At 53.0% G+C, this 57,671-nt stretch carries 57 protein-coding genes, 1 rRNA gene and 1 riboswitch (1 of these 59 running past the window's edge); of the genes, 3 read left to right on the top strand and 55 right to left on the bottom strand.

What is annotated here, in order from left to right:
- From folP to pth, 30 genes are all read right to left on the bottom strand, one after another.
- Positions 1 to 698, bottom strand: partial view of a dihydropteroate synthase gene (gene folP / locus KI379_RS32880; protein WP_212986145.1) — the 5' portion only. The gene continues 127 nt to the left of window position 1, outside the view; the window shows 698 of its 825 coding nt (coding positions 1-698); the start codon lies at positions 696 to 698; its stop codon lies off the left edge, out of view.
- Positions 699 to 733: 35 nt separating this feature from the next.
- Positions 734 to 1,621, bottom strand: a complete 888-nt coding sequence (locus tag KI379_RS32875; RefSeq protein ID WP_212986142.1) for an aminotransferase class IV — start codon at positions 1,619 to 1,621, stop codon at positions 734 to 736.
- Positions 1,618 to 2,199 (bottom strand): aminodeoxychorismate/anthranilate synthase component II, encoded by a 582-nt coding sequence (gene pabA / locus KI379_RS32870; RefSeq protein ID WP_076176688.1) that lies wholly within the window; start codon positions 2,197 to 2,199, stop codon positions 1,618 to 1,620. The genes KI379_RS32875 and pabA overlap by 4 nt, the downstream gene beginning before the upstream one ends.
- A gap of 4 nt (positions 2,200 to 2,203) precedes the next feature.
- Entirely contained in the window at positions 2,204 to 3,802 is a 1,599-nt protein-coding gene (locus KI379_RS32865) for an anthranilate synthase component I family protein (protein WP_212986141.1), read from the bottom strand.
- A 192-nt stretch (positions 3,803 to 3,994) separates the two neighbouring features.
- Positions 3,995 to 4,933 carry a cysteine synthase A gene (gene cysK, locus KI379_RS32860; RefSeq protein ID WP_076176686.1) on the bottom strand — a complete coding sequence of 313 codons (939 nt, stop codon included), beginning with the start codon at positions 4,931 to 4,933 and terminating at the stop codon, positions 3,995 to 3,997.
- A gap of 250 nt (positions 4,934 to 5,183) precedes the next feature.
- Positions 5,184 to 6,140: a peptidylprolyl isomerase gene (locus KI379_RS32855; protein ID WP_212986140.1), complete on the bottom strand. Its 957-nt coding sequence runs from the start codon at positions 6,138 to 6,140 to the stop codon at positions 5,184 to 5,186.
- A 17-nt stretch (positions 6,141 to 6,157) separates the two neighbouring features.
- Positions 6,158 to 7,042, bottom strand: coding sequence for an Hsp33 family molecular chaperone HslO (gene hslO / locus KI379_RS32850; protein WP_076176685.1), 885 nt, complete (start codon positions 7,040 to 7,042; stop codon positions 6,158 to 6,160).
- A gap of 108 nt (positions 7,043 to 7,150) precedes the next feature.
- A complete protein-coding gene (locus KI379_RS32845; protein WP_076176684.1) occupies positions 7,151 to 7,918 on the bottom strand; it encodes a type III pantothenate kinase in 768 nt (255 codons plus the stop codon).
- A gap of 5 nt (positions 7,919 to 7,923) precedes the next feature.
- Positions 7,924 to 8,790, bottom strand: coding sequence for a carboxylating nicotinate-nucleotide diphosphorylase (gene nadC, locus KI379_RS32840; RefSeq protein ID WP_212986139.1), 867 nt, complete (start codon positions 8,788 to 8,790; stop codon positions 7,924 to 7,926).
- Positions 8,780 to 10,396, bottom strand: coding sequence for an L-aspartate oxidase (gene nadB, locus KI379_RS32835; RefSeq protein ID WP_076176682.1), 1,617 nt, complete (start codon positions 10,394 to 10,396; stop codon positions 8,780 to 8,782). The genes nadC and nadB overlap by 11 nt, the downstream gene beginning before the upstream one ends.
- A 39-nt stretch (positions 10,397 to 10,435) precedes the next feature.
- The gene (gene nadA / locus KI379_RS32830) at positions 10,436 to 11,374 is read right to left on the bottom strand and encodes a quinolinate synthase NadA (RefSeq protein ID WP_076176681.1); all 939 of its coding nucleotides are present in this window, start codon (positions 11,372 to 11,374) and stop codon (positions 10,436 to 10,438) included.
- A gap of 441 nt (positions 11,375 to 11,815) precedes the next feature.
- Positions 11,816 to 13,936 carry an ATP-dependent zinc metalloprotease FtsH gene (gene ftsH, locus KI379_RS32825; RefSeq protein WP_076176680.1) on the bottom strand — a complete coding sequence of 707 codons (2,121 nt, stop codon included), beginning with the start codon at positions 13,934 to 13,936 and terminating at the stop codon, positions 11,816 to 11,818.
- A gap of 113 nt (positions 13,937 to 14,049) precedes the next feature.
- On the bottom strand, positions 14,050 to 14,589 hold the full coding sequence (gene hpt, locus KI379_RS32820; RefSeq protein ID WP_076176679.1) for a hypoxanthine phosphoribosyltransferase: 540 nt from the start codon (positions 14,587 to 14,589) through the stop codon (positions 14,050 to 14,052).
- 52 nt (positions 14,590 to 14,641) lie between these two features.
- The gene (tilS, locus tag KI379_RS32815; RefSeq protein WP_212986138.1) at positions 14,642 to 16,087 is read right to left on the bottom strand and encodes a tRNA lysidine(34) synthetase TilS; all 1,446 of its coding nucleotides are present in this window, start codon (positions 16,085 to 16,087) and stop codon (positions 14,642 to 14,644) included.
- A gap of 75 nt (positions 16,088 to 16,162) precedes the next feature.
- Positions 16,163 to 17,110 carry a serine/threonine protein kinase gene (locus KI379_RS32810; RefSeq protein WP_076176677.1) on the bottom strand — a complete coding sequence of 316 codons (948 nt, stop codon included), beginning with the start codon at positions 17,108 to 17,110 and terminating at the stop codon, positions 16,163 to 16,165.
- Positions 17,094 to 17,831 (bottom strand): vWA domain-containing protein, encoded by a 738-nt coding sequence (locus tag KI379_RS32805; RefSeq protein WP_076176676.1) that lies wholly within the window; start codon positions 17,829 to 17,831, stop codon positions 17,094 to 17,096. Before KI379_RS32805 ends, KI379_RS32810 begins: the two co-directional genes overlap by 17 nt.
- A gap of 166 nt (positions 17,832 to 17,997) precedes the next feature.
- Positions 17,998 to 20,409, bottom strand: a complete 2,412-nt coding sequence (spoIIE, locus tag KI379_RS32800) for a stage II sporulation protein E (RefSeq protein WP_373309647.1) — start codon at positions 20,407 to 20,409, stop codon at positions 17,998 to 18,000.
- Between the two features lie 536 nt (positions 20,410 to 20,945).
- Positions 20,946 to 21,437, bottom strand: a complete 492-nt coding sequence (locus KI379_RS32795) for a S1 domain-containing RNA-binding protein (RefSeq protein ID WP_076176674.1) — start codon at positions 21,435 to 21,437, stop codon at positions 20,946 to 20,948.
- A gap of 125 nt (positions 21,438 to 21,562) precedes the next feature.
- Entirely contained in the window at positions 21,563 to 21,928 is a 366-nt protein-coding gene (locus KI379_RS32790; protein ID WP_089549459.1) for an FtsB family cell division protein, read from the bottom strand.
- A gap of 60 nt (positions 21,929 to 21,988) precedes the next feature.
- On the bottom strand, positions 21,989 to 22,567 hold the full coding sequence (yabQ, locus tag KI379_RS32785; protein ID WP_076176672.1) for a spore cortex biosynthesis protein YabQ: 579 nt from the start codon (positions 22,565 to 22,567) through the stop codon (positions 21,989 to 21,991).
- A complete protein-coding gene (gene yabP, locus KI379_RS32780; RefSeq protein WP_076176671.1) occupies positions 22,564 to 22,845 on the bottom strand; it encodes a sporulation protein YabP in 282 nt (93 codons plus the stop codon). The genes yabQ and yabP overlap by 4 nt, the downstream gene beginning before the upstream one ends.
- 187 nt (positions 22,846 to 23,032) lie before the next feature.
- Entirely contained in the window at positions 23,033 to 23,311 is a 279-nt protein-coding gene (locus tag KI379_RS32775) for an RNA-binding S4 domain-containing protein (RefSeq protein WP_076176670.1), read from the bottom strand.
- 1 nt (position 23,312) lies between these two features.
- Positions 23,313 to 23,585, bottom strand: coding sequence for an HU family DNA-binding protein (locus tag KI379_RS32770; RefSeq protein ID WP_076176669.1), 273 nt, complete (start codon positions 23,583 to 23,585; stop codon positions 23,313 to 23,315).
- A 315-nt stretch (positions 23,586 to 23,900) separates the two neighbouring features.
- Positions 23,901 to 25,391: a nucleoside triphosphate pyrophosphohydrolase gene (mazG, locus tag KI379_RS32765; RefSeq protein ID WP_212986137.1), complete on the bottom strand. Its 1,491-nt coding sequence runs from the start codon at positions 25,389 to 25,391 to the stop codon at positions 23,901 to 23,903.
- Positions 25,392 to 25,610: 219 nt separating this feature from the next.
- The gene (locus KI379_RS32760) at positions 25,611 to 27,290 is read right to left on the bottom strand and encodes a putative polysaccharide biosynthesis protein (protein ID WP_212986136.1); all 1,680 of its coding nucleotides are present in this window, start codon (positions 27,288 to 27,290) and stop codon (positions 25,611 to 25,613) included.
- Between the two features lie 189 nt (positions 27,291 to 27,479).
- Complete coding sequence (gene spoVT / locus KI379_RS32755; RefSeq protein WP_076176700.1) at positions 27,480 to 28,022, bottom strand: stage V sporulation protein T; 543 nt, start codon at positions 28,020 to 28,022, stop codon at positions 27,480 to 27,482.
- 245 nt (positions 28,023 to 28,267) lie between these two features.
- Positions 28,268 to 29,461, bottom strand: coding sequence for a peptidylprolyl isomerase (locus KI379_RS32750; protein WP_212986135.1), 1,194 nt, complete (start codon positions 29,459 to 29,461; stop codon positions 28,268 to 28,270).
- Positions 29,448 to 32,972: a transcription-repair coupling factor gene (mfd, locus tag KI379_RS32745; protein ID WP_076176665.1), complete on the bottom strand. Its 3,525-nt coding sequence runs from the start codon at positions 32,970 to 32,972 to the stop codon at positions 29,448 to 29,450. Before mfd ends, KI379_RS32750 begins: the two co-directional genes overlap by 14 nt.
- 239 nt (positions 32,973 to 33,211) lie before the next feature.
- Positions 33,212 to 33,442 carry an anti-sigma-F factor Fin family protein gene (locus KI379_RS32740; protein ID WP_076176664.1) on the bottom strand — a complete coding sequence of 77 codons (231 nt, stop codon included), beginning with the start codon at positions 33,440 to 33,442 and terminating at the stop codon, positions 33,212 to 33,214.
- An 80-nt stretch (positions 33,443 to 33,522) separates the two neighbouring features.
- The gene (gene pth, locus KI379_RS32735; RefSeq protein ID WP_076176663.1) at positions 33,523 to 34,083 is read right to left on the bottom strand and encodes an aminoacyl-tRNA hydrolase; all 561 of its coding nucleotides are present in this window, start codon (positions 34,081 to 34,083) and stop codon (positions 33,523 to 33,525) included.
- A 149-nt stretch (positions 34,084 to 34,232) separates the two neighbouring features.
- Here pth and KI379_RS32730 point away from each other — a divergent pair, with 149 nt between their 5' ends.
- Positions 34,233 to 34,433 carry a hypothetical protein gene (locus KI379_RS32730; protein WP_076176662.1) on the top strand — a complete coding sequence of 67 codons (201 nt, stop codon included), beginning with the start codon at positions 34,233 to 34,235 and terminating at the stop codon, positions 34,431 to 34,433.
- A 76-nt stretch (positions 34,434 to 34,509) separates the two neighbouring features.
- Here the strand turns inward: KI379_RS32730 and KI379_RS32725 are convergent, their stop codons facing one another.
- The 13 genes from KI379_RS32725 to KI379_RS32665 form a co-directional block, all read right to left on the bottom strand.
- On the bottom strand, positions 34,510 to 35,463 hold the full coding sequence (locus KI379_RS32725) for a ribose-phosphate diphosphokinase (RefSeq protein WP_076176661.1): 954 nt from the start codon (positions 35,461 to 35,463) through the stop codon (positions 34,510 to 34,512).
- A gap of 104 nt (positions 35,464 to 35,567) precedes the next feature.
- The gene (glmU, locus tag KI379_RS32720) at positions 35,568 to 36,959 is read right to left on the bottom strand and encodes a bifunctional UDP-N-acetylglucosamine diphosphorylase/glucosamine-1-phosphate N-acetyltransferase GlmU (RefSeq protein ID WP_163883102.1); all 1,392 of its coding nucleotides are present in this window, start codon (positions 36,957 to 36,959) and stop codon (positions 35,568 to 35,570) included.
- Between the two features lie 123 nt (positions 36,960 to 37,082).
- Entirely contained in the window at positions 37,083 to 37,367 is a 285-nt protein-coding gene (spoVG, locus tag KI379_RS32715) for a septation regulator SpoVG (protein ID WP_076176659.1), read from the bottom strand.
- 194 nt (positions 37,368 to 37,561) lie between these two features.
- Positions 37,562 to 38,392, bottom strand: coding sequence for a pur operon repressor (purR, locus tag KI379_RS32710; RefSeq protein WP_212986134.1), 831 nt, complete (start codon positions 38,390 to 38,392; stop codon positions 37,562 to 37,564).
- 120 nt (positions 38,393 to 38,512) lie between these two features.
- Positions 38,513 to 39,367, bottom strand: a complete 855-nt coding sequence (gene ispE / locus KI379_RS32705; protein ID WP_212986133.1) for a 4-(cytidine 5'-diphospho)-2-C-methyl-D-erythritol kinase — start codon at positions 39,365 to 39,367, stop codon at positions 38,513 to 38,515.
- 315 nt (positions 39,368 to 39,682) lie between these two features.
- A complete protein-coding gene (locus tag KI379_RS32700; protein ID WP_076176656.1) occupies positions 39,683 to 39,862 on the bottom strand; it encodes a small, acid-soluble spore protein, alpha/beta type in 180 nt (59 codons plus the stop codon).
- A gap of 134 nt (positions 39,863 to 39,996) precedes the next feature.
- Entirely contained in the window at positions 39,997 to 40,272 is a 276-nt protein-coding gene (gene veg / locus KI379_RS32695) for a biofilm formation stimulator Veg (protein ID WP_076176655.1), read from the bottom strand.
- Positions 40,273 to 40,509: 237 nt separating this feature from the next.
- A complete protein-coding gene (gene yabG, locus KI379_RS32690; protein WP_076176699.1) occupies positions 40,510 to 41,409 on the bottom strand; it encodes a sporulation peptidase YabG in 900 nt (299 codons plus the stop codon).
- Positions 41,410 to 41,465: 56 nt separating this feature from the next.
- A complete protein-coding gene (gene rsmA, locus KI379_RS32685) occupies positions 41,466 to 42,356 on the bottom strand; it encodes a 16S rRNA (adenine(1518)-N(6)/adenine(1519)-N(6))-dimethyltransferase RsmA (RefSeq protein WP_076176654.1) in 891 nt (296 codons plus the stop codon).
- Positions 42,353 to 42,907: a ribonuclease M5 gene (gene rnmV, locus KI379_RS32680; RefSeq protein ID WP_076176653.1), complete on the bottom strand. Its 555-nt coding sequence runs from the start codon at positions 42,905 to 42,907 to the stop codon at positions 42,353 to 42,355. Before rnmV ends, rsmA begins: the two co-directional genes overlap by 4 nt.
- Before the next feature lie 227 nt (positions 42,908 to 43,134).
- A complete protein-coding gene (locus KI379_RS32675; RefSeq protein WP_212986132.1) occupies positions 43,135 to 44,313 on the bottom strand; it encodes a 3D domain-containing protein in 1,179 nt (392 codons plus the stop codon).
- 270 nt (positions 44,314 to 44,583) lie between these two features.
- Positions 44,584 to 44,810: riboswitch (cyclic di-AMP (ydaO/yuaA leader) on the bottom strand.
- Between the two features lie 204 nt (positions 44,811 to 45,014).
- Entirely contained in the window at positions 45,015 to 45,785 is a 771-nt protein-coding gene (locus KI379_RS32670; protein ID WP_212986131.1) for a TatD family hydrolase, read from the bottom strand.
- 58 nt (positions 45,786 to 45,843) lie between these two features.
- Complete coding sequence (locus tag KI379_RS32665; protein ID WP_089549468.1) at positions 45,844 to 47,124, bottom strand: HD domain-containing protein; 1,281 nt, start codon at positions 47,122 to 47,124, stop codon at positions 45,844 to 45,846.
- A gap of 323 nt (positions 47,125 to 47,447) precedes the next feature.
- Between KI379_RS32665 and KI379_RS32660 the strand changes: the two genes are divergently transcribed.
- Positions 47,448 to 47,702: an AbrB/MazE/SpoVT family DNA-binding domain-containing protein gene (locus tag KI379_RS32660; RefSeq protein ID WP_036712714.1), complete on the top strand. Its 255-nt coding sequence runs from the start codon at positions 47,448 to 47,450 to the stop codon at positions 47,700 to 47,702.
- Between the two features lie 307 nt (positions 47,703 to 48,009).
- Here KI379_RS32660 and rsmI read toward each other — a convergent pair whose 3' ends face one another.
- From rsmI to KI379_RS32610, 10 genes are all read right to left on the bottom strand, one after another.
- A complete protein-coding gene (gene rsmI / locus KI379_RS32655) occupies positions 48,010 to 48,894 on the bottom strand; it encodes a 16S rRNA (cytidine(1402)-2'-O)-methyltransferase (RefSeq protein WP_089549469.1) in 885 nt (294 codons plus the stop codon).
- Entirely contained in the window at positions 48,891 to 49,658 is a 768-nt protein-coding gene (locus KI379_RS32650; protein ID WP_089549470.1) for a tRNA1(Val) (adenine(37)-N6)-methyltransferase, read from the bottom strand. The genes rsmI and KI379_RS32650 overlap by 4 nt, the downstream gene beginning before the upstream one ends.
- A 111-nt stretch (positions 49,659 to 49,769) precedes the next feature.
- Positions 49,770 to 50,135 (bottom strand): DNA replication initiation control protein YabA, encoded by a 366-nt coding sequence (gene yabA / locus KI379_RS32645; RefSeq protein WP_076176647.1) that lies wholly within the window; start codon positions 50,133 to 50,135, stop codon positions 49,770 to 49,772.
- 29 nt (positions 50,136 to 50,164) lie between these two features.
- Positions 50,165 to 50,965 (bottom strand): PSP1 domain-containing protein, encoded by an 801-nt coding sequence (locus KI379_RS32640; RefSeq protein WP_076176646.1) that lies wholly within the window; start codon positions 50,963 to 50,965, stop codon positions 50,165 to 50,167.
- Between the two features lie 45 nt (positions 50,966 to 51,010).
- Positions 51,011 to 51,985, bottom strand: coding sequence for a DNA polymerase III subunit delta' (holB, locus tag KI379_RS32635; protein WP_212986130.1), 975 nt, complete (start codon positions 51,983 to 51,985; stop codon positions 51,011 to 51,013).
- Positions 51,986 to 52,124: 139 nt separating this feature from the next.
- Entirely contained in the window at positions 52,125 to 52,568 is a 444-nt protein-coding gene (locus tag KI379_RS32630) for a YaaR family protein (RefSeq protein ID WP_076176644.1), read from the bottom strand.
- A 15-nt stretch (positions 52,569 to 52,583) separates the two neighbouring features.
- A complete protein-coding gene (locus tag KI379_RS32625; protein ID WP_036712689.1) occupies positions 52,584 to 52,913 on the bottom strand; it encodes a cyclic-di-AMP receptor in 330 nt (109 codons plus the stop codon).
- A gap of 175 nt (positions 52,914 to 53,088) precedes the next feature.
- Entirely contained in the window at positions 53,089 to 53,718 is a 630-nt protein-coding gene (gene tmk / locus KI379_RS32620) for a dTMP kinase (RefSeq protein ID WP_076176643.1), read from the bottom strand.
- Complete coding sequence (locus KI379_RS32615) at positions 53,715 to 55,394, bottom strand: aminotransferase class I/II-fold pyridoxal phosphate-dependent enzyme (RefSeq protein ID WP_212986129.1); 1,680 nt, start codon at positions 55,392 to 55,394, stop codon at positions 53,715 to 53,717. The genes tmk and KI379_RS32615 overlap by 4 nt, the downstream gene beginning before the upstream one ends.
- A 308-nt stretch (positions 55,395 to 55,702) precedes the next feature.
- The gene (locus KI379_RS32610; protein ID WP_076176641.1) at positions 55,703 to 55,888 is read right to left on the bottom strand and encodes a sigma factor G inhibitor Gin; all 186 of its coding nucleotides are present in this window, start codon (positions 55,886 to 55,888) and stop codon (positions 55,703 to 55,705) included.
- Between the two features lie 210 nt (positions 55,889 to 56,098).
- On the opposite strand from KI379_RS32610, the gene KI379_RS32605 reads away from it, so the two are divergent.
- Positions 56,099 to 56,623, top strand: a complete 525-nt coding sequence (locus tag KI379_RS32605; RefSeq protein ID WP_089549473.1) for a hypothetical protein — start codon at positions 56,099 to 56,101, stop codon at positions 56,621 to 56,623.
- A 101-nt stretch (positions 56,624 to 56,724) separates the two neighbouring features.
- Here the strand turns inward: KI379_RS32605 and KI379_RS32600 are convergent, their stop codons facing one another.
- Both KI379_RS32600 and rrf read right to left on the bottom strand, forming a co-directional pair.
- Positions 56,725 to 57,141, bottom strand: coding sequence for a hypothetical protein (locus KI379_RS32600; RefSeq protein WP_076176639.1), 417 nt, complete (start codon positions 57,139 to 57,141; stop codon positions 56,725 to 56,727).
- A 420-nt stretch (positions 57,142 to 57,561) separates the two neighbouring features.
- Positions 57,562 to 57,671, bottom strand: a 5S ribosomal RNA gene (gene rrf, locus KI379_RS32595); the annotation flags it as partial.

The following is a 57,671-nucleotide window of genomic DNA, read 5'->3' as shown; positions in this document are numbered from 1 at the left end:
GCCGCGGTGCCCTCGACCAAATCATCCACCGGCAGATCCAGCACGCTGCGGATGAACTTTTTGCGGGACGTGGCCAGCAGCACAGGATATCCAATTTGATTCAAACGGTCCAGCTGGGTCATCAGCTTCAAGTTGTGCTCTCCGTTTTTGGCAAATCCGATCCCCGGGTCCAAAATAATATGTTCCGGACGAACCCCGGCCGCCAAGGCGAGGCGCACGCTCTCTTCCAGGTCGGCGACGACGTCCTCCACAAAATCGGTGTAGTCCATGTCCTGCCGGTTATGCATCAGAATGATCGGACAGCCCAGCTCGGCTGCCACCTTCAGCATGTCCGGATCGCCTTTGCCTCCCCAAATATCGTTGATGATATGGGCACCGGCCAGAATGGCCTGGCGAGCCACTTCCGCCTTGTACGTATCGATCGAGATCGGAATGTGCGGGGCCGCTTTATGGATCGCCTCAATCACGGGAATCACGCGGGCCAATTCCTCTTCCGCAGATACCGGCGTATATCCCGGCCGGGTTGATTCTCCTCCGATATCGATCAGGTCGGCGCCGTCCAGCATCATTTTGAGCGCATGGCGTACGGCCGAGTCCGGATCCACATACCGGCCGCCGTCGGAGAAGGAATCGGGCGTTACATTTAAAATGCCCATCACCTGGGTAGACTGTCCGAGCCTCAGCACGGCTTGACCCATCGCAAAGTTACGTTCGTAGATTGTCGTTTTCACTGTCAAATCCCTGCTTTCTGTCGGTACAAATCGAGCAGCCTGCGGGTGATCGGGCCGGCGGCGCCGCGACCCACCGTTCTACCCGTTCCCTGCCTGTCCAGCAGGAGCGTAACGGGCACAAGCTCCTGGATAGAGCTGGTCACGAACACCTCATCTGCGGCCAGCAGATCTTCCCACGTATACAGGCCTTCCGTGCAGCGGATGCCTGCCGCGCCGGCGAGCTCAAGCACAACCTGGCGCGTAATGCCGGGCAGCAGCCCGGTGGATGCATCAGGTGTATAGAGTTCCCCTTCTTTCACAAAAAACACATTGCTGACGACGCCTTCGCTGACATGTCCGCGCACATCGAGCATCAGGCCTTCCGCCTGGCGGGAACGCGGATCACTCACAGCCGCCAGTTCTCTTTTCGCCAAAATGTTGTTCATGTAATGGAGCGACTTCAAGCGGATCGGAGCTTCGGGAGAGTTGCGCCGCGTTTCCAGCAGCTGCAGGGCTTTCCCTTGCGTGTAGAGGTTCTCAGGCACCTCCGGCAGCGCCTTCACAAGCAGAACATGATTGGGACGGCTGTACTCCTCCCCGGGAAGCCCGAGAACATCAACGCCAGCGCTGACGGTATAACGGATGTAAGCCTCCTCAAGGCTGTTCTCCTTCATCAAGGCTTCAATCCAGCCAGGCATGGAAGCAAGGGCATCCTCCGGCGAAAAGGGAATGCCCAGTATCCGGCAGCCCTCCGCCATCCGCTTTAAATGCCTCTCCAGCAAAAAGGGCCGGCCGCGGTATGTCCGCAGCGTCTCAAACAACCCCATTCCGTATAAAAAGCCGTGATCCATTACAGGTACCACGGCGTCGGCGGCATCCACGATCCCGCCGTTCAATCCTATCTTCTTCATGCTTTAGCGCCTGCGGTCTGCTTCAGGAAATTGCGCAGTATTTGATGTCCGTAATCGGTGATGATCGACTCCGGATGGAACTGGACGCCTTCAATCGGATACTCCTTATGACGCAGTCCCATAATCTCGCCTTCCTCGGTTTCTGCGGTGATCTCCAGGCAGTCCGGCAGACTGTCCCGCTCAACAAGCAGCGAATGGTATCTTGTCGCTGTAAATGGCGAAGGAAGGCCTTCGAACACGGAGTTGCCGTGATGATGGATCGGCGATGTTTTGCCGTGCATCAGCCGTTCAGCACGGATGACATTGCCGCCGAATGCCTGCCCAATGGCCTGGTGACCCAAGCATACGCCGAAAATCGGGATTTTGCCTTTAAAATTCGCAATCGTCTCCAGGCTGATCCCCGCCTCGTTCGGCGTGCAGGGGCCCGGGGAAATCAAAATATGGTCGGGTGCAAGCTCCTCAATGCCGGACACGGTAATTTCATCGTTGCGGTATACCTTCACTTCCTGTCCGAGTTCCCCCAAATACTGCACCAGATTGTACGTAAAAGAGTCATAATTGTCGATAACCAAAATCATATGCTCATCCCCTTATCCCAGATTTGGCGGCGGATTCCTCTTCGCTTGCGAGAACCGCCAGGATCATGCCTTTAGCTTTGTTTTGGCATTCCCGGTATTCCCGGTAAGGGTCGGAATCGATGACGATTCCCGCCCCGGCCTGGATATATCCCGTACCTTCCAGGACGGCCATCGTTCTTATGATAATATTTAATTCCATATTGCCGTTGTAGTCAATCCAGCCGATTGAGCCGGTGTATGGCCCGCGCCTTACGGGTTCCAGCTCCTCGATGATCTCCATCGTCCTCACCTTAGGGGCGCCCGTGATGGTTCCTCCCGGGAAGAAGGCGGCGATCACGTCGTATACGCCTTTGCCCGGAGCGAGCCGGCCTTCCACCTGAGAAACGAGGTGCATCACATGGGAGTAATGCTCGACCGTCATCAGCTCCGGGACGTGCACTGACCCGTACGCAGCCACCTTCCCCAGATCATTGCGTTCGAGATCCACCAGCATGATATGCTCGGCTCTCTCCTTCTCGCTGCCCAGCAGCTCGGCCGCCATGGCCGCATCCTCCTGCGGGGTAAGCCCCCGGCGTCTTGTGCCGGCGATCGGGCGGGTGCTGATCCGCTCCCCCTGAAGCTTCACCAACAGTTCCGGGGAGCCGCTGACCAGCGTGAAACCCGGGGAACGCAGAAGCCCCATGTAAGGGGAAGGGTTCAGCAGGCGGAGCCATTCATAGGCCTGCTCCGGCGGCGAATGCAGGTCCAGCTCCTGACGGAGCGACAGATTCACCTGGAAGACGTCCCCTTCGCGAATGTACTGCTGGATGGCTCGCACAGCCCGCTCAAAGGATTCCTGCGGGAATCCGGTACGCAGCTGCGGCCACTCCATCCGGGGGGGCAGCTCCTCCGCCTGCTTTCGCCGTCGGTCCGCTTCGGCCTGGCTCCCTTCGTCCAGGTTCACCATGGACAGCCACAACGACTGCATGGACCGGGCACGATCGGCAGCCTCTTCGTAAAGCACACCCAGCCTTTGCCCGATCACATCCCTGTCCAGCCCTTCTGCATCAAAATGCACATGGACCGTGTAGAACACTTTCCTGCTGTCCGCATCATGCACCCACAACTCTTCCATCCGCATCCACAAATAATCCGGGAATGCCGGAAGATCGGCTGCGGTGGACGGCAGATTTTCAAGGGAACGAACGATGTCATACCCTAGAAAGCCAACGCATCCTCCAAGAAGGGGTGGCAATTCTGGATCCGGCTGCTGGGGAGCCCGGTACGGTGCCATCCACCGCTGCAGCACCTGCAGCGGACTTCCGTCCACCTTCTCCGTCGCCCCGCTCAGCAGGTGCGTCACGACGCCACCGTGATCTTTTCCGTGAAGAACCGACACCGGACGCAGCCCCAGGTAGGTGTACCGCCCCTCCTTACCGCTCTCGAGTACGAAGGAATAGGGCGAAGCCTGTTCCCAAGCTGACGTCCAAGCCGCCGGGAGCTCCCCTTCTTCCTGCCCGTCCCATCCTCCGGACGACAGCACATATGGAAACATCGTGATGCCCTCTGCGGCCCAAGTCATCCATTGATCCAAGGTGATCAAACCGCGCTCATTTCTCTTCATTTTCTGATCCCCTTTTAGTAACAAGACCCGTCTATTGGTTGTCAGTATACTTGGAGTCGGCAGGTTTGAAAAGACTTTTTCCAAAAGGATACCTGATTTGGCTGCCAATGAGCAGCAATATGAACAAAAAAAACCTGCAGCCGGATAGACCGGCAGCAGGGGCGAGAGTTTTTACAATGTATAAGACGCTAATTACGCCTCAAAGTTATACAGCGGTGTGCTCAAATAGCGTTCGCCGTTACTTGGGATGACTACCACGACACGTTTGCCTTTACCGAGCTCTTTGGCCACTTTAAGTGCGGCGAACACGGCAGCGCCGGAAGAAATACCGGACAGGACGCCTTCTTCTTTGGCGACACGGCGTGCCGTTTCAAAGGCTTCGTCGTTCTCCACGTGAATGATTTCATCGTAGATGTCACGGTTAAGGATATCCGGAATAAAGTTGGCGCCCAGACCTTGAATTTTGTGCGGTCCTGGTTTGCCTCCTGCCAGAATTGGAGAAGCCGCAGGCTCAACAGCCACGATCTTGATGTCAGGGAAGCGGTTCTTCAGCACTTCGCCGGCACCGGAAATCGTTCCGCCCGTTCCGATTCCTGCCACGAAGGCGTCGAGGGAGCCGCCAATGGATTCAATCGCTTCCACAATTTCCGGACCCGTCGTTTCGCGGTGAATCTTCACGTTGGCCGGGTTTTTGAACTGCTCAGCCATGAAGTAATCCGGATTTTCCTTTACGATTTCTTCGGCTTTCTTAACGGCACCGTTCATGCCTTCAGCTCCCGGTGTCAAAACCAATTCTGCACCGTAAGCGCGAAGCAGGTTGCGGCGCTCAAGGCTCATCGTTTCAGGCATGACGATCACGGCTTTGTAGCCTTTGGCTGCAGCTACCATAGCCAGACCGATACCGGTGTTGCCGCTTGTCGCTTCCACAATCGTACCGCCAGGCTTCAGAAGGCCGTCCTTCTCCGCTTGTTCGACGATGCTGATCGCAATCCGGTCCTTAACGCTGGAGCCCGGATTTTGATATTCCAGCTTCAAGTAAATTTCCGCGCTGTCTTCCGGTGCAAGCCGGTTCAGCCGGACAAGGGGTGTTCCTCCGATTAATTCCGTTACGTTGTTGACGACCTTAGCCATAGGTAAATCCTCCCTGTTTATAATGAATTTGATGAATAACTGCTGTATACAAAATTCTAGAAAGAGAATCTGGCTGGCTTGGATCAAACTATATCCGAGTAAATAAGTAGGTATTTATACCTTCATCTTATCAACCTTCCACCTCAATGTCAATACGAACCCGGACGTAAGGCCTGGTTGTAAACAAAGAAAACATCCTGAAAACGTAGGTTAGCCAGGGCTCATCATCTTGCCTGCCGCTTCTGTCGTTTCAGGATGCTTTGGATGGCGATATTTTGATCAAAATTTTGGCGTCATATTTGTTTCTCAACTGTTCTTCCAGCTGCGAAAGGGGAACCGCCTCGCTTAAGGCCAGCTGTTTGCGGGCCTCCCGAATGATCTCCTCGCTGCTCTTGGTACTGCCGTTCTCCACGCTGATCAGCTGGACGACCGCATATCCGTCATTTAGCCGTACCGGACCCGCTGCGTCCCCTGGCTTCAGGGTTGAGGCTGTCTGCAGTACTTCCGGAGCAATAAAAGGATCATCCTCCTCCACCGTCCCCAGATCGCCGCCTTGATCGCGTGTAAATTCATCCAGGGAGTACGCTGCCGCCAGCGTGCCGAAATCCTCTCCCTGCTGCAGGCGGTCAAGCACCCGATTCGCCTCATCTTCGGTATCCGTCTGAATCCAGGCAAGATGATAAGCCTTCTTGGCTGCAAACTCCTCTTGATGCTGATCGATATAACGCTGTACCTCCGCATCCGTGATGCGAATTCCTGCGGTTGCGATCTTTTGCAGTGTGAGACGGTACTCGGTTTCCGCCCGGATCTTCTCGGGAGTCAGGTTCAGCTGGTCGGCCATCTCCCGATAATAGTCGTCCGGGGAAGCGTAACCCTGCATTTCCCGGTTAATCTCCTCCGTCACTTCCTCCGGGGTCACCTTAATTTTCAGGGACTGGGCTTCCGCATATACCGCCTTGTGATTCAGCATCTGCGTCAATGCTTCCTCCCCGTGCGTCCGTTTCAGCTCCTCGACCCAATCGCTTTCCGTAATGGTGCTGCCGTTAAAAGACGCCACCGCATCCGCCCCTGCTTGCTTGTCTTCAGCCGGTGACGGCTCATCTGCCGGTTTAAGTCCACGGATGACAATCAGACTCCCCATAAACAACACGCCCGCTGCCAAAATAATGACCGCGGCCCACAGCCCCTTCTCCTGTCTGGTTATCATATCATCGAACCCGCCCCTTACTTCATGGCTTGTTCAAGAATTTGCTGCAGTTGTTCCCTGTCAAAATCATACGCTTCATTGCAGAAATGGCACACCACTTCCGCCTGTCCATCTTCCTCAATCAAACGCTCCAGTTCCGCTTGGCCCAGGCTGACCAGCGTTTGCTCTACCCGCTCACGGGAACACTGACAGCGAAACTTGATGTCCATTTCTTCGAGAACCTCTACGTCCGGAAGCAGCTGCTTCAGCATATCTTCCAACTCCAACCCTTGGTCCAGCAGGGTGGTTACCGGCGGAATCGCGCTTACCGCCTGCTCGATCGCCGTGATTTCCTCATCGGAAAGGCCCGGAAGCAGCTGAATGATAAAGCCGCCGGCCACGAGCACGGAATTGTCGGGAGCGACGAGTACGCCGAGGCCAACCGCAGTAGGGGTTTGCTCCGATACGGCAAAATAATACGTAAAGTCCTCTCCGAGCTCTCCCGAAATAATCGGTACGCTTCCGCGGTAAGGCTCTTTGAGGCCCAGGTCTTTCGTTACGTGCAGGTATCCCTCACGGCCAACCGCGCCGGCTACGTCGAGTTTTCCCTGGCTGTTGCTCGGCAAATGGACATGCGGATTAGTGACGTATCCCGTCACTTCGCCAAAGGAGTTGGCTTCTACGACGATCTGTCCAATCGGTCCGTCGCCCTTGACTTGAATGCTGAGCTTTTCCTTGCCCTTCAACATGGCGCCCATCATACCAGCGGCTGTCAGCGTGCGTCCCAGCGCCGCTGTGGCGGTAGGCCACGTATCATGCCTTCTGCGAAGCTCCTCCACGAGAGCCGTCGTTCTCACCGCGAAAGCCCGGACACGTCCGTTCATGGCCGTGCCCCGGATGAGGCGGTCCTGTTTGTTTTCCATTATGTGTACTGCCTCCTTTATTGGATGAGCCGGGAAGGCTCTGCCATTATCTATCTATTTTACCGCAAAACAGGCCTTTTTGGTGATCCGGTTGATCTTTCTGGCAATTCAGCGGTTGCGATCATAAATAATCCGGAGACCGTCGAGCGTCAGCAGCGGATTCACTTCCTGGATGACCTTCGTTTCGCTGGCGATCAGATCCGCCAGTCCGCCCGTTGCGACCACTTTCAGGGAGGGCACCTGCATCTCGCCGCGAATCCGCTCTACAATGCCGTCAACCTGCCCGGCGTATCCAAAAATAATGCCTGCCTGCATCGCATGGACTGTATTTCGCCCGATGACCTTTTTGGGCTTCTCCAGCTCAATCCGAGGCAGCTTCGATGCACGCTGATACAGCGCTTCGGTCGCAATGCCGATGCCCGGCACGATCAGGCCGCCGAGATAGGCGCCTTTGGGATCGATGCAGTCAAATGTGGTAGCCGTGCCAAAGTCGATCACGACGAGCGGGCCCTGGTACTTCTCCACGGCGGCAACGGCGTTGGCGATCCGGTCAGCCCCGACCTCGCGCGGATTTTCGTAACGCAGATTGAGCCCGGTTTTAATCCCCGGTCCCACGATGAGCGGCGAATGGTGGATATATTTTTGGCACATCTCCTCAATGACATGGACCATAGGCGGTACCACCGAAGAAATAATCACGCCCTCAATATCGCTAACCGGGATCCCGGACATCTGAAACATGTTCCGGAACATAATGCCGTACTCGTCCGGCGTGGAATGATTGACCGTGCTGAGACGGAAATGATGCAATAGCTCCCGGTTTCTGTATATCCCCAAGACGATGTTCGTATTCCCGATGTCGATCACCAGAATCACGGGGGCTATCCCTCCTTCACCGCATTGAGATCAAGGCTGATGTCCAGGCTGTCGAAGGAATACGTCAGTCTGCCGACCGAAATGACGTCGACGCCGCAGGCCGCGATCTCCTTCACCGTCTTCAAAGACACGTTGCCGGAGGCCTCCACGGTCACATGCGGGGACTTGGCCTTAATACGCCGGACAGCCTCTTTCATCAGATCCTGGCTCATGTTATCCAGCATGATGATGTCCGCACCGGCTTCCAGCGCTTCCTCGACCTGCTCAAGCGATTCCGTCTCCACTTCGATGGTCATCGTATGCGGGATAAACGCCCGGGCACGCTCCACGGCCTGGCGGATTCCGCCAGCGCCTTTAATATGGTTGTCCTTGATCATCACAGCATCGTACAGCCCGAAGCGGTGGTTGGCTCCCCCGCCGACGCGCACCGCGTATTTCTCCAGCATGCGGTGTCCCGGCGTCGTCTTCCGGGTATCGACCAAGCGGGTAGGCAGGCCCTCAAGCGCATCCACGAACGAACGTGTCCGGGTCGCAATGCCTGACAGGCGCTGCAGCAAATTCAAGGCCAGCCGCTCCCCCGTCAAAATCCGGTGCGTGCTGCCTTCCACGACAGCGAGTACCGTTCCCTTCTTTACAAAATTGCCTTCCGATACTTGAGGCGTGAATGTGAGCGCCGGGTCCACGACTTGAAACACAAGCTCCGATACGGGCAGTCCGGCTACCACGCCATCTTCCTTGGCATGAATGATTCCCTTGGATTCATGACCGGCCGGGATGGTCGACAGCGTCGTCACATCTCCCGACCCGACGTCCTCTCTCAGCCACAGCCGGATGGATTCCACAAGACTTTCATCATATCCGTTAAACGTCATCGCTGATTTCCTCCACTATTTCTTGATCCCGCCGCTGCAGCAGATGCTTGCGCCAGCCTTCGTCATCCCGCAGGGGGAAGTCTTCGCGGTAATGCGCCCCACGGCTCTCTTCCCGGGACAATGCCGCGCTGGTCACCAGCAAACTGCTGGTCAGCATGTTGGCAAATTCAAATTCCTCACGCTTGCTCAGTCCGGACTGAAAAATCGGCAGCTGGCGCTTCAGTTCATCCAGCCCCTTCAGCAGCAGCGTCTTGTTCCGGCGCAGACCAACGTACCGCACCATCACCTTCTGAAGTTTGAGCCGACGCTCTACAATGGCCTGCCTTGGCGATTCCAGACGCCCCTCATCGACCCGGATATCTTTAGGCTCCCAGTCCAGTGGGGACAGTTCCCGCAGGCGGTTCACAATACGCCGTCCAAACACGATCGCTTCAGAAAGCGAGTTGCTGGCCAGTCGGTTGGCGCCGTGAACACCGGTCGAGGACACTTCGCCGCAGGCAAACAGCCGCTTGATGCTGCTCTCGCCGTTCAGGTCCGTTTTGACGCCGCCCATCATATAATGCGCAGCCGGAGCCACTGGAATCCAGTCCGTCGACATATCCAATCCGTAAGTCATGCACGTTTCGTAAATGGTCGGAAACCGATGCTTAAGCATATCCTCCGGCTCATGGGTAATATCCAAATAGACGAAGGTGGATTTCGTTTCGTCCATTTCGCTGAGGATCGCCCGGGCGACAATGTCGCGCGGCGCCAATTCGAGCAACTCATGGTATTTTTCCATAAAACGTTCGCCTTTAATATTCCTCAGAACGGCGCCTTCGCCCCGAACCGCTTCGGAGATTAAAAACCTCGGAGCACCCGGATAACAAAGAGCGGTCGGGTGAAACTGAATAAACTCCATATCGCGGACCTCAGCCCCTGCCCGATAGGCAATCGCCACACCATCGGCCGTGGCCACTTCCGGATTAGTGGTATACCGGTAGAGCTGTCCCGCGCCGCCGGAACAAAGCACGGTCGCGTTAGCCTGCACAAAGATCCGCTGTCCATCCGGGCGCTGAACCAGTGCTCCCTTGCACTCGCCGTCTTCTGTAATAACGTCTATTACAAAGTGATGCTCCCATACCTCAATATGATCATGCTCCGCAACCTTCTCCGCCAGCGCTCTGACAATTTCGTAGCCGGTCGCGTCCCCGTTGGCATGCAAAATTCGCCGGTGGCTGTGTGCGCCTTCCTGGGTCAGGGCAAGCTCCCCGTTCTCCAGGTCAAACGTTGTGCCGAGCCGGATCAGCTCCTTGACGCCCTCCGGGCCTTCATTGACCAAGAGGTCCACCGAGGAGGATGAACACAGCCCTGCCCCCGCCATCAGCGTATCCTGCCGGTGATACTGCGGGGAATCATCTTCCGAAATGACCGCGGCAATCCCCCCTTGAGCGTACCGGGTGTTGCTTTCGAGCAGTGCTTTTTTCGTGATCATGATGACGTGCCGGTCCTGGCTTGCCTGAATCGCCGTATACAACCCGGCTATGCCCGAGCCGATGACGATGACATCCGTCTTGGTCCGGGGCAAAGTCTGCAGATCAAAGTCAACCAGATATTGTGGAATCATGTGCCTGTTCACCTGTCTTAAGAGAAAGAGTAGCGCATGCTACTGTACTTGTAACATGCGCTCTAAAGAAGTTCTGGCTTTATCTGCAACAACCGGCGGCACGTAGATTTGCGGCTTCATGGTTTCCAGACACTTCACCAGTTTTTTCAGATTGTTCACCTTCATGTTCGGGCATACCAAAAACTTGGTGGCGAAATGAAACTCCTTATCCGGGCTGTCGAGACGAAGCTGGTATCCGGTACCGTCTTCGGTTCCGACGATAAACTGTTTGCTGCTTGATTTTTTGCAGTATTCCAAAATCGCCGTGGTGCTGCCGACGAAATCGCCCATGGCTACGACCTCCGGACGGCATTCCGGGTGTACGACAAATTCGGCGTCGGGATATTTGGCTTTCATCTCCACAACGTCTTTTACCGTCAGCATATCATGCGTATTGCAGTACCCTTCCCAAATGATGAGCTTCTTGTCGGTATGCTGCTGCACATAGTGACCCAAATTTTTGTCCGGTACCCAGATGATCTCATCGGAATCGACCGATTGAATCACCTTTACCGCATTGGAAGAGGTACAGCAAATATCCGTTTCCGCCTTGATCTCTGCCGAAGAGTTGATATACGTAACGACTTTGGCGTTAGGATGCTGCGCTTTCAGTTTGCGGAGTCCGTCCACGTTGACCATATCGGCCATTGGACAGCCTGCACGCTCATCCGGAATCAGCACCGTTTTGTTCGGAGCCAGAATCTTAGCGCTTTCACCCATAAAATGAACGCCGCAGAAGACGATGACTTCCGCATCGGTTTGAGCCGCTTTCTGGGCAAGCAGGAAGGAATCGCCACGGAAATCCGCTACTTCCTGAATTTCATCCCTTTGATAATAATGCGCCAAAATAATGGCGTTTCTTTCCTTCTTCAGCTTAAGCAGCTTCTCCGTCAGTTCCCGCTTTTGTTCCTGCTTATGCTCCAGTGCCAGAGCTTCCACCAGTAACCCACTCCCTCTGAAATCCCATGATTTTACCCGGTTGATGGCTTCATAACCTCATAACATCATGAATAGTTTGTGAAAATTCTCCCAAAGTTGCCCGTTGCAACCTCGAGACCATCTTGTTTATCAACTAATTTACACAAGGTTCACGATACTGTCAATTGACTAAAATGATCTTTATATGCTATCTAGCCGAAAGAAAACAAAGCTTCCCGCTCGATTCCGTCCGATTAGGCCGCCTCGCTTCTATTTGGAGCTTGCAGCCGCCCCAATCGCTACTATGCCTCAAAAAAAATTAACTGGTACAACAGAGTTAAGGCGGAACGTTGTCGGCTTCAATGCTTGGACACCCCAAATGGCCCCCGCTCATATTTCCTGGCAAACGACACAAAAAACCCGGAGACGGCTAACCGTCTCCGGGCTGTTGTTGTAATGGGATTAGGATCTGGATTCCGGCGGTGTTCCGCCGTTGCCCGAACCTGGATTCTCATTCGTTCCATCATTGTTATTTGGAATGTCGCCCGGCGTATCCGTGTTGATATCGCTTGGCGGGTCATTCGGCAAGTTGGATGGAACATCGTTCGGAATTTCTTCCGTTGGCAGGCTGGTATTATCCTTGCCCTGAATGCGTACACGCACGTCACCGACGTTGTCGATGACAGGGGCGCCATGCTCGGAAGAACCTTCATCATTTCCGCTTCCGCCCTCTTTCGGGCCGTCTTCAGAAAGATAACCTTGCTCGATCAGTTCCTTGATCTGTTCAAGCTCGAGCGTCTCCTTCTCAAGCAGCGTGTTCGCGATGAGGTGAACCTCTTTCGAGTACTTGGTCAGCAGGTCTCTCGCCCGCTCGTAGCACTCGTTTGTCATGCGCTGCATTTCCTGGTCGATCTCATAAGCGATCGAATCACTGTAGTTCTGCTCGTGACCGAGGTCACGGCCCAGGAATACCTGACCTTGCGAGGACCCGAACTGAAGCGGTCCAAGCTTCTCACTCATACCGTATTCCATAATCATGCTGCGGACGATGCCCGTAGCCTGCTGGAAGTCGCTGTATGCGCCTGTTCCGATTTCACCGATAAACAGTTCCTCGGAAACCCGGCCGCCCAAGAGACCCGTCACCTTATCAAGCAGCTCCTGCTTGGTCACAAGCATCCGGTCTTCCTTCGGCATCATGATGACGTATCCGCCGGCGCGTCCGCGCGGAATGATCGTTACCTTGTGTACCATATCGGCATGCTCCAAGAAGTAGCCCACAATCGTGTGGCCGGCTTCGTGGTAAGCGACAATCCGCTTCTCCCGGTCGCTGATCACGCGGCTGCGCTTCTCGGTACCGACGATGACACGGTCAATCGCTTCATCAACTTCTCGCATGGAGATGTCTTTACGGTTACGGCGCGCAGCAAGCAGCGCCGCTTCGTTCATCAGGTTCTCCAGCTCGGCGCCGGTAAAGCCTGTCGTACGTTTAGCCACAACATCCAGCTTGACGTCTTTGGTCAGAGGCTTATTGCGTGCATGAACCTTCAGTACTGCCTCGCGGCCTTTCACGTCTGGACGATCGACCGTAATTTGACGATCAAAACGGCCTGGACGCAGGAGCGCAGGGTCGAGGATGTCGGCACGGTTCGTTGCAGCCACGATGATGATGCCTTCGTTGCCGCCGAAACCGTCCATCTCAACGAGGAGCTGGTTCAGCGTCTGTTCGCGTTCGTCATGCCCGCCGCCAAGTCCGGCACCGCGCTGACGACCTACGGCGTCAATCTCGTCAATGAAGATAATACATGGTGCGTTTTTCTTGGCGTTCTCGAACAAGTCACGCACACGGGATGCACCGACCCCGACGAACATTTCCACAAAGTCCGAACCGGAAATACTGAAGAACGGAACTCCGGCTTCACCCGCTACAGCGCGGGCGAGGAGGGTTTTACCTGTACCTGGAGGGCCTACGAGGAGAACCCCTTTAGGAATACGGGCACCTACTGCGGCAAATTTCCGCGGATCCTTCAGGAACTCAACGACTTCGACAAGCTCCTGCTTCTCTTCGTCAGCTCCCGCAACATCCTCAAAGGTAACCCTTTTCTTCTCTTCATTATATAGGCGGGCGCGGCTCTTGCCGAAGTTCATAACCTTGCCCCCGCCTCCCTGCGCTTGATTGAACAGGAAGAAGAAGAGAATAAACATAATAACCAAAGGAATCAGGGAAGAGAGCAGCGTCAGCCAGACGCTTTCGCCTTCCATCTTCTTCTGGGTGAATTTCATGCCGGTTTTGTCACTGGCAGCTACCAGCTCTTCGATTGCAGCATCTGTAGCCGGAGTGTAGGTCGAGAAATTCTCTGATTTAACGTCGGCCGGTTTATTCTTATATTTACCGGTTACCAGATAGGCGTAACCGTCGAATTGAACCGTAATTTCCGATACGTTACCAGCAGCGATTTGCTGGCGCAATTGATCGTATCTAGGGCTGTCAGCAGATTCACCGCTGTTGCTGACAAACTGGACTATGCCCACCACAACTAAAAAAAGAATCAAATAAAAACCAGAATTCCGGATGAACCGATTCATCCCCTACCTCCTCTCAAAACACTTTAATTATTTTACCATAGCCTGTCTGACCATCTCAAATAGAGGTGGTAAAGGCATGAGCGTGCTTAAGCTCATGGGCTTGAGTATCGCAATTAGTGGGTATAGATTTCCGGTTTCAAGATCCCGATGTAGGGCAGGTTCCGGTAATGCTCAGCGTAATCCAGACCGTATCCGACAACAAACGCGTCAGGGAGTACGAATCCGGTATAATCCGCCTCGAGCTTCACAGTTCGGCGGGCAGGTTTGTCAAAGAGCGTAACCACGCACGTCGATTTGGCGTTGCGGCTCTTGAGCAGCTCAATCAGATGGCTCAGCGTGAGACCGCTGTCGATAATATCTTCGACAATCAGCACGTCACGTCCTTCAACCGGGACATCCAAATCCTTGATGATTTTGACAACGCCCGAAGACTTGGTCTGCGCCCCGTAACTGGATACGGCCATGAAATCGAGTTCCATAGGTACTGTCATATTTTTAACCAAATCCGCCATAAAAATAAACGCGCCTTTGAGTACACAAATCACAAGAGGGTTGCGACCCTCATATACCGAGCTCAGCTCGGCACCGAGTTCCTTAATTTTCTTCTGGATTTCTTCTTCGCTGATCAGAACTTCTTGAATATCGTTTTGCAACTGAGCGAACCTCCTACGTTATACTATGAAAGCCTAACAATGACCATTACAGTTACTCCGCATTCCCCGCATCCTCCAAGGAAAAGTGAAGCACCGTCGATGTATGCGCACCTACAGCGGCATGAATCGAACGCCTTACACCCGGGATCCATACGATGCTGCCTGAACCGTCAACAAGAACCGGTATGCGGGAGCGCATGGATGGAGGTATCTTCGCGTCAATGAAAATATCTTTTACCTTTTTGCTTCCGTTTAATCCCATGATTCTCATTGTGTCCCCAGGCTGTCTTGAACGGATGGTGAGCGGAAACTGCAGCTCATCGGCGTCAAAAACCGCTTGATGACCGTCTAACGCCATCTTGGACAATTGATTTACTTCAGGCGTATGCTCCGCCATTCTCAGGACTTTCCTTATTTCTTGCAACCACAACTCCGGGACGATTGCATCCAACCGATATGTATAGCCAATCATCTTCTCCGGCATCCCGTGCATAAACGTTATCCAATCGTATTCGCGTATGCAGACCAGGCCGCAGCCCAGATCCAGGTGCCATGTTGTGCTGTCTTTCTGATGAATCCCGTGCCGAATGGTTTCGATCTTGTGATAATCGGTGTTTTCGGAACCCGGCGACAGATAATTTAATATTAGTTTAATCAACCTCCGTTGTAAAGCGACATGTAAGGCCAAAAAGGAAGGCGCCCGAAAAGCGTGCCTTCCATGATTACACTGTACCAGTTCGCGGTATGCGTTCACCGCTGCCTGTTCCACGAAGTCGTCTTCCGGGCCGATAATGTCAGCCATCTGATTGATCGATTGAACAATCCGACTATTATATTGCCCTAAATAAGGCAGGACATCCAGACGGATTGCATTCCGTCTGTACTCGGTCTGGAAGTTGGTCTGGTCGACAGCGTAAGGATAACCATTCTGCTCACACATATCCACGAGGTCTGTTTTGTATATACGTAAGAAAGGACGGATAAGTTCCACATTTTTTTCCCGTCTTTTGAACCGGATTCCCCGGAGCCCCCCCGGCCCGCTTCCGCGCAGCAAATGCATCAGCACCGTCTCCGCCTGATCGTCCGCGTGATGGGCCAGAGCGATAGTGTTGGCACCGCAGGCCTGCGCCGTTTCAAACAAAAATTCATAGCGCTTGAACCGGGCCGCCTCCTCCACCCCCTTGCCGCTCTCCTTCATATAAGAAGGTACGTCGACTCTGGCCATCTCAAACCGGATGCCTAATTCCGCGGCCAGCCGCCGGACCAGTTCGGCTTCCTCATCCGCTTCCGGCCGCAGCCCATGGTGAGCGTGGGCACAAATGAGGTTAAGGGGGACCGCCGTTTCGGAGATGTCCTTCAGAATATGCAAAAGAGCCACAGAGTCCGGACCTCCGGATACTGCGACTACGAGGGTTTCATGGGGAGACCATAAGCGGTGCTCTTCCGCTGTGCGGAGCACTTGCTCTTTAATTGTGCTGAACTTCTGCCTGCTCTCCATCCATGTTCTCCTTTTTTCGCATTCATGCCTATGTATCAATATCTTCTATTATACAGCTCACCGATCTGGTGTTGCTCATTTAAAAAATACAAAGTACACCGCAGCTCCCAGCATAATGACTGAGAAGGCAAACGTATTGATCAGCCACCTCGGCGTCTTGCCCGGGGCTCTGCCGGAAATGGCCGGTGCATAAATTTGCTGTTTCCACGCGGCCAGTGCCTCCCTGGACCCCGAAAATTCTCCTTGGATTGCTTTGCGCAGCCATTGGGCATACGGCTTCAGCCTCGGGCTTCGGCCGATCAGGGTGAGCAGCTCCGAGCGGTTCCGCGTCTGCGGAAGCAGCTGGGCGCAGGCCGCCTTCAGTCCCTCTTCATTCAGAAGCTGGATCATCAGCACGGCAAAAGCGAACAAGTCGTAAGCTTCATCGCTGCTGCGGCTGCCGGCATTCCAGTAACCCCGGTCATACCATTCCGTGAACTGCTTGACGCTGCGTCCGATTTTACTGACGCCGCCGTAATCGATCAATTCCACCTGCCCATAATCCGATACCATGACATTGTCGGGCTTAAGGTCTCCGAATATGAACCCGAGCCGATGCAGGCCGGTCAGCTTTTCGAGCAGCCGCAGCCCTGTAATTCCAACCCATTCCTCGCCCCGCCGGCGGATAAAATGATGGATCGGATTCCCCTCAATATAACGCATCACGTAGAATGGCACTTCTTTACCCATCCCCGTAAAATCATCCACTTCCAGCAGAAACGGAGTTTTGAAGCTCCCCTTCAGCCCGTCCTGGCGCCTGCTCTGTGACTGCAATGAGGTCAGCACATTGATCTCCGACTGCAGATCCAGCGTGTCATAACCCATTTTCAGCGCGTACAAATTCCGGTATCCGGCCTTGTGAACGAGGTACACGATGCCATTACCGCCCTGTCCAAGCACTCGCCGGATCACAAAGCGGTTATTATGCCATTTTCCCGTAATTACCGTTCCGGCCGGATATGCCGGTCTAGACGACGTAGTCACCGAGCATCCCTTCTCCTTCTCCGTCATTTCCCCGCCAGGTTTGTCCGTCTAGTGTACCATAACGGAAGAAATCAATCACCTTCAGAATCGCCGGTCCGGTTGGCGTGGCCCCTTTCATTTGGATTCGTTGGAACAAGTTGCGCACTCCGCCAAGATCCTGGATCCAGTCGGAGTCCATGACGGCGTCCTCTCCGCTGTTCCGTCCGGGAAAATGGAATACAGCCAGTTCACTTAGGCCTTCCCTGGCCTGCAGGCTGAGCATCAAATCCCGAATGGCGTCCTCGACCGCAGCCAGCTTCGGCTTCATACTGGCACTGGCATCAATCAACAGGGCGACTTGAAGCGGTGTCGTTTCGGTCAGCTCATCCACGACTTGAACTACCTGAGACCGCTGCTGGGGCGGAAGCTCCTCCAGGGATCCGTCCCCCAAAATCGTCTTTAACTCCTTATTAACCGCCTGCTGTATTGTCTGAACCACTGTTTTGCGCGTCATCATCTGCATCGTTTGAGCCAGCTGCCTGGTTCCCACGATGCGGCTCACCCCCCCGCCGGCCTTGGCAATTTCAGCAATTTCCAAGCTGCCAAGCTCCCCAATCGTTCCGTAATCGATCACACCCGCGACATTTACCGTAATTCCCTCCTGCAGCGCATGAGCCGCGGCCATGACCGGGCTTGCCCCGACATTGGAACATCCGTCCGTAATTAATAAAATTTGTTTCATGATGGCATCATTCCTCCCAAAAGTGTCTATCACCCTTTAGGTTCTAGTATTTCCACTTTTGAGAGATTCAAACGGCTGCCCGGCCTCTCCATCCCATTTCCCGGGCAATGGGACGGATAACAACTAGTTTTACCTATTCACCTCCGATCATGATCCCGCAATGCGGTCAGCTGACCGTGCGCGGCCGCTCCATGCGGTCGACGCCCGGCACATGCAGGGTAGCCCACTCCGGCTGGTAATGCTCCACCTTTCCGACAACGACGGTCATGTCGTCATGAATTTGATTTTGCTGGTAACGAATCACTTTCTCAAGCAGACAGTCGGCAATATGCTGCGGGTCGTTACTTTCGATCTCCTGCAGCATCCGCTTCATCCACAATTCCTTGTTCACGGCGTACCCCGGCGCATCATAAATGCCGTCCGTCATCATGATAACAATGTCCCCTGCTTGCAGCTTCAAGGTGACCAGGTCCACCTCAATATCCTGAATAATGCCGATCGGCAGGTTGCTGGCCGAGACGGGGATCACTTCATTGCCCCGTTTGATAAAGCTTGGGGCGGAGCCAATTTTCATAAACGTCGTTTCCGCTGTATATTGATCAATCAACGCCATATCCACTGTCGCATAAATCTCCTCCGGGGATCTCAGCATGAGAATGGAATTCACCGATTTGATCGCCAGTTTCTCATCCATGCCCGACTGCAGCAGCTGCTCCAAAATGTTCAGCGCGGTGCTGCTCTCCAGCCTTGCCCGCTCTCCGTTGCCCATTCCGTCGCTCAGCGCCACGGCGAAAGTGCCGTTGCCCAGCTCGACCGTACTGAAGCTGTCGCCTGACAGCAGATCTCCTCCTTTGGCGGCCCCGGCCACCCCCGTCGTAATTTCAAACGTTTTGGCCGACCCGAACATGACGGTCGCAAGCCCGTCTTTGGTGCTGCTGAACGTTTCATTCAGCACGGCCACATGCTCGTCCAATATATCGGACAGCAGCGGCGCAATAATTTTACGGCATTCATCGTACCCCCTTGTATACGCATGCACGATTTCGATTTCCACATGTCCGGGATCCAGACTGATGATTTCGATCCCTTGGATCGACAGTCCCAGCTTCTCCAACGCGTCCCGAATTTGCTCCTCCTGCCGGTACATCGCTTGTCCTTCCCGCTGAATTTCCTTAGCCAGGTCCTCCATCACCTGGGATACGCCCGATAATTGCTCGGCGACCAATTGACGGCTGTCGTATATTTGCCGTTTCCACTGCATATCATGTTGGTAGAGATGATACTGCTGCTTCATGACATCCACAACGTCGCCGGTTTTGGCGCACATTCTCTTCCATTCCTCCGGAACGTCCTCAGCCGACATCTCCGGATTCTCCTCCACCGAAGTCATCACGTCGGTCATATATTTATAAGTTTGATAGAACTTCGCGTCCCAGCAATGGTTTTTCTTGAAGCAGTTCGCGCACGCCCCTTCCGTCACGGCATTCATAAAATGGTCCATTTCTTCGTTCCGCTTGCTCACCTCCTCCGTGCCGGACACCTGGCCGAAGCTCTGGGACAGCTGACGGAACACCTGCGAGAACTGGGTCACCCGCTCGGCTGTCAGATCCCTTACCCGCTTGGCGTACTCATGCTGCGATTTGCTGTGATCCGTCGTCCCCGGCACATACTTGGAGATCACCGCAATCATCGCTTTCGGGGTCAGCAGAAACAGTCCGATGGCGATACAGGTTTCCCAGGTGGACTGCATGACGTCGCCCGGACCGCTGAAATAGATAGACAGGATGGAAGAGCCCAGCAGCATGCCGATGGATACGGCCCCCTTCCGCCCTTCCCGCAGCATGCCGGCGAGCATCCCGGAAAAAGCGAGCAGGCTCATCTGATAAATGGCCGATATATCCGCCAAGCTCAGAATCAACCCGGTTACGACGCCGACCGAAGCCCCGAGCGGCGCCCCGCCGACCAGCGCAAACACCAGGATCAGGTACCTGGAGAGGACATGCTCCACGGACAAATTATATATACTCCAACCTACCGCACCCGTCATGACGGAAGCAAGCAGGATAATCAGGCATAGAATTTCTTCATTTTTCAGCTGATAGTTCTTTTTCCTGTACGTAAACACCGGAATCGCCTGGATGAACACGAGCGTCAGCACAAAGCTGAGTACGGCGTCGACAGTGGTCATCATCAGGGAATACCATGTAAACGGCGGACCGATCAGCACCATGAAAATTTTGACGCAGAAGGCGGATACGAACACCATCAGCGGGGCGTAAGATAACTCGGCATGGTCAAAGGCGTTCAGCCCTTTATACATCAGGTGGAAGATGATGAGCTCGGCGGCGATGATCAGCGGTGCCGGAAACGGAGCAAACAGGGAGCCCAGGATTACAGCCATCCCCACCGGCAGGATGTAATCCCGCCGCATGAAGGCGATGACTGCAAAAAAGGCGACCGCGAACGGCGACAGCTCGTCCAGTATCATGGCTTTTCCGAGTAAGAAGCCCATAAAGGTCAGCAGCAGCATCCACTTCTTTGCTGCGAGGAACTGCATCGGCCGCTGCACGGCCGACATGTTCCGGATCCGTTCCGACCAGCTCATTCCGTCCACGACCGCTTCCCCCTTTGCCGATTTCATGACAGGCACGTCCATCACATTCCATTTTTCCATGAGCTTGGCACCACCATTTCATAGGATTTGTTGGTACCCATTATAGAACCGGTGAAACATGAAAGTTTGTCAGAACAGCGGACAAGCGCCCAAGAAATTTCCGACAAAAAAGCCTGCGTTCCCGAATGATCGGAAATCCGGGTCGACTGGTTGTCCCCCAACACTTCCAGCCCGTTTCCAGCGGGTTCGATCCGGGGTAATCTCCCGAATAAAATCACCGCTTCGGCTAGCGATTGCGACAGAGATAGCTGGAATGGCGTTGGATGCTGTCGGTAATTTCTTGCAGAACGACAAAATTACCGAATGCCGCCCTTGATGGGAAGAAGACTGCAGAACAGCGCCTGGCCCGCAGCAAAAACAAAAAAACCGCAGAAGGCTTGGCGCCCTCTACGGTTATCTGCTTCATACGGTTATCGTATGCTCTAATCTGTTAGTAAAAATTACATGCGTTTCGCGCCACGGCCTCCGCGCTTGGATTCCGTGTTCTTCTTGATCGACGATATGCGCTCCTCGCTGTCTTTTAGGAAACGAGACATTTTATCCTCGAATGAAGTCTTGTTGGCCGCAGGCTTAAACGGACGCCCACCACGTTCACGATTGTAACCTCCACCACCGCCACCGCCAAAACGGTCTCCGCCGCCTCCACCGGTACGTTCCGGTCTTGGTCCTCTTGGAGGCCGAGCTTCGGATGCCGGCTTATCAACAGCTTGTTTGATGGAAAGCCCGATCTTGCCGTCCTTATCGACATTGATCACCTTCACTGTCACAACATCATTGATCTTCAGGTGATCGTTGACATCCTTGACGTAATTATCGGCGATTTCCGAGATGTGAACGAGACCCGTGACACCTCCTGACAGATCCACAAATGCTCCAAAATGCGTTATGCCTGTCACCTTGCCTTCTAACTTGGTGCCCACTTCGATTGCCATAGAATAAAATGATCCTCCCTTAAAAATATACAACAAGATTTAATAAAACCTTGGCTGTGGTGATTTGATTATACATAAAGCGTAAACCCAGGTCAACTGAGTAATAACCCACTTCAGCGCCTATATTAAGGGCTGGTGGATTCCGCATGAATCGGAGTTTCCCCCGGCAAATACAGACCATATTTCTTCCTTGCCAACTGTCCGATATACTCCGGATCGTTCAGCCGTTTCACGTCCCGCTCGAGCTGTGCCTTCGTCTGTGTGGTCTGTGCCTCCAGCTTCAGCTTCTTCGACAGCTCGGAACTCTTGTCCGCAATTTGCGAATTCTGGTCAATAAAGGTATAACCTGCCCACCCCATAAACAGAATCATGAAAGTCAGCCATAAAAAAATCCGCCTCCGTGCGCCAGCATGATGACCGGCAGGCTGCTTGTCATTCTTTTGTGTAGTCTGCGGACGGGTTTGGGCTGGTGATGCAGCGTATTTTCCCATGAATGCCTCCTCTTTACAAATACGGAAATCGTTGCGTAACGGGCCGTTCCTAAGCCTTGTCTACTCCTTGGAGAACCATCGCTTCCACAGCTCTGCAGCTGCGGTGAGAAACTTCCTGAACCACTCGGGCATCTTCAGACGGGAGGTGATGGGGCGGAGCATCCATTGAAGCAGCTTCCAGAAAGGCGTGAGACAGCGCAGGATCACGTGGAGGAGAAACATCAGGAGGCTGCCGAGCATGACGGCAATCCACTTCAACAGTTTCAAGATCGCACGGATCGGAGCCCAGACGAGCGCCCGAAACAAACGCTTGACCACATCAATCACGTAACGTACTGTCCTTATTAACATTACCACAAAACGCTGGGTTGTAACACTCAAGATTAAAAAATATACCCATACCCCAATAAAGAGTCCCACAAATACATAAAACCGAAGCTGGCCGTAATTGCTGATATACAGCATCCGAAACACAAACAGGGCCGCAGCGCTCCAGTACAGCACGTCCAATACATGAAGGGTCCATTTCGGAAAGTGGAGCTGGCCCGACAGCACCCGGTAACTGTCATAGGCCACCCCCAACGCCGCTCCCGAGAACAGCATCCACAGCAGGGTAATCCATTGAATCTGTGGACTCATTTAAACAGCTTGCCGAGCATTCCTTTGTTTTTGCCGTGCGAACCGGGATCCAAATAAACCAGGGAATTCACGTGGCCCTCGATCGAGAGCAGGCCTTCTTCCAGGTTTAAATTTTTAATATGTAAATTCTGGCCTTTGATGGTCAGGTGCCCTAGCTCGGTTTGGAGCAGAAACTCCTCGCTGTCAAAACTCTCCACATTGTTTACCCCCGTCAGGTGCAGCTGCTTGCGATTCAGCATATGCAATTCATGCTGCTTGTTTTTCGCTTGCTCGATCATGGCATGTACCCCTCCTTCTTAACAATAGCTTATGGAGCGGTTTCGGGGTTTAGAACCAGCCCTGCCGGGTGAAACGGAGGAACTTTACGCATGAGCTGAACATCGTGCCAAGTTAAAAAGGCATCCCCCGATCGTGATCGGAAGATGCCTCTAATGTGCTGCTGTATATGCCTTCTGGAATGCCCGCTTACCAGTTCAGACCGTTATCTTTGGCGATCGGTTCTTCCTTGACCAAGGTGTACAGGCTGTTCGCCTCGTCCTTGCGGGTCGTTTCGGCAAGCCGCTCCACCTTCACGGTGACCAGCTTCTGGCCGAACTGGACGGTGATCTCATCGCCCACCTTGACCGTGCTGCTGGGCTTGGCTTCCCTGCCGTTAATGAGGACCCTTCCCTGATCGGAGACGTCCTTCGCAACGGTACGCCGCTTAATTAACCTTGATACCTTAAGGAATTTGTCGACGCGCATCTTATTTTACGGCTTCTTTAAGCTTGTTGCCCGCTTTGAAAGCAGGAACGTTGGATTCCGGAATTTCGATGGTTTTGCCGGTTTGCGGGTTGCGGCCTGTACGACCGGAACGCTTGCGGGTTTCAAAAGTGCCGAAGCCGATCAGCTGAACTTTTTCACCGCTTGCCAGAGCTTCCTCAATTTCACCCAGGAAACCGTTCAGAACGGACTCCACGTCTTTTTTAGTCAAACCGCTTTTCGTGGAAATGTTGTTGATCAGATCTGTCTTGTTCATAAATTATAATCCTCCCAATATACAAAGAAATAAGTATTGGCGCGGTAGAGGAGCTTAGCCCCAAATCATACCGCTTTTGGCGCGTTCTGTATGGTATTCTTGCTGTGCCGCCCGAATTCCTGCCTCAATCCGCCAATTTTTTATAATTTCCGAGGAAATCCCTGTAAAAAGAGCTGCTGGGTGTCATCTAACGGAAATTTTGCGCGAAATCGGAACCATGAAATACGAAAGTCATTCATTCCTGTTCGCTAAAAGGGCTTCACTTCGCAGGCATTGAAGGCGCCCTCCGTCCCTCCGGGGACCGGAGATTTCATATCATACCTCATTTTTGGCCCGTTGCCAAATTTCCTCCATCTCATCCAGGCTGGCTTCCTGCAGTGTTTTGCCTTCTGCGTGCAGCACATCCTCGATATAACGGAATCGGCTGACGAACTTGCGGTTCGTTCTCGACAGCGCTTCTTCCGGATCGGCATCCAGGAACCGGGCCGCGTTCGCCGCCGCAAACAGAAGGTCACCCAGCTCGCCTACCTGCTCGTCGACGCTCTGTCCCTCGGCCACGGCCTGCCGCAGCTCTCCGAGCTCCTCCTCGATCTTGTCGAATACGCCCTCGATGGAATCCCAGTCGAACCCGACCTTGGATGCCTTCTTCTGAAGCTTATAAGCCTTCATGAGCGCCGGCAGGTCTCTTGGAATCCCGTCCAGGGCGGACGCCTTCTCGGGCTCGATGCCTTTACGGCGTTTCTCCTCGGCCTTCATGGCATCCCAGTTCTGCAAGGCGGCTTCCGCATCCTTGGCCTTGTTCTCGCCGAACACATGCGGATGGCGGAAAATCAGCTTGTCATTCAACCCTTGAATGACGTCGAACACGCTGAAAGTGCCTTCCTCTTCCTCCATTTGCGAATGCAGCATGATCTGCAGCAGCAAATCGCCAAGCTCCTCCTGCATATGCTCAGGGTCATCGTCATCGATGGTCTCCAGCACCTCGTAGGTTTCCTCGATGAGATTTTTCCGGATCGACGCATGCGTCTGTTCCCGGTCCCACGGGCAGCCCTCCGGACTGCGGAGGATGCCGACGATCTCATGAAGCCGGGCGAAGGTCCGCTGGCGCAAACTCTCGTCGTCACTTCTAGGAACGTATACGAGCGAGAGGTTACCGTAACCAAGGGCACGGTCAAGCTCATACAGCGGAACCTGAAGCACCTGCTCCTCCCCTTCGACACCAAGCGCATGTCCGACAACGACCTGGTAATCGTCAGGATAGAGCTCCATGAGGCACAGCTTCACCTCAGAAGCGGTAAACTCGTCGTATACCTGCCCGATTACGGTGTGCAGCTGGGGCTGCAGCATGCTGCTGCGAATGCCGGTGGAATCGAGAAGCTGAAAGCCTTCGATCGGATCAAAACCGAGTCGGATAAAGGCTTCGTCGAGAAAGGATTCCCCGCCCAAAATTTCAAGGGAGATCCCCTTCTGCGGGCAGTGCTCCCTCAGGAGCTGAACGGTGGACTCCGCCACCATCGGATGCCCGGGCACCGCATAGACGATCACGCTCTGTTCATCGCCGGCCGAAGCCAGCTCCAGCAGCCGGTCTGCGATGGAGGCGTACACCTCCGGAAACGAATCATGCGCTTCGTAGATGTGGTCAAACGAACTGACTTCGAGCTTCAGCTCCTCCAGCATCGACATGACCGGATGCTCTTTCGTTCTGACGTAGATTTGTGATGCCTGCTGCAATGTCTTCACAATACCCATCGTCAGCCGATCCGGGTTGCCCGAACCGAGACCGACAACCTTCAGTACTGCGCTCATATGTCATTCCTCCGCTCTATTTCCCATTCTTCCGGGAATGGGGCATAAATATACTATATCACGGTTTCTTTTTTAAAAGAAAACCAGAAGCGCAAGAGAGTCCCCGCATGGCCCGGCCCTTTACTGAAGCTAGTTCAGCGGATCCATTAATCCACCGACTTCTATCATTCTCCCTCTATGACGGCCAAAAATAGAAGATTCCCCTGTCCCCTGCGGTTATTACCGCAGCAGCCGAACCCGCTTCAGTAAGGCGGTCAGCGGACGCCCGATCTTCGGCAGCATCGCAAGCTCCTCTTCGGTAAGGAGCTTGGCCAGCACGGCGCCGGCGAGGAACACGGCGCCCCCGGCCGCGGCACCGGCAACACTTGCCGCGGCGGCCACGAGGCGGGCGGGCAGCCCGAGCGCGGACAGCACCGCGTCCGCCGCGAGCGCCGCAGCGCCCGCCACCACGGCCATGCCGGCCAGCATCAGCGCCGGCTTGGCCAAGGCGGCACCGGCGCGAATGCGCAGGCCGGTGCTGCGGGCCAGCAGCGCGATGTTGAGCGCTGCCGCCAGGAAGTGCGCGGCCACGCCGGCGATGGCCGCGCCGGTAATGCCCAGCTGCGGAACCAGCAGCAGGTTCAGCAGCGTCTTCGCCGCTGCCGCGGCCAGCAGGTGCACGGCCGGCGCACGCACGATGCCGACGCCCTGCAGGAGCGCGGCTGAAATGATGCTGAGCGCGCTGCCGACGGCGGTGAAGGCGATCCAGCGCATGACGTCGCTGCCCGCGGTGTCCTGGTACAGCGCAATATTCAGGGGATCGGCCAGAATGGCAATCCCCACCGATGCGGCGAGGCCCAGCAGCCAGAACCAGCGCAGGGACAGCCGGGTACGCTCGCTCACCAGCTCGCGGTCGCCTCTCGCCTTGGCCTCCGCCAAAGCGGGGATGAACAGCACTGACAACGATGTAGCCAGCATCGTCACCAGCTGGACGATAGGGATGCCGCGGTTGTAGATGCCGAACTGGATCATCGCCCCCGCCTCGCCGGTGCCCCCGGCTTTGAGCAGCCGCGGTACGGTAAAGCTGTCCACCATGCCGATCAAAGGCACGGCCAGTGAACCCAGGCAGACGGGAATCGCGTACAGCAGGATCCGCTTCAGCAGGCTCCAGCTGCTCTCCCGCCCGGCTTGACGCGGCTGACCCGTCCGAACGGTAGACTCCTTGTGCGCCGACACGGCAGCGCCTTCTGCGCCGGCAGAGCCACACCGATTCCGCCGGAACCTGCGCCAATAGCCGAGCATGACGATGAAGCCGGCAGCTCCGCCAGCGGCCGACCCCAGCAGCGCCCCTGCTGCGATGGTCTCCGGCTTCGCCCCGATCCCCGTCAGGTAAATCAGCAGCCCGATCATGACGGCGACCCGCGCACACTGCTCCATGATCTGCGAAACGGCGGTGGGCATCATGTTTTGATATCCCTGAAAAAAGCCGCGCATCCCGGTCATCACCGGCACAAACAACAGCGCTAAGGACGCCGTCCGCACCGCCGGCACGACGCTGGAATTGTCGATCCAGGTCCCGATAAGCGGAGCGCAGGTGTACACGGCGGCCCCCAGGACGATGCCCAGCAGCGCCAGCAGCACCGAGGACAGCCTCATCACCCGGAGTCCTTCCCCCGTCCCCCCGACGGCTTCGTCCTCTGCGACGAATTTCGAGATCGCGGCGGGCAGGCCCGCGAGTGCGATCGTCATCATTAATGAATAGAGCGGATATACCGTGTTATAGATGCCGAACACCGCATCCCCACCCATGTTTTGCAGCGGAATTTTCTGCAGCGTGCCGATCAGTTTCGACAGCACCATAGCCATGCTTAAAATCAAAGCCCCCTGCAGCATCTTCGATGCCGCACCTGTCTGTTTCATCCTCTTCCCTACTTTTTGCCCGGATTCAACCTCGGTCAATTGGCGTTGCTTCCGTTTTTTTGATACGAATACACCTATTATACCTGAGGAGCGCGGACACAAAAAACTCCCGCCTTCATTCCCGGATCATCCGTGAATATGAAGGGGGAGCTTCGGGTGCTCGAGGAAGAGCCGTACCGGGCTGCCGGATTACTGCTCCATTTGCTTGCCAAGAAAAGCAGCGGCTGTCTCGGACATTTTGACTTCCAGCTGCGACATCTTGGTCGCTTCGTCCTTGCTCAGCAGGATCACTGAACCAATTGGATCTCCGCCGGAAATGATCGGCGCGGCCACAAAGGAGGACAGATTCTCCTGATGGTCCTTGCTGATTTCGTAGCTGCCTTGGTTTGTTTCCAGCAGCGTCTTGCGGCTGTCCATGCAGTTCTCGATCAGGGATCCGATCGGTTTCTCCAAGTATTCCTTCTTGGAGCCGCCTGCAACGGCGATAAAAGTATCGCGGTCGGAAATGATGGTCGTATGTCCAGTGCCTTCATACAGCGACTCCGCATATTCCTTGGCGAAATCGCCCAGCTCGCCGATCGGGGAGTATTTCTTCAGAATAACTTCACCATCACGGTCTACAAAAATTTCAAGCGGATCTCCTTCACGGATACGCAGTGTACGTCTGATTTCTTTAGGGATGACCACTCTGCCCAGGTCATCGATACGGCGGACTATTCCAGTAGCTTTCATTAACATGTTGCCCCGCTTTCTAGAGAAGATTTTTCAACTACTGTTCTTATGGGAAGAGGTGAGTCCCAGGAATATAAGTTGTGATATCTGCCCATAGTATTCATCCATTCCCAATTCCTTATACATGATGTTGGAACTATTAGTTGCGGTTGTTCTGCACATTTTATCCAGCTCATTGCCGCAAAAAAAGACGCGGGTCTGGCCCGCGCCTTCCTTCCCGCACACGATTCAATGCGGAATATGGATTATTTGCCCGATCCCTCGCCGGGCTCGGTTACCTTTTCTTCAAAAGTAGTCGTACCTTTATCGGTGGTTTTGGCATCTCCGCTGCTGCTGCCTGTCGTGCCTGTACCGGTGCCGTCTCCGCTTCCGGATGTACCGGAAGTAGAGCCCCCGGAAGGAGTGCCTTTCGTGCCGCTGCCGGACGTTCCCGTTCCGGTTGTTCCCGTGCCGCTCTTGGACGTATCCGCCGTTTTCGGCAGATCAATCTTCTTGATGATCTTCGTCAGATCATTCTGCATAAACTGATCGATCTTCGATGCGCCCAGATTGCTCCGGATCATTTCTTTCTGATCGTTCGTCAGCTTGTCATAAGGCGTGTCCTTGCGGGAATCGACCTTGATAATGCTGTATCCGAGATTGGACTCGACGGGAGCACTGATTTTGTTCAGCGGAAGGGTCAGCACCTGCTCCTTGAACTCCTGCACGCTCCACTGTCCAACGGTAAAGTCTTTGTAGACGCCGCCATTGTCCTTGGAGGAGGAATCATCCGAGTACTTTTTGGCCAGCTCGGCAAAATCTCCCCCTTTGTCCAGCTGCGATTTGACGTCTTTGGCAATCTTCAGCGCATCTTCCTTGGTGCGCTCCTTGTTATTCGAATCGGTTAGCCCGATCAAAATATGATGCACCGTGGCCACCATGAAATCCTGCTTGTTGGCCTCATACTGCTTCTTGATGTCGTCTTCGGTCACTTTGGCGTTCATGTCCTCCATAACCGTCATAACCTGCACCAAATATTGCTTGAGCTCGTCCTCTTTGAGCTTCTGGTCGCCCAGAAGCTGCTTGAACTGGTCATCGCCCACCTGTTTCTTCATTTGGTCAATTTGCTGGCCGGCCTTTTTCTCGCCTTCCTTCTTGGCATCGTCCGTAGCCTTGCCGCTCAAATATTTAAAAGCAATTTTTTGCTTCACCAAATAATCCTGGAAATCGGCCATGTCCATAAATTGGGCATATTCCGGAGACATAAACGTCATGATTTTTTTCTGTGTCTCAAATTCATTCTCCGTAATCTCTCCGCCTTCATAGGTTGCCACCGGTTTACTGGCATCCTTCTCTTTATCGGAGCCGCCTTTCTCGCAGGCTGCCAGCACGGAAAGGGTCAGTACGCACACCAAAGTCAGCAGAATTCCTCTCCATGCTTTTTTCTTATTGAACAACATCCTGAAGTTCCTCCTTCGATTTGAACAGCTCACGGATCGCTTCCAAGAATTGTTCCAGCAGATCGAGCAGCTGCTTGTCATCAAGCCCCTTGCCTTTGATTCGGATCGTCATTTGAGCATCCTGCTCAAATTGTACACGTCTCTCGAAGCGATTGCCAACCTGTGCAAGCTTCGCGGTGCTGACGGCCTTTTCCTGCCCCTCGTAAAATTTGAGGATCAGATCATCCCCACGGCGGTTGATGGAGTCGATGCCGTACATCTTGCCGTATACCTTCAGCCGGGCGACGGTCAGCAGGTTCGTTACCGCCTCAGGCAGTTCCCCAAAGCGGTCCAGCAGCTCATCCTCCAGCTCTTTCCCGTCGTCGAACGAAGAAACTGCCGCCACTTTCTTATAAATTTCAATTTTTTGAATGCTGTCATAAATGTACTCGGACGGCAAATACGCATCGATGCCGATATCGAGCGCGGTATTCCATGTCTTCTCCGGTTCGACCTTTTCTCCGAGAACGGACACCTTCCGCTTCTGGATTTCCTCGGCAAGCATTTGCGAATACAGGTCGAAACCGACGGAGGCAATAAACCCGTGCTGCTCCGCACCAAGCAGGTTCCCCGCTCCGCGGATCGCCAGGTCGCGCATCGCGATTTTGAAGCCGGAGCCGAGCTCCGTAAACTCCTTGATCGACTGCAGGCGTTTCTCCGCCACCTCGGTCAGCACCTTATCCCGCTGGTACGTAAAATACGCGTACGCAATCCGGTTGGAGCGTCCGACACGGCCGCGCAGCTGATAGAGCTGGGACAGGCCCATTTTGTCAGCATCATGCACAATAAGCGTATTCACGTTCGGAATATCGACACCTGTCTCGATAATGCTCGTGCTGACAAGGACGTCGTATTCCCCGTCCAGAAAGTCGAGAATCGTCTTCTCCAGCTCCGTCTCCGACATTTGCCCGTGGCCCACTCCAACCTTGGCCTCCGGCACCAGCGCCGAAATTTGGGCGGCCATTTCATGAATGCCTTGAACGCGGTTGTACAGATAATACACCTGACCGCCGCGGGCCAGCTCCCGTTCGATGGCCTCCCGCACCAGCGTCTGGCTGTATTCCACGACATACGTCTGCACAGGGAAGCGGTTTTCCGGTGGCGTCTCGATGACAGACAGATCCCGGACTCCCAGCATGGACATATGCAGCGTCCGCGGAATCGGCGTCGCCGTCAGGGTCAGCACGTCGACATTCGTCTTCAGACGCTTCAGCTTCTCCTTATGCGTCACACCGAACCGCTGCTCCTCGTCCACAATCAGGAGGCCCAGATCCTTGAACACCAGATCCTGGGACAACAAGCGGTGCGTCCCGATCACGACGTCGACCGTCCCCTGGCGGATCCCCTTGATCGTTTCGTTCTGCTCTTTCCGGGAACGGAACCGGCTCAGCACCTGGATGTTCATCGGATATCCCGAGAACCGCTCCCGGAACGTCTCATAATGCTGCTGCGCCAGAATTGTCGTCGGCACAAGAACGGCCACCTGCTTGCCCTCCATGGCAGCCTTGAACGCGGCGCGGATCGCCACTTCGGTCTTACCGTAGCCTACGTCTCCGCACAGCAGCCGGTCCATCGGACGGTTCCGCTCCATATCCTTCTTGATCTCTTCGATCGCCCGCAGCTGATCGCGTGTCTCATCGTAAGGGAACATTTCTTCGAATTCCTGCTGCTCGGTCGTGTCCTTCTCAAAGCCGTATCCCGGCGTCGACTGCCGCTCGGCGTACAGCTTGATCAAATCGTCGGCGATGTCCTGTACCGAAGAGCGGACTTTATTTTTAACGCGTGTCCACTCGTTGCCGCCCAGCTTATAGATCTTCGGCTCCTTTTCCTCCGAACCGACGTATTTCTGAATGAGATCGATCTGTTCGATCGGCACGGACAGCTTGTCGCCGCCGGCATACAGGATATGCATATAATCCTTGTGGATGCCGTTGATTTCCAGCGTGCCGATACCCATATATTTACCGATGCCGTGGTTTTGATGGACGACATAATCGCCGACCTTCAGCTCGGTATAGCTCTTGATGCGCTCGGCGTTATCAATGTTTTTGCCCAGCTTGCGGATCTTCCGCTGCTTCTGGGAGAACATTTCGCCCTCGGTAATTACCGCCAGATGAATGGACGGCATCTCAAAGCCCGTCTGCAAATTACCCTGCAGCATGATCGGCTCCTCGATGTTATAATCCTGCAGCACCCGCCGCATCCGGTCGAGCCGTTCGTCGCTGCTGGCAAGCATCATCACCTGAACCCCGGATTTATGCCAACGGTCCATTTCCGCTTTCAGCACGTTCATCTGCCCATGGAAATCCTGCATCCCCCGGCTGATAAAGTTCAGGATGTTCTGAGGCTGGGTATGCGGAACCTGACGCAGGAAAATCGACATGAATATTGTCTGGAACGGACGCTGGTACAGGATCTCGTCGCCGTCAACGGACAAATGCAGCTGCGGCAGCGTCTTTCCGTTCTGCAGCAGATGCAAGTTCCACTCGGATTCGTCACGCTCCAGCTGTTTGGCTGTTTCAAGAAGGCGCGCCGGCTCGTCGAGAATGAGGACGGTGTCCTTGTGTAAATAGTCGTACAGCGTCTTGCGCTCCGGATAGAGCAGAGAGATATATTTATAGATTTCCGGAAAATAGACATGCTCGCGCAGCAGCTCCATCTCCCGTTTCATTTCTTCCGTTAGACGCAGCTTCGCCTGCCGGTCGGTCATCTTGCCAAGCTGCTCTTCCAGCAGTTGAGCGGTGGCTGCAGCTGCCTGCTCCAGCCTCTGGTGATCGGCGATGATCTCCTTGCATGGCGTAATAGTGACTTCCTTAACTTTATCGATTGACCGCTGATCGGACGGATCAAACGTGCGAATCGAATCGATTTCGTCGTCAAACAGCTCGACGCGGTAGGCCAATAGGGAGGTCATCGGGTAAAAGTCGATAATTCCTCCGCGTACGCTCATTTCGCCCTTGCCTTCGACCCGTTCTACCCGTTCGTATCCCATTTCGATCATTTGGGCCAGGAAAGCTTGGGCGTCCAGTGTGCCGCCATCCTGAATCACAATTTGGGCTTTGGCCATCACTTCCGGGGCAGGCAGAAACCGGCGAACACCCGAAAACGGTGCCACCACAATGCCCGAAAACCCCTGCGCGCACTTCATCAGCACATCAATACGCTGCGCAAGGGTTTCTGGACTGGATACCGCGGATTCGGCTGCCACCAGCTCATTGGCCGGATACAACAGCACACGGTCTGGTGAAAGCGCTTCCTGTAAATCCTCCGCGATTTTCTGGGCGGAAAACATGTTGTGAGTGACGACGAGCATCGGGCGTTTGATTTCTTCAAACAGTGCCGACAGCATAACCTGACGCGCAGACCCCGATAACCCGGAAACGAGCTGTTCCTTCATACCGGCCGATAACCCGGCGGTAATCGACTTCAAATCCGGATCTTTAGAGAAAGCTTCTATAAGTGCATGTAACAAAGGGGGCACCTCTCTTATGCTTACTTGTTATCTTTTGGATGGTAGATTGAATTTTACCATAAAATACCTGACTGCGGTGATTTTTCGCTGTGCTTCATTAAAATATATCTACCGGCAGCGGACCTCGCCTGGTCTTAGGAGACTGAACAAAAGGAATACCCAAAAGAAGCCTCAGCAGCACTGCCAAGGCCCTTCCATTCACGGTATCTGTCCGCATTCTTCGCGGTTCGCGCACAACATTATTGAAGCGGGTTTGCCAACAGGCTCAGCTCCGGATTGTTCTCCAGCGCTTCTCTGCAGTAATCGCAGATCACTTTGACCGTTACGTCGCCGCTTAAATCATACGCTATTATATCTCTACGTTCTGCCGGGGTCAAGGAATGGAACCCCAGCTGGGCGTCGGTAACCAGGGACGAATCTATTTTTCCGAGCGGCGTGCGGCAGTGCCGGCAAATATAATTTATTGCCATCTATATGCCTCCTGAAAGTCGTTTATACTTCAGTATGCCCGAAAAAACGTTCGTTTAGCCCCCGGTTCCTGCCCCCGAGATCAACCGTTAAACTTGGCCATCGTTTGTTCGAAGGTATGGTTCAGACTGAACTCTGCGGCGTCGCAGGCTTGCTCAATCATCGTCTTCAGCAGCTCGTTCTCCTTTTTCGGAAAATTCGAGAGCACATAGTCGACAATCGCGTATCCCGGCTCGGGCCGGGAAATCCCCATCCGGATCCGGTCGAACACTTGCGTCCCCGTATGCTGGATGATCGATTTGATGCCGTTGTGGCCTCCGGCGCTGCCCTGATACCGCAGGCGGATTTTGCCGGTTGCCGTATCCATGTCGTCATAAACGACGATCATGTCCTCGAGCTTTGCCTTGTAATAATCCATATAGGCCCGCACCGCTTCTCCGGACAGGTTCATGTACGTCATAGGCTTGATAAGAACGACCTTGTCGGTTCCGATAAAGCCCTCGCCGATCAGCGCCTTGCATTTGCTTGGCCCAAACTTAATACCATGCCGCTCCGCCAGCGCATCCAGCATCATAAAACCGACGTTGTGGCGCGTTTTTTCATAATTGGATCCCGGATTCCCGAGTCCTACAATCCATTTCATTGCGTTATTCGATCCTCCAAACCGGCTGCTGCCGCTACGCCTGCTGTGCAAGTTAGCATTAGCACCAAATTTTGTTACAATAGAGTATAGGATGCTGCATCGCTTCTTGCCATGGCATCCATGATCACCATAAGAAGGTGGTACGGTTCATGACTGAATTCGGCCAATTGCTTACGCTGCACCGGCACTTTCAGCAGCACCAGATCCACGGCATTCCCGTTCAGGTTCTCCGGCAGGGCGTACACGTGGACATTGGAACGATTACCTCATTCACCAAGCACTTCGTTGAAATTCAAGGTACGCTCTACAACCGGAATTTGTATACGTTTGTGTCGACTCCCGGATATTAAAGAGCATGCGCGAGAAGGGTTATATTTCCTGGAGCCAGGAAACATAACCCTCTCTTTGCATATACCTTCCCTTGCCTTATTCGATTTCAAACAGCTTGCTGATGGACAATTCCTCATGCACACGGATGATGGCTTCACCCATCAACGGAGCTACCGACAGAACTTTGATCTTCTTGCTCGGCTCCGGATGCATAATCGGAATCGTATCCGTCACGATGACTTCACTGAGCGGAGAATTCTCCAGGCGTTCCATCGCCGGGCCGGAGAAGACGGGATGCGTACAGCAAGCATACACTTCCTTGACGCCGCCTTCCATCAGGGCATTGGCCCCAAGCACGATCGTGCCAGCCGTGTCGATAATGTCATCGATCAAAATGGCCGTTTTGCCTTCGATATGACCGATGATGTTCATGACTTCACTTACGTTCGGTTCCGGACGGCGTTTATCAATGATGGCCAGCGGGGCATTCAGGAAATCAGCCAGTTTTCTGGCACGAACCACACCACCGTGGTCAGGAGACACAACAACCGGATTCTCGATTTGCTTGGAACGGAAATACTGGGCCAGAATCGGCACCCCAAGCAGATGATCAACCGGAATGTCGAAGAAGCCTTGAATCTGCATGGCATGCAGGTCCATCGTGATGACACGGTGGGCACCCGCCTTCTCAATCAGATTCGCAACCAGCTTAGCGGTAATCGGGTCACGGGAACGGGCCTTACGGTCTTGACGCGCATACCCATAATAAGGGATTACGACGTTAATGCTCTTCGCAGAAGCACGCTTCAGCGCATCGACCATGATCAGCAGTTCCATGAGATTGTCATTTACCGGACCGCATGTCGACTGCACGACATAAACGTGGCAGCCGCGAACGCTCTCCGATAATTTTACCTGAATCTCACCATCACTGAAGCTGGTCGTATGCGAATCCCCCATGGGGATGCCGATATAATCCGCAATTTGCTGTGCGAGCTTCGGATTGGAATTGCATGTAAATATTTTTAACTTCGAATCACAATAAGTCATAGAATTAAAACCCTCCGTGCTGGTTCATTGAAATTCTGGCCTGCCTCCATACCGCTTGAAACCATGTATCTCACACTCCCCGGTAAGACGGGGACGCTTTACGTTTAAACCTGCTGCTTGCTTTCCTTCTTGGCTTTGGCCTTGGAGCGAATTTTCTCGGCATACCCCGGTTTATTCTCCTGGCGTTTTCTGGCGATGGCCAGGTCATTTTCAGGAACCGATTGGGTAATCGTCGAGCCCGCTACTACGTAGGCTCCTTTGCCCACTTTCACCGGAGCCACCAGATTCACATTGCTGCCGATAAAAGCATCATCTTCAATTTCAGTCATAAACTTATTATACCCATCGTAGTTGACCGTTATCGCACCGCAGCCGACATTGACGTTCTTGCCTACCGTCGCGTCTCCGACATAGCTTAGATGCGAGACCTTGGAGCCGTTATCGATCGTTGCATTTTTCACTTCCACAAAATCGCCGATCTTGACGTCTTCCCCAAGTTTGGATTTCGGACGCAGATAAGCATACGGGCCTACCGATGTTCTAGAACCCACTTCTGCCTGGTCCAGCACCGAATGCTTGATCGTCACGCCGTCGCCGATGACGGAATCGCTGATATCGCTCTGCGGGCCGATCACGCAATCTTCACCGATAACCGTTTTTCCCTTCAGTACCGTGCCGGGATAGATCACGGAGTCGGCTCCAATGGTTACGTCGGCACCGATATACGTTGAAGCGGGATCAATGATCGTGACGCCGTTCAGCATATGACGGATATTAATGCGTTCCCGCATTAATCCTTCAGCCTCTGAAAGTGCACGGCGGTCATTAACGCCGATCGACTCAGCGTAGTCGTCGGTCACATAGCCGAGAACGGTTTCTCCCTCGCCTACAAGAATCCCGATCACGTCCGTTAAATAATATTCCTGCTGGACGTTGTTGTTCGTTACCTTCTCCAAAGCGGCAAACAATTTCGCATTATCAAAAACATAAGTGCCTGTATTGATTTCACGAACCGCATCCTCTTCCGGCGTGCAGTCCTTCTGTTCAACGATACGTAGTACGCTTCCGTCCTCGCTGCGGATCACGCGCCCGTAACCCTGCGGCTGGTCCGTATAGGCAACTAGTACGGTGGCGGCAGCGTTGTTGCTTTCATGCAGCTGCGTCAGTCCCTGCAGTGTCTCGGCCGTGACCAGCGGAGTATCGCCGCAGATGACAATGGTTGAGCCTTCTTCCGAGCCCAGTAAAGCTTTGGCCTGCTTCACCGCATGGCCTGTACCAAGCTGCTGCTCCTGCAGCACGTATTCAGCGGCCTCACCCAGATAAGATTGGACAGCCTCTGCCCCGTGGCCAACGATGACAATGCTCCGTTCGCAGTTCACCTGTTTGACGGTATCCACCACGTGCCCAACCATCGGTTTGCCACAGACGGGATGAAGCACTTTGTATAGTTTGGATTTCATTCGTTTTCCCTGCCCTGCGGCAAGAACAATCGCCATTCTTTTCAAGGATCTTGACCTCCTACTCTAGAACTCGCTCAATACTGAATATATCGTATTATAAGCAAAAAGAAAAGAGAGCCATAGTCCTGGCTCTCCTTTCCTTGAACCCCAATTGTAAACTTAAGCGCCTTCCTCGATCACTTCTTCTTCGCTGGCAGCGCGTTCATATTCCGCCAGGACGGCCGTTTGAATCTTCTCCCGGGTGCCGGAAGAGATTGGGTGGGCAATGTCGCGGAATTCTCCATCCGGAGTGCGTTTGCTCGGCATAGCAACGAACATTCCATTGTTTCCATCGATGACCCGAATGTCATGAACAACAAATTCGTTATCAATGGTAATGGATGCGATTGCTTTCATTCTCCCCTCGGAGTTAACGCGGCGGAGTCTGACATCCGTAATTTGCATGTGTGTGTTCACCACCTTTTTCCATCAGAGACTTGGTGTATAATTCCACACAGCATGCGCGAAATCCTCTTTTTTAAGTTAACAAAATGTCCTAAAATCAGGAATTTTTTTATAAGAATGTGAGTGTCGACAGACTTCGGAACTATTCGCCGATAAAATATTTTTATCGACAAAATCCGCAGGCCTCTTCAACGTTAAGACGGGTCAAAATAATTCCCCGGGCTCACAAATATTTCTTTCGTCTTTGGATCGACCGCCGTCAGTGTCGCCAGGGACACATAATCGTGCAGGAGCCGCTCCTCTGATTCCACCGCTCCCGACTCGACCAATACGCCTACGCCTGCGACTTCGGCATCAAATTCGGCCAGCAGATCTACCATGCCCTGGATGGTGCCGCCTGCCTTCATGAAATCGTCCACGATCAGGACGCGCGACTTTTCCTTCAGCGCCCGCCGCGAAAGGGACATCGTGTGGATGCTCTTATGCGATCCCGACACGTAATTGATGCTCACGGCAGATCCTTCCGTAACCTGGTGGTCCCGGCGCACGAGAACAACCGGCAGGTTCAGCTGGGCCCCGGTGGCATAAGCCAGCGGAATCCCTTTGGTCTCCACGGTCATGACCACGTCGAAGTCCTTGCCGGAGAATGCAGTGGCAAAAATCTTTCCCGCCTCGTTCATAAGAGATGGCTGTCCCAGTAAATCGGACATGTACAAATACCCGCCGGGCAGAATCCGGTCCTTCTGCTGAAGCTGGGAACAAAGATCGTTCGCAAACACCAGCGCCTGCTCCTTCGGCATTTTCGGAATATATTTCACGCCTCCGGCGGCCCCGGCCAGCGTCAGCAGGTCCCCGATGCCTTCCTCCTCAAACACTTCCTTGATAATAACCAAATCTTCGCTGATCGAAGACTTGGCGGCTCCGTATCTATCGGCAAATGTGGTGAGCGGGATCAATGTATGCGGTCTGGACAAAAGATACTGCGTCATCTCCACCAAACGCGCGCTTCGCTTTAATTTTTTCACGAAATACTCCTCGCTATCGCTGTATTCATCGGAATCTAAAGCAAAATCACCCAGAAAATCCGAATATTATAGTAAGAATATATCATTTTTGTACGGATTTGTACAACATGGTTGGCGAAGTTAGGTCAATAGGCGCACCGCATACACTTCTTTGCAAAAGCCCCGCAGCCCGTTATAGATTCGTGCCACCTTCGATTCCTTGTACACCAGGCCGAATACGGTCGGCCCGCTGCCCGACATCAAAGCACCGTCTGCGCCAAGACGCAGCATCCCTTCCTTCAGCTGCTGCACTTCGGGATGCAGCCTCAGCGTCACATCCTCCAGCACGTTCCCCAAGCGGCTGCATACGCCATGAAAGTCTCCCGCTTCGATCGCACGGATCATGCCTTGGGCCGATGGATGCTCCTTGACCTGCGCCGCTCTAAACTTGCCGTAGACCTCCGCGGTCGATACGTTAATCGGCGGTTTGGCCAAAATCACCCAGCACTGCAGCGGATTCGCCACAGGCGTCAGCTTTTCACCCCGCCCTGTCGCCAGTGCGGTACCTCCAGTCACGCAGAACGGAACGTCCGATCCGAGTTCCGCACCCAGCTTCTGCAGCTCCTCTACCGGAATGTTCAAATCCCACAGCCGGTTCAGACCACGCAGAGTGGCGGCGGCGTCGCTGCTTCCTCCGGCCAGACCTGCTGCTACGGGGATCTTCTTATCCAGATGGATATGCACACCGCTCTTGACGTCGTACCGGTCCTTAATCAGCCTTGCGGCCTGAAACGCCAAATTCTTCTCATCCAACGGTATGTATCCCGCCTGGCTTGAAATAATAATCGTATCCCGGGGCAAAGCCGACATCTCCAGCCGGTCCGCCAGGTCGACCATCGTCATAACCATTTCCACCTCATGGTACCCGTCTGGCCGTTTATGTAATACATCCAGCATCAAATTGATTTTGGCCGGTGCTTTTTCGTAAATTTTCAAGGCGTTCACCCACCCTCAAGATTCCCTCTATCTGGATTGACACAAGCCGCTTCGAATCCTTGGGCTCAATCCGAAACCTGGATTGCACCTCAAGCATTTTTTCTCTTGGGCTCAATCCAGACATCTGGAATGAACCTCAAGCATTTTTTTCTCTTGGGTTCAATCCAGAAATCTGCAACTTCAAATCATTATATCAAACTGAACCAGTCAAGTCATTTTCCGTTTACAGACAAAGGGCGGAGCGGACACAGCCTTTAATTCAAAAAACGGAGAACCTCCCGCTTGGGAGGCCTCCGCCGGCATTGCTGGTGTGAATCAGGATTTACGTGCGGCGGCCTGTTCGGCAAGCTGGATCGCTCTTTTTACCATGTTGCCCGCATCCTTGGCCTTAATACCTCCCCAGCCTTCCTGCTGGACAGTTTCGTAAAATCCCAAATCCTTAGCCAACTCATTCTTCAGCTCATCCGACATGACACTGCGGCGTCTGCGGCTCATGAACATCCTCCTTTGGTTCCATCGGAATTAGGCTGCTGCCATAAGTATTATCCCGCTCCCGGCCGCTCCTCATTCCATATCCCCCTGCCAACTAAAAACAGCCCTCCATCAGGAAGGCTGTTTTGTCATTAAAGTTACGCTTTCTCCAACTCGATCCGGGTGCCGGTATTATCATCGCAAATAATAACCTCCACGGATTCCGTAAGAATATCGGCATAGCTGTATGAAACACGTTTAAAGGTTTGATGCTCTTGATCCAATTTCACAATAAAAACAGATGGGTACGTTTCTTCCAAAACACCAGTACGCTCGACGGTCTTGCGACGACCACCGTTAGCCCGAAGCGAAATCTTCTGACCCACGTGAGCTTCGAGATTGCGTTTGATTTCCAACAGCGTATTTTTAGCCATTGTCGACGACCACCTCTTTCCTTGTCCATTATAACTCGAAAAGAGAGTTTTGTCAAATCAAAACAATAATTATATCAGCATCAATTTTATGTTGTCAACGAATTTTTTTGCGGAACCCCAGCTCATTTCTGCTTACACCCGGATAACAACAAAAAACCGCAATCCGCCGGCAGATTACGGTTCCTGCATTTCGTTATACTGTCAGGTCAAGAGCTTTGCATGGCATTTCCGGTCATGTTAAATGGCCGACGGCGTCACTTTAAGCTTGGTTAAGTCGTTCAGCCGGGGCAGGCCGATCCGGTAGCTCCCGCGGGTTTCAATGCCCCCGACGCCCTGCGTGCCGCTGATCGTATTGTGAAGCACATCCGTCATATTGATCGTATCTCTAACCGATGTAAACGACGCCTTGGCGGCAACATATACCGGATCCAGGGCATGAATCAAAATGCGCCCCGGGGAGCTGGCAAAGTTGGCTCCGGCCTGCAGCAGCGCCTCAAAGTGCGACTGGCATGCGCCGGCGATAATCGTCATCTGATCGTAATGGCGCTCAAACTGGCGCGCGACCTGAATCGCCCTGACGAAGTTTTGCGAGTTTTTATAGCTGTTCAAGCTGTACAAATCATGATTCTGGCGATGCTTCAGTACGCCGTCATGACCCGTGATCACCACGATATCCGGCCGGACCCGAGGCAGCAGCCGGTACAGGGCGTCCGCCATCCCGGCCTCATTCACATAATGGCCCTCGGCCGGAACCCGGAGCTGCTCATACAGGCTCAGGCTCTTTTTCAAATAATTCGGATCTCCATCCAGATGAAGCACCTTCCCGGGGACTTCGAAATAAGCCGGCTCAGCTGTTCCCCATTCCCCGCTTCCGCTCAAGGTGGCCTGATTCCGCTGGGTCTGCTCCTGACGGTGACGTTTCAGTAAACTGAGCGACTCGTTTGCTCTAATATTTGCTTTCTCGGTTTTTTCGCTTACCGGCGCATAAGGAACCCTTACCAGATCATCGAGCGGAGAATCCGCCAGAAGTCTGAACTCCGTTCCCTTAATCACCGCTTCGTCCCTGCGCAAATCCTCGACGCGGAACGCGATATCGCCGCCGTAGGATCTGCGCACGACCAGGTCTCCAATATTCATGAACATCACCCCTACCCCATGGTATGGGCGAATCCCCCTATTGGTTCATCTTTTGTTTAATTTAAGCCGATGCCTTCCTTCCGCAGCAGGTTGCTTAGCACGGCATATTCCTCAATGCTGAGCGTCTCGCCGCGGCGGGACGGGTCGATTCCAGCTGCCTGCAGCAGCTGATCCAGACGCTCCCGTCCCTCATTGGGGAAGAAGCGGCTCTTCAGATTGTTTGATATCGTCTTCCGCCGCTGAGCGAACGATGCTTGTACCACCTCGAAGAAATGCCGCTCATCGTCAACCACAACCGGCGGCTGTTCCCGCACTGCCAGACGGATCACGGCCGATTCAACGTTCGGCTGTGGAATGAATACCGTCTTCGGCACGATACACACCAGCTCCGGCACGCTGTAATACTGCACGGCAATGCTCAGGCTGCCGTAATCCTTCGTGCCCGGCCGGGCGGCCATCCGGTCTGCCACCTCCTTCTGGATCATCACGACGATGTTCTCCAGCGGGAGCCGCTCCTCCAGCAGCTTCATCAAGATCGGCGTCGTCACATAGTACGGAAGGTTGGCCACGACGCTGACTTTGGATACGCCGGCAAAATTGCTCTTAAACAACGCAGCGAGGTCCGTCTTCAGTACATCCCCATGATGTACCTTTACGCCGGGGTATGGGGCGAGAACCTCCTCGAGGATCGGAATCAGCCTCTGGTCGATCTCAACCGCCGTGACGGCCCCTGCCTGCTGGGCCAGCTTTTCGGTCAGGGCGCCGATACCAGGACCGATCTCCAGGGCACCCTTGGTGGAATCAAGTCCGGCCGCGTCCACGATTTTATTTAAAATATTTTGGTCGATCAAAAAATTTTGCCCCAGGCTCTTCTTGAATGAAAAGCCGTGGCGCTGGATGATTTCTTTGGTTCGCCTTGGTGTGGCGATGTCGTCCATGCCGTTCACGTTGTCCGGCCTCCTTCATCTTCGATACGGGCAAGCGCATCCGCAAATTCTTCGCGGGATATTTGAAATATGGCGAGTCGCTTATAAAATTGCTTGCCGTTGCAGTAGCCGATACCGAGGAGGTTGCCCATCGCCATCCGCCGGGCGGCGGCATCCGGATGCACCAGCAGCCCCGCCTCCATCAGGTCCTCCATGTCGATTTGGCTTTCCGCCCCCTCATAAGAGGTGTGAACCCGCTCCAAGGCTCTGCGGATCGCCGCAGGCGAGGCGTTCTCCACACCGATATCCCCCTTGCGGGTTGCATCGGCCTCCGGGATAAACGCATGCTTGCAGCCAGGCACCTTGGCCGAAATGATTTTGCGGATTCTTTCGCCGGCGTGATCCGGGTCCGTCAGCACAATGACCCCCCGCCGCTCCTGAGCCAGCGCGATCCGCTGGAGTATACGCGCATTGATGGCGGAGCCGCCCGTCTCGATCGTATCGGCATCCACCGCCCGCTTTACGGCCACGGTATCATCCCGGCCTTCCACCACAATGACTTCTTTAATCATGATTTCCTGTCTTCCTTTCGAGTACATTATACCCGTCAATGCCGCCGGACAGCCAAGTCCCTGCAAGTGGGCATAAACCGTGATGCCTGTTCAGGTACTTTGCGTGGTCCCGGTATAGACAAACTGCTGTAAATTAACAACAAAAAGAAGAGGAAAGCTCCTCTTCTTTAGCATGACATTTTCATGATCATAATACTATAACATTAGAATGGCAAAGTAAAACGAAATTAGTTCAGCTCCGGTTTGACCGGACCGATCACGTATACCTTAAGGCCGGATTTACGGCCAAAGTTGCGTGCCTGCTGGACGGAATCGTAGTATATATCGATTTTATTTCCTTTAATGGCTCCGCCTGTGTCTTCCGCACGACGGAAGCCAACGCCTTCAATGTAAACCCACCATCCCAAAGGAATGACGCTTGGATCAACCGCAATCGTGCGGCCTTCCGTGACGCGTGTTCCTGTGGCGGTGCGTGTGCCGACTCCGGACTCGCCAGACGAATAAGCGGTCATGGAGACTTTGATCAGCTTCTTGTAGGAAAAGTCAACGCCGGCCTTGCTGACCCGGTTGTTACTGCTGCTGCTGCTGCTGCTGACCTTCTTCACCTTGGCAGGGGTAGAAGAAGCTTTGGCAACGGCTGTTTTGACTTCGGTCACTACGGGAACAGGCTTTTTCTTCGTGCCGACGGCAATGACCTTATCCTTGGTCACCGTCTGCACTTTTTTGCCCACCATTTTCATGGACACCAGCTTGCCGTCTTTGTACTTCTTTTCGATGTACTGCACCATGACGCCAGGAGATCCCTGCTGAATCACCCGCGACTCGCCTTTGTAAATGCTGGGGTCGGAGGTTTTGACCACCCGGAAGGGGAGGGATTCATGACGCTGTATCACTTGTTTGTTCATCCGGACGATCCGGATGTCCGTGTTGGTGGAGACCGCCGTTTCGACAGCCGGAGTGACAATGTCTGTTTCCTTGACTTTGACGCCGGTTTCTTTCAGCACGTCGCCGACCGTTTTGGCCGTTGTATACAAATGCTTCGTTGCACCATCAGCCGTCACCTTCACAGGACTCGCGCGGTCGATCACGACCTTGTCGCCGTCGGATATAGCCCCGCTCAGCGGCATCGATATTTGGTCCTCGGGTTTCAGACTGATTTCCTGCTCATCCAGCATTTCTTGAAGTAAAGATGTATTGGTCTGTACAGATTTCATTTGACCGTCTACTACCAAATAAACTTGTTTTCGCGATTGACTGTACACGAGCAGCAAGATCATCAGGGTAACCGCGATTGAAACGATAGCTGCAGTGGAGATCTGGCGCAAATTCTCATGCTTCCATCGCAATGCGTAAGACATGCTGGAGATTTTTGAATCATGGGTCTTCTCTGGTTGGAAAACGCCCACTTTCTCGATCCTCCTTCATAGCCTCGCCGTCTAGAGTTATGCATGATTGTATTTGACGCGACTATACTCAATTTTTTACAAGAACCCACAGAAAGCATGCGTTCTTGCACCATGAACCAATCTCTCCATCATGATTTGTCACCTCCTGTTATACAACAGTATGATGACTGCCTCTCCTTTATTCAAAACAAAAGAAGCCGATAGAAAAGAGCTTACGAGGACTCTTTCGTGGCTTCCGGATGTCTGAATATCGGAATTGTCATGCACGAGGGTACCTCTCTTTATCCGCTTACGGGGTTAGCTGTCGGGTTCGGGCGAAAGAGAGCCGCCCTATTCGCGTCCTTACGCTCATGGCGTAAAGCCGTTCAATTCACCCCAGAGACCCAAGAAAGAAATCAAATACGATTGCGAGCACCGGACCGCTTCCGGTCTGTCATGCCCCGCTCCAGTATTGGTTCCCCCGTTCTCCCATGCGGGAGACTCAGCGAGACTGGTTCATGAAGCTGCGAAGGTAAGACCTTAACGACAGCTCAATGATTCACTGAAAAGATGATATCCTGTTTTGATGCATGTTGTAAAGCGGTAATCAACCACGTTTATTTGAAAAAGTGGTTAAAAAAATGTAATATTCGGCGTTTTGTTTGTTAAAATTCTTTAATCATTCGCTCATGCTCATTTTTTCGGCTGTTTTTCTCCCGATTTCATACAATTCCAAATCGTTCCAGCCCATTTTGGGTGGTAATCTGGGCAATTTCCTCCAGGTCAACCCCCTTAATCTGGGCTGCCGCTTCAGCGACCAGACGGACGTTTGCCGACTCGTTTCTCTTCCCTCGGAAAGGGTGTGGCGTGAGATAAGGAGAGTCCGTTTCGATGAGCAGCCTGTCCATCGGAACCTGAGCCAGAACCTCTTTGGGGACTCTGGCATTCTTGAACGTAATAGGTCCGCCAAACGAAAGATGGAAGCCCATATTCAGGCATAGCTTCGCGGTTTCCCAGCTCCCCGAGAACGAATGCATGACACCGCCGACCTCGCCGGCCTTCTCTTCCCGTAATATTTTCACAATATCCTCATGGGCGTCCCGGTTATGTATAACAATCGGCATGTTGAGCTCTCGGGCCAGTCCAATTTGCTGGCGGAGGACCCGGTGCTGCACGTCCTTTGGCGAGGTGTCCCAGTAGTAATCCAGACCAATTTCACCGATGGCCACCACCTTGGGGTGACTGCATAAGGATGCAATCCAATCCAGATCGCCTTCCTGCATAAAAACGGCGTCCTGCGGATGCCAGCCTATGGCCGCATATATAAAATCATACGTTTCCACCAGCTTCATCGTCGATGGAATCGTCTCCCGGTTAAAACCAACATTGATCATCCGGGTTACACCGGCTTGTACGGCATTGTCAATGACCCGCTCCCGGTCCTCGTCGAATTGTTGCGCATCCAGATGGGTATGCGTGTCGAACAGTTCCATGAATTTGAACTCCTTTCTTGTCGGTACCACAGGTTCCTATTCGTAATGTATTTTGTCATTAAAGCTTGAAAATGCGGGAAATCGAAGGAGAAAGATCGGTTATCGCCTTTTCCAGTTTATCTTCCGGATAATACAAGTGATATTTCCCGCGGTGAATGCCGCTGATGGACCGGACAATATCCGACACCTCGGATATTTCCCGCAGCTGCTCCTGGCGGTCGAGCAGCAGGATCTGTTTCTGGCTCGACTCGTCACCCGGACGAAATACATCGTAAGGAAGATCGGTCGGAAAATCAATCTCCAGATCATATTCCGGGTTCATTCCGGCTTGTCCAAACTCCCGGCGGATTTCATCGATCATTTCCAAATCGACGGAGTCCATTTCTACATATTTATACAGTTTGCGGTGCATAAATCGGGTGCACAGCTCGCTGAGTATGCGGTCGTCCTCATAGGACCACTGGAGGAAGGCCGTTTGAATCAGCGCCTCGTCCAGCTTCAGATAAGCTTGCACGTCCAGTTTGTCTTCAAAGAGCTGCGGCAGCGGCTCGACCATAAAGCCAAAAGGATAACCATCCTGGTACAGCTCCTTGGCCCGCCGGAAAATTTGGCGCAAAATAATTTCTGAACTGCGGGTTACCGGATGGAAGTAGACCTGCCAGTACATCTGGTACCTGGACATTAAATAATCCTCCACGGCATGCATCCCGGACTCTTTGACCACCACTCTGCCCTGGTAAGGACGGAGCATCCGTAAAATACGGTCAATATCAATCGTGCCGTAGTTCACCCCGGTGTAATAAGCATCCCGAAGCAGGTAATCCATCCGGTCGGCATCCAAGGGGCTCGAAACGAGGTTCACTACAATCGGTTTATCATAGGTCTTCGCGATGACGGCGGATACCTTGTCCGGGAAGTCCGGGGCAATCTCGCTCAGAATATCATTCACTTCCGTATCTCCGGTGACAATCCGGCGAGTCCAGTCTTCATGATTCATATGAAAGGCTTCTTCAATCGAATGGGAAAAGGGGCCGTGTCCCAGGTCGTGCAGCAGCGCCGCACACAGCGTCAGCAGCCTCTCTTCTTTTGGCCAATCCGGATATCCACTGCGCTCAAATTGCGAAATAATCCGCCGTGTAATCTCATATACCCCTAAAGAATGGGAGAAACGGCTGTGCTCCGCTCCATGAAACGTCAAATACGAGGTTCCAAGCTGCCGGATCCGCCGCAAGCGCTGAAATTCGGTCGTATTAATAAGCCTCCAAATCGTGGAGTCCTGGACGTGAATATAATTGTGAACCGGATCTTTAAAGACTTTTTCCTCACTTAGTGGGTTCATGTTCAGGTCAACTCCATTCATTTTGTGAAATTCGGGTTGTTAAGTGTTTTAATTTTGAAATATTTTTGACAATTGATGTCGATACATGTCGAAATAAGCAGAATTAAGGTTTTCCAAATCGACATTATACTACCAAGGCGATATAATTGGAAAAGAATCCTGATATGAGTGATTTCCTAGCTGTTATGCTATTTGTAAGGTTATTGAACCAAATTTACTGGTTGACTGTTTTGGGAATCGTTGGTATTATTGATATCATTAAAGAGAGAACGTTGTCGAATTATGACATTTTAAAACTATGGCGAGAGGAGCAATGATCAGTTATGATGAAATCAACTGGTATTGTAAGAAAGGTAGACGAACTGGGTCGGGTAGTTATCCCCATTGAACTGCGCCGTACCTTGGGCATTGGAGAGAAAGACGCACTTGAGATTTACGTGGACGGAGAACGTATTATGCTCAAGAAATACGAACCGGCCTGCATCTTCTGCGGCAATGCTGAGAATGTTACTTACTTCAAAGGAAAAATTGTTTGTCACGATTGCATATCAGAAATCCCAACACCTGTGACAAATTAAGATTTTTAGTATATAATAAGAGTAATTCAAATTGTTAATTCTAACCTTTTTCATATCTCCTTGGTGTCTCCTCGGCTTAGAACCCGGCCGTGGGAGGCATTTTTTTTGATTGTCGGCGGGATGACCGCTACAAGGAGAAGAGAAGCAGCCGCACGATGCATCCTAACTCCGGCTGCTTCCATTTTGCCACAAATTCCCTAACCTCGGAAAAACTTTCATCCCTATAAAAGGCGACTGTCTTTTCAAAAATGTGGTTTACCCACCAAATTACTCTCTTCTACCTATTGCTCCTTCACCACTGCATTTATTACAATAGCGCGTTATACACATCTCTTTTGGAAACACCACGGTCGGCGGCCGCCTTCTTCATGGCGTCTTTCCTTGGCAACCCTTCCCCTTCGTAATGCTCCACATGCTCTTCCACCGTCAGCTCCTGCCACCAAGCATTCCGCTGCTTCTGCTCCTCCTTCGGATCCGCGCCTTCCAGTACGAGGCAGTATTCGCCAAGCGGAGCATGCTCCTCCAGATACTCGAGGCATTCTTCAATGGTTCCCCTGACAAACTCCTCATATCGCTTGGTCAGTTCACGGGCGAGCACAATTCTCCGATTGCCGAGAATTTCAAGGATGGCCTTGAGTGTCTTCATTACCCGATGAGGCGATTCGTAAAACAGCAGCGTTCCGGATGCCGCCTGCAGCGGCTCCAGCACCGCTTGAATCTCTTTGCGTTCCCGGGGAAGAAAACCGATAAACGTAAAGCGCTCGGTCGGAAGTCCCGACACGATCAGGGAGGATAACGCAGCATTGGCACCCGGGACCGGAATAACGGGAATTCCTTGTTCCAACGCCAGCTGGACGAGGTCGGCCCCGGGGTCGGAAATCGCCGGCAGACCGGCATCGCTGACAAGAGCCAAATTTTTTCCTTCTATTATATAGCGTATTAATTCGGGTCCGCTTGCCGCCTTATTATGCTCATGATAGCTGAACAACATAGACGGGGAAATGTCGAAATGGGTGAGCAGCTTGCGCGTCTGCCTTGTATCCTCTGCGGCGATGATGTCACAGGCCTTTAGCGTGTTTACCGCCCGAAACGTCATGTCCTCCAAATTGCCGATGGGCGTGGCCACCAGGTATAACGAACCCGGCGCGCCCTCTTCTTTTTCCTGAAAACTGCTTTGTATGCTCAGACTCATTCTTTTCCCTCTTTAGCTCCATAATAAATATCCAGAATTTCGGGGCAGTAGCTGTTATTCTCATTATATACAATGAGTGGCGGCAGCAACCGCACCTCCGGCTTGCCTTCCCTCATTGCCTCGACCAGCACCATATTCGCCTCCAAGTGGGCCCTCGGATGAACAAAGCGAATCCGTTTCGGCTCCAGCCGATGCTGCCGCATCAGTGATATAATGTCTGCAAGCCGCTGCGGCTTATGAACCATGCTGACTTTCCCTCCGGGCTTGACCAATCTGAAGCAGGTCTGAATAACCTCTTCCAGGGTGCAGCTGATTTCATGGCGGGCGATCGCCTGGTGAGGATTCAGCTTGATATCGCTGCCGTTCAGCGCCATATAGGGCGGATTGACTGTAATGGCGTCATATACGCCGTGACCGGTCTCCTTGTGCAGCTCCCGCAAATCGCCTTCGCGGATGAGAACCCGGTCATTCAAGCCGTTCAGCTCCACGCTCCGCCGGGCCATGTCCGCCAGACGGGGCTGAATTTCAATACCTTCGATGGCCGCCGCAGTACGGGTGGTGAGCAGCATCGGAATGACACCGTTGCCCGTACACAGGTCGAGCACTCTCCCCTTGGCCGGAATTCCCGCGAAGCGTGCCAGAAGTACCGCATCCATGGAAAAGCTGAACACTTCGTCGCTTTGGATAATATGCAAATCATGCGTCAGCAGATCGTCGAGACGTTCCGTCGGCCGCAGGCTTACCTGTGATTTATCAATTTTCATTCTTCATTTTCCTTCTCTGCAGCATAGGGTAACCTTCCTTGGTACTTTACATAAAACCATTGTAAACCATAAAAACATTGAAAAAAAACCGTAGGGAGTTATCCTACGGCTTCATTTATTCAGAAAAGACAGGCAGAAAAGGCAATCGCCTTCTGTGCGCAAATGTCCATAATAGACGTTGCATATATGGAAACCTTCGTGATACAGCCTCGCGAGGTTGTCGTATCCTTCCCCCACCACGTCCTCGATCTCATGCTCCTGCTCTGCTGTGGCATGGGCCGGTTGTGGCAGCGGGGATCCTTCCTCCGGTATGGCTCCTTTTAATATTTTGCGCAGCTGCTCATTCTCCAGGCTCAGGCGGTTGTTTTCCTCCAGCAGCTCTTTGATGAGAAGCTTCATTTCACCCAGATCACTGTGAACCTGCTCCATTTGTGTTTCCATCTCTTGAATGTGTGCAAAAATATTTTTCTTTTCCAAGTTTCCACCCCGAAAGTAACCTCTACGGTTTACTTGATGACAACATCATCCAATGGCAGTTCCTTGACCTTGCTGATTTCAAACAGCTGGACATGGACGCTTCGGCTGCCGGCATTGATACCGACCACTTTGCCTTCTCCCAACGATGTGATGACGATTTTGCCTACTGATGGCAGCTCTTCCTTCACACTTTCATAATTATCATGCTCATATTTCAGACAGCACATGAGTCTTCCGCACAAGCCGGAAATTTTGGTCGGATTCAGCGACAAGCTCTGGTCTTTAGCCATCTTGATGGATACAGGCTCGAAATCGCCGAGCCAGGACGAACAGCAAAGGATGCGACCGCATGGGCCGATACCGCCCAGCATCTTGGCTTCGTCACGTACACCAATTTGTCTAAGCTCGATCCGAGTCCGGAAAATACCGGCCAGATCCTTGACGAGCTCGCGAAAATCCACTCTTCCCTCAGCCGTAAAATAAAATATTATTTTATTTCGGTCAAACGTAAATTCCACATCCACCAGCTTCATCTTGAGGCCGTGATCGCGGATTTTATTTAAACAGGTGGCAAAAGCATCCTTGGCGGCCTGCTTGTTCTCTTCCACAACCCGTGCGTCAGAATCACCGGCGATCCGGATGACCTTCTTCAGCGGGAGGACCACATCGGATTCCTGCACCTCTTTTTTTCCAACGACAACCTTGCCGTATTCGATACCGCGCGCCGTTTCGACGATAACGCTGTTATCCTTCTCAATCGGGAAATCGAGCGGATCGAAATAATAAATTTTGCCCGCCTTTTTAAAACGGACACCCACTACACTGTACAAAAACTAACCCCCTTATATGCCAGAGACCATTGGCTAGCCTTGAAGCTATCCTTCCAAACCGATTAAAAACTGTTCAAGACAGAGTTGGCTATTCACATTGTAGCGCAATTTTTTCCTGCATTCTGCGGCTAAATCCATATAGGAGACCCATTGTGCCGTGCTGCGGGTTAAAGCATGTGTAGACAAAAAGTCCAACTGATCTATGAAAACGATACTTTCGTGCTTACCGTACTGGACGTGAAGCATATCTTTGAACCACAAATGAAACAAATTAAGCAGTGTATCCAAGTGATCGGATAACCCGGCTTTGAACACCTTCTGCCCTGCGGTCACCAGAGCGGAGCTGCCGCGGCCTAGAGCTTCCTTCCCTAATTGTAACACTACGTTTCTAATTTCTGCAAACCAATTCTGCTCCATCAGCTCGCGGCATCCGTCCAGTCCCGACGATAGGTGAACGGCGCATCTGGCAAGCGGTGAAGGGTATCCTTCATCCACCAGCGTTTGCAGCATCAACCCGGGGCTGAGCGGGGTAAAAGGCACCAGCTGCGCGCGCGACTGAATCGTTGGGAGCAGAGCCTGTCCATTCTCCGTAATCAAAATCGCCACGGCCGGAATGGGCGGCTCCTCCAGAAACTTCAGCAGGCTGTTGGCCGCCTGCACGGTCATCGTATCAGCCTGGTCGATAATATATACCTTCGGATTCTTTGATTCCGAGCGATAGGAAAAGACCCGCTGTAAGTCGCGGATCTGGTCGATTTTGATAGACGATCCATCCGGAGCAAGGAGATGAAGATCGGGGTGATTGCCGTGTTCCACTTTGCGGCATTCGAGGCATTGTCCGCAGGCGTCGTCCTCAAGCGTAGTACAGAAGAGTGCTTGGGCAAACGTCCGGGCCGTCTTCATCTGCCCGCTCCCCGCTGGACCGCTGAATATATAAGCATGGCTGACGGCGTTTCGGCGAAGGGCGTTTTGCAGCATTTGCTTTGCCGCATCCTGACCCGCAATATCTGCAAAAGACATATTTCCTCTCTTCCCAATATCGATGGACCGGAAGACGGATCGCCTGGCCGGCGCATCGATGTTACAATACGGCATTCTATCTATACCTATAGTTTATCATGTACGATGGGCTTTACCTATTCCTATTTCTTCTAATCTGTCAGAACATCAAATTGATCAGCATACCGCGGATTTCCCCAATCCGCTGCAGCAGCTCGATTTTCCCCTGTTCGCTCTCCAGCATATCATCGGCCAGTCCCAAAAGGGCCGAGTCGATTTCATCAATCAGATTGTAGCGCTTGCCCCGGCCTCTGCGGTCCCAGCCACGAGCTTCCTTCATCCGGACTCCACGGCGGACCGTATCCTCCAGAAACCGTTTGACCAGCATACGGTAGGCCTTCAACTCGCGGATCGTCATCGATCTAGCAAGGCGGTCTCCCTGCATCTGAATCTCTTTAAACCGGCGGTCAAGCTCCTCCTGCGATACCTTCTCGCCGTGCTGCTGCATGATATCGGAAAACGATTTGGGCTGAATCTGCTTCGCATTGCCCTCGTTAATCTGCAAATCGCTCTTTAGGGGTCTGAACCCCGGATTAATCTTCAATGGATATCTCCTGCCTTAAAAATGTTCGAAACGGTCAACCGGCAGAACGAACACGGTAGCACCGCCGACTTGAACCTCTACGGGGAGCGGCAAATATGAATCGGTCGTACCGCTCATCGGGGTTACGGGAGTGACGAGCTGTTCCCGAACCTTACAGCTGCTGCGGATGACGTTCATCACGGCTTCAACCTGGCTGTCATCCACCCCGATCATAAATGTGGTGTTACCTGCCCGCAAGAACCCGCCGGTACTCGCCAGTTTCGTCGCCCGGAAGTTCGCCTTGACCAGACCTGCCGACAAACGGTTGCTGTCCTTATCCTGTACAATCGCAACGATCAGTTTCATCTTGCATTCCCTCCTCGCTTATTTAGACCTGCCCATCCATATAGATTGAACCAAAGTAAGATGTAATAATCTAATAAACTAACATTGATGTCCACATTTGCATCATTAATTTAGTTCATTCTATATAGCTGCAGGCTGCTACTGTACTTATTTGACAAAGATCCTCAAAAATCCTTTAAAATCGCTCCTGAAGCACACGGATGATATCCTGTTCCACGGCAGACTGCTCTTTGGAAGCATCAATGACGACGATGCGCTCCGGATAACGGGATGCGATGATATGATAACCTTCCCGTACCTTCTGATGAAAAGATAAACCTTCAAGATCCAGGCGGTTGACCTCGCGTCCCTGATTTGCCGCAATCCGCTGCAGTCCGGTTTCCGGCTCGATATCCAAATAAAAGGTGAGATCCGGCATCCGGTCATGAATGGCGAATTGATTAATGGCCCACACTTCATCCATGCCAAGTCCGCGGGCATATCCTTGATAAACCAGGCTGCTGTCGACGAATCGGTCGCAGATCACCGTGAGGCCTTTCTCCAGGGCAGGCTCCACCTTTTCAGCAAGGTGCTGTCTTCTTGAAGCAGCATACAGAAGCGCTTCGGTTCGGGCATCCATGGCCGTATGGGACGGATTCAATATAATTTCCCGAATCTTCTCGGCAATTTCAATACCTCCCGGCTCTCGGGTCATCATATAGGGGATGGCGAGCCGGTTAAAATATTCACCAATTTTTCCGATCACGGTTGTCTTCCCGGACCCTTCGCCTCCTTCCAGCGTAATAAATGCTCCTGGACCAGTCATAAATGGCTTCCCTGCTTTCTGTTTTTCTTATATACAATAATCGTTCGTAGATTCGGATCTGCCGCCCCCTGGCACTTCGCTCCCGCATTGGACAGGACGCGAAGCCTTGCTGCCGTATCCTCGGTGATCCGCTCTCCCGGATACAGTAACGGGATTCCCGGAGGATACGGAATAATCATTTCTGCGGCGGTTCTGTCCGCGCACTCCCGAAGAGAGACCGTTTCGGTATCTTCAGCAGGTATGGGCTGCAGGCCGAATGGAATAGGCTCTGAGACGGTGGCCTGGGCTAAAATGTTCCACGTGGAAAATTCGGCAGGGCTGCCTTGCGTCTTGGGCAGGCTGGACGCTCCCGTTAGACTTGAATCTTTTTCCGCCTCCGTCTGAACGGAATGGCGGCTTTCAGCTGCCGGTGAGGCATCTGCTGAGTTCTGGGCGTCCGCCTTCTCTACAGTTATATGCCGGAGGGCATCCAGAAGGTGACGGGTGTCTTCCTCGGTGGACCCCAAGCTATATACCAAGACCACGTATCGGTCATCGCTCATCTCCGGTACGCAGCCATACGCCTCAAGCCGCTCCTGCAGCTCATATCCGCTCAGGACGCCGGTGTCGTCATACATGACGACCTTGAAGGGGTCCTGCGTGGTGTATGCGGCTGCCCGAGGGCGGATGGCCGCCTGCGCTGTGCTGCCCACCGATGCTGCGCCGGCGGCGTCTTGGGGCTGCTGCCCCTGCGGGCGCAGCAGCTTGAAGCGCGGCAGCTCCGCCAGGCCGCGCACCAGAGCGTCCACGGCGGCGAGCCCCGCCGTGAAGGCGCTGGCGCCCTGCACATGCAGCAGGCGCCGGGCCAGGTCCAGCGAGCCCATAATCGGGTACGATGGGCTCGAGCTCTGCACCATGGCGAGCCGCTGGCGGAGCAGGCCGCGGTCGATCCGCGGCCCTTGGACGTGCAGCATGGCTCCCATGGTGAGCGCGGCCAGCATTTTGTGCGTCGACTGTACGACGCCGTCTGCTCCGCTGGCCAAGGCACTTCCGGGCAGCCGCGGATGCTGCCCGTAATGGGCGCCGTGCGCCTCGTCCACCAGCAGCGGTACCCCGTGCTGGTGGCACGCCTTCGCAAGCGGCGCCAAGTCGCTGCCCATGCCGTAATAGTTCGGCATGGTGACCAGCACGCCATTGGCCTGCGGATAGGCGGCCAGGGCGGCGGTGACGGTCGCTGCGGACGGGGCTACTGCCAGTCCGCTGACCGGATCGGGCTCCGGCTGGATAAAGACCGCCTTCGCCCCCGCCAGCATCAGTCCATGGATCACCGATTTATGGACATTCCGCTGGACGATCAGCAGATCGCCCGGCTTGCTGCAGACCGTCAGAATCAGCGCTATATTTCCGGATGTGCTCCCGCCGACCAGGAAGAAGCTCTCCTCGGCTCCAAAACAATCCGCCGCCAGCGCTTGCGCCTCCCGGATCACGCCCTCCGGGTGATGCAGATCGTCTGTCCCTGTGATTTCAGTCAAATCCGCCTGCAGCACATCCTGCAGAAAACCGGCTCCCCCGGATTCGGTATAGGCCTGTCCTTTTTTATGTCCGGGTACATGAAATGAAGAATAGGCTTTATCTTTCATCTCCTGCATCATCTCGTATACAGGTGCACGTTCCTTGTTCACATGTTGCTTTTTCATCCCCAGCCATAATCCCTTCCGGTTTCAATCTCTACCCTATTTTATCGCATATTGAATCATCCGGCTAACGGTCACCGTATAATGTCACTAGAAATAGTGGGTCATTTACTTAGATAAATGCACAATTTACGCAACCGCTTGAAAAGAAACGTCTACCAACGTACATTCGTGGTAGCCAGACCAGATGTATCAGCAGTTTCTATTGCGAACCAGGGGCGGCTGAGTCACCGCGGCTTTTACGTGCTTATAACCTTTTTCTATGCAAAAAAGGGACAGCTTCCCGCTGTCCCCCTGTACAAAATACCTGCTTACGCGTTGGTCTGTAAATTGATTTGTCTCATCTGATGGATAAAATAATGGTATTTGGCGTCTTCGGCATTTGTATGCACCATTTCACATTCGCACTCTTCGCAAATAAATTGTGATATAATGGTGATTCCTTCTTCTTTGACTTGCCCGCAAATAATACAGACGTGTTCGGTTTGATTTTCCATCAACCATCCCACCTTATTTCATTAATTACTATCAAGTATGACTCATTTTCTATTATTTTAAACCTTTTCATAGCGGTTTCATATCCCCCTTTGATTCCTTACATACATATTCCCCGCAATCCCCGCGAGTGTCTGTACAGGAATTTTAAAAAAAGTCTTTCAATCAGCCGATATATGAATTAAAGACCTCTAGGAGGTGGAGCGTTCTCCATGCCGGATGAGAATCACGTTAATGCAACCTTTTACCACTATAAATTAATCAAAAAAATACCGGTTTCCCGGCTGCTCGTGCGCCTATATCTGCTTCTTCCCTACATAGCTGTGATTTCATTCATGATCCTCATTTCCTGGACCAGCTGCTTCTATTTTGTTCTCGCCGCACCGGTTATGCTGTGGATTCATTATGTTATCTCCCGATCGGTTCTGCTGTTATCAGGAACACCGTTTCGAAAACGATGGAAATTTTCGCTGCGGCTGCCATGGCTCGGGTATATCACCGATCAACATATCAGCTACCGTCTGTTCCGGAGAGTCTATATCTATATCACTGGATTTGGCCTGCTCCTGCTGGCTGTGATCTTGTTTTGGTCACCGGTTCCCTTCACACTGTCCTTGCTGTTCTGGCATCTCTGGTTCCTGCTTCCGCAATATTATGCTTTTCTTCGTTTATTGAAGCAGCGTAAAGACGGTATGATTAAACTGAACGCACAGGACATCTCCTATTATCAGCAGTAGCCACTCGTCATCATTATGATGAACTTGAAGGCCCCTCTGTGTAAGAGGGGCCTTTGGCTTGCATGCATAATTAAAAAACCCGCATCCTTGGATGCAGGTCACTATAAATCGGTATCCACACTTTCAACTGTCGCCTTACCCTTAGTTAAAACGGTCACCGTAAAATAATCTTTATGAATGGTTAAGTTAATTACCCGGCTCTGCTTCTCAAAAACGTGCGAGTTCCCTTCGGCCTCCTCCGTTTTTTCCTTCCAGCCCCACTCTTTAATCTTATTCAAGTAAGCTTCCGGAATCTGTTCATCTTCTTTGAGGCCTTTCATCGAGTAGCGTACATAGTCTAATTTAGAATTACCGGATGTCCGATCAGTACGGTTCGCTTCCTTCGGCACCGGAAAGGTTTTATCGTTCGCAGCTCCTTCAAAGGATGTCCACGAGGGCTCACTTTTCATGCAGCCGGTAAGCAGCAAACAGACGACTCCAAACACAAGAAGAGCATGCAGCCACGGTCTATTGAGCATGTATGTCCTCCTTATATCGCAAAAGTAATAATTATTCAGTTTTCTTAGGCACCCCCAAACATGTACATACATATTATACTGACTACTTCTGCCCTGTCGGTAACAAAAATGTTACTTCGTTTGGAGAGTATACAAACCTTATGCATGATAGCGAATAGGCAGCTGCGGTGTCTCGATCTTTTTTAATGACAAAAGATTCATAAACCCATATCATGTCCATCCCGATCCTATGTTCTCAAGACTTCCCTAACGGCCAATTTTATCATGCTGTCTAGTCTACAGGATGTATTCCATGAATAAAAAATTCAATCCTTCTTGTTAATGAATACGATAGGATCTGTATTTCATAACCCATTTTCTCTCATACACACAATTAAAAACAAAAAAACCACCGTTGATATTCATCAACAGTGGTCCTTCGCTTGGCAACGTCCTACTCTCCCAGGACCCTTCGGTCCAAGTACCATCGGCGCTGGAGGGCTTAACGGTCGTGTTCGGGATGGGTACGCGTGGAACCCCTCCGCTATCGC

The organism is Paenibacillus cineris (assembly GCF_018333335.1).
In the GTDB taxonomy this organism is placed as follows: domain Bacteria; phylum Bacillota; class Bacilli; order Paenibacillales; family Paenibacillaceae; genus Paenibacillus_AQ; species Paenibacillus_AQ favisporus.
This window is presented reverse-complemented; position numbering and strand designations above follow the sequence as displayed.

Bases quoted from the DNA above. Each gene is read 5' to 3' on its own strand.
- KI379_RS32875 (WP_212986142.1), bottom strand. From the start codon at position 1,621: ATGAAGAAGATAGGATTGAACGGCGGGATCGTGGATGCCGCCGACGCC.
- pabA (WP_076176688.1), bottom strand. From the start codon at position 2,199: ATGATTTTGGTTATCGACAATTATGACTCTTTTACGTACAATCTGGTG.
- KI379_RS32865 (WP_212986141.1), bottom strand. From the start codon at position 3,802: ATGAAGAGAAATGAGCGCGGTTTGATCACCTTGGATCAATGGATGACT.
- cysK (WP_076176686.1), bottom strand. From the start codon at position 4,933: ATGGCTAAGGTCGTCAACAACGTAACGGAATTAATCGGAGGAACACCC.
- KI379_RS32855 (WP_212986140.1), bottom strand. From the start codon at position 6,140: ATGATAACCAGACAGGAGAAGGGGCTGTGGGCCGCGGTCATTATTTTG.
- hslO (WP_076176685.1), bottom strand. From the start codon at position 7,042: ATGGAAAACAAACAGGACCGCCTCATCCGGGGCACGGCCATGAACGGA.
- nadC (WP_212986139.1), bottom strand. From the start codon at position 8,790: ATGACGTTTAACGGATATGATGAAAGTCTTGTGGAATCCATCCGGCTG.
- nadB (WP_076176682.1), bottom strand. From the start codon at position 10,396: ATGATTCCACAATATCTGGTTGACTTTGATCTGCAGACTTTGCCCCGG.
- ftsH (WP_076176680.1), bottom strand. From the start codon at position 13,936: ATGAATCGGTTCATCCGGAATTCTGGTTTTTATTTGATTCTTTTTTTA.
- tilS (WP_212986138.1), bottom strand. From the start codon at position 16,087: ATGGAGAGCAGGCAGAAGTTCAGCACAATTAAAGAGCAAGTGCTCCGC.
- KI379_RS32805 (WP_076176676.1), bottom strand. From the start codon at position 17,831: ATGAAACAAATTTTATTAATTACGGACGGATGTTCCAATGTCGGGGCA.
- spoIIE (WP_373309647.1), bottom strand. From the start codon at position 20,409: ATGTCGGCCGTGCAGCGGCCGATGCAGTTCCTCGCAGCAAAGAAGTGG.
- KI379_RS32795 (WP_076176674.1), bottom strand. From the start codon at position 21,437: ATGGCAATCGAAGTGGGCACCAAGTTAGAAGGCAAGGTGACAGGCATA.
- KI379_RS32790 (WP_089549459.1), bottom strand. From the start codon at position 21,928: ATGGGAAAATACGCTGCATCACCAGCCCAAACCCGTCCGCAGACTACA.
- yabQ (WP_076176672.1), bottom strand. From the start codon at position 22,567: ATGAGTCCACAGATTCAATGGATTACCCTGCTGTGGATGCTGTTCTCG.
- yabP (WP_076176671.1), bottom strand. From the start codon at position 22,845: ATGATCGAGCAAGCGAAAAACAAGCAGCATGAATTGCATATGCTGAAT.
- KI379_RS32775 (WP_076176670.1), bottom strand. From the start codon at position 23,311: ATGCGCGTCGACAAATTCCTTAAGGTATCAAGGTTAATTAAGCGGCGT.
- KI379_RS32770 (WP_076176669.1), bottom strand. From the start codon at position 23,585: ATGAACAAGACAGATCTGATCAACAACATTTCCACGAAAAGCGGTTTG.
- mazG (WP_212986137.1), bottom strand. From the start codon at position 25,391: ATGAGCGCAGTACTGAAGGTTGTCGGTCTCGGTTCGGGCAACCCGGAT.
- KI379_RS32760 (WP_212986136.1), bottom strand. From the start codon at position 27,290: ATGAAACAGACAGGTGCGGCATCGAAGATGCTGCAGGGGGCTTTGATT.
- spoVT (WP_076176700.1), bottom strand. From the start codon at position 28,022: ATGAAAGCTACTGGAATAGTCCGCCGTATCGATGACCTGGGCAGAGTG.
- KI379_RS32750 (WP_212986135.1), bottom strand. From the start codon at position 29,461: ATGTTGTTCAATAAGAAAAAAGCATGGAGAGGAATTCTGCTGACTTTG.
- KI379_RS32740 (WP_076176664.1), bottom strand. From the start codon at position 33,442: ATGGCAATAAATTATATTTGCCGGCACTGCCGCACGCCGCTCGGAAAA.
- pth (WP_076176663.1), bottom strand. From the start codon at position 34,083: ATGAAATGGATTGTAGGACTCGGGAATCCGGGATCCAATTATGAAAAA.
- KI379_RS32730 (WP_076176662.1), top strand. From the start codon at position 34,233: ATGACTGAATTCGGCCAATTGCTTACGCTGCACCGGCACTTTCAGCAG.
- KI379_RS32725 (WP_076176661.1), bottom strand. From the start codon at position 35,463: ATGACTTATTGTGATTCGAAGTTAAAAATATTTACATGCAATTCCAAT.
- glmU (WP_163883102.1), bottom strand. From the start codon at position 36,959: ATGGCGATTGTTCTTGCCGCAGGGCAGGGAAAACGAATGAAATCCAAA.
- spoVG (WP_076176659.1), bottom strand. From the start codon at position 37,367: ATGCAAATTACGGATGTCAGACTCCGCCGCGTTAACTCCGAGGGGAGA.
- KI379_RS32700 (WP_076176656.1), bottom strand. From the start codon at position 39,862: ATGAGCCGCAGACGCCGCAGTGTCATGTCGGATGAGCTGAAGAATGAG.
- veg (WP_076176655.1), bottom strand. From the start codon at position 40,272: ATGGCTAAAAATACGCTGTTGGAAATCAAACGCAATCTCGAAGCTCAC.
- yabG (WP_076176699.1), bottom strand. From the start codon at position 41,409: ATGAATATTGGAGACCTGGTCGTGCGCAGATCCTACGGCGGCGATATC.
- rnmV (WP_076176653.1), bottom strand. From the start codon at position 42,907: ATGATTAAAGAAGTCATTGTGGTGGAAGGCCGGGATGATACCGTGGCC.
- KI379_RS32670 (WP_212986131.1), bottom strand. From the start codon at position 45,785: ATGGAACTGTTCGACACGCATACCCATCTGGATGCGCAACAATTCGAC.
- KI379_RS32665 (WP_089549468.1), bottom strand. From the start codon at position 47,124: ATGAACCCACTAAGTGAGGAAAAAGTCTTTAAAGATCCGGTTCACAAT.
- KI379_RS32660 (WP_036712714.1), top strand. From the start codon at position 47,448: ATGATGAAATCAACTGGTATTGTAAGAAAGGTAGACGAACTGGGTCGG.
- rsmI (WP_089549469.1), bottom strand. From the start codon at position 48,894: ATGAGTCTGAGCATACAAAGCAGTTTTCAGGAAAAAGAAGAGGGCGCG.
- KI379_RS32650 (WP_089549470.1), bottom strand. From the start codon at position 49,658: ATGAAAATTGATAAATCACAGGTAAGCCTGCGGCCGACGGAACGTCTC.
- holB (WP_212986130.1), bottom strand. From the start codon at position 51,985: ATGTCTTTTGCAGATATTGCGGGTCAGGATGCGGCAAAGCAAATGCTG.
- KI379_RS32625 (WP_036712689.1), bottom strand. From the start codon at position 52,913: ATGAAACTGATCGTTGCGATTGTACAGGATAAGGACAGCAACCGTTTG.
- tmk (WP_076176643.1), bottom strand. From the start codon at position 53,718: ATGACTGGTCCAGGAGCATTTATTACGCTGGAAGGAGGCGAAGGGTCC.
- KI379_RS32615 (WP_212986129.1), bottom strand. From the start codon at position 55,394: ATGAAAAAGCAACATGTGAACAAGGAACGTGCACCTGTATACGAGATG.
- KI379_RS32610 (WP_076176641.1), bottom strand. From the start codon at position 55,888: ATGGAAAATCAAACCGAACACGTCTGTATTATTTGCGGGCAAGTCAAA.
- KI379_RS32605 (WP_089549473.1), top strand. From the start codon at position 56,099: ATGCCGGATGAGAATCACGTTAATGCAACCTTTTACCACTATAAATTA.
- KI379_RS32600 (WP_076176639.1), bottom strand. From the start codon at position 57,141: ATGCTCAATAGACCGTGGCTGCATGCTCTTCTTGTGTTTGGAGTCGTC.